This window comes from Streptomyces yaizuensis, from assembly GCF_034961445.1.
Lineage (GTDB): Bacteria > Actinomycetota > Actinomycetes > Streptomycetales > Streptomycetaceae > Streptomyces > Streptomyces yaizuensis.
On sequence record NZ_BSBI01000016.1, the window covers coordinates 171473 to 219124 of the forward strand.

Below are 47652 nucleotides of genomic sequence, written 5' to 3' on the forward strand. Positions count from 1 at the left end.
TGCACCGGGCCGCGTCCGTTCCCGCAGGTCCTGTACGGGCCGCTCAGCCCTCCAGCTCACGCGGCCGGCGCAGGCCCTCCAGGGGCCGCTCCGGCTGCTCCAGGGGCGGCAGACCGGGCAGCGCGTCCCACGGGACCTGCTGGGTCCGCAGATCCTTGCGGACGCGGTCCGCGAGCTGCCGGGTGTCCCGGCGGTTCATCACGGCCCCGACGGCGGCGCCGACCATGAACGGCATCAGATTCGGCAGGTTCCGGATCATCCGCTTCATGATCTGCTGGCGCAGCTCGCGCTTGAGGCCACCGCTGAGAGCGGCGTTCTTGTAGGTCAGGGGATTGACGGGGTCGATGCCCCGCTCCTCGGACCAGGCCGCCAGATAGGCGGTGGCCCGCTCCTTGAGCGTCCCTTCGGGCCGCAGCCCGTAGACCTCGTGCAGCTCGGCGATGAGCTTCAGCTCGATCGCCGCGACTCCCGTGATCTCCGCCGCCAGCTCGGCCGGCATCGCCGGCGGGACGGGCAGCATCGCCGCGGCCCCGATGCCCGCGCCCACGGTCGCCGTCGCGTTGGCGGCGCCCGCGACCAGCTTGTCCGCCAGCTCCTCGGGGGTCAGACCGGGGAACTGGGCACGCAGGGTCGGAAGATCGCGCACCGGCACCCGGGGCGCGTTCTCGATGATCCGGTCGGCGATCAGGCCGACCGCCGCCCTGGCACCCTCGCCGCCGCGCCGCACGGTGTCGCGGACCGAGGCCAGCCGGCCCGGCCGGGTGCCGCTGCCGGCCCCGGCGGGCAGCACGGGATCCCGGCCGCCCCGGACCGCCGGTACGGCCCCGGAAGGGGGCTCACGGTCCGGAGCGGCGAGCGGGCCGCCAGGGACCCGCTCGTGGTCTCCCGCGCCGCCCGGAGCGGGGATGGCGGGGTCCATGGCGGAAGGCGCTATCGCGCCGTCCGACAGGCCCTCGCCGGGCTGCTCGCCACCCGCCGCCGGACGGCGGCGGAGGCGTTGCTTCCAGGACGGTGTCTCGCCTGCCACGGCAGATCCGTCACTCGCAGTCGCGGCAGATCGGCTGGCCGTTCTTCTCGCCGGCCAGCTGGCTGCGGTGGTGCACGAGGAAGCAGCTCATGCAGGTGAACTCGTCCGCCTGCTTGGGCAGCACCCGCACGGCCAGTTCCTCGTTGGAGAGGTCTGCGCCGGGCAGCTCCATGCCCTCAGCGGCTTCAAAGTCGTCCACGTCGACGGACGAGGCGGACTTGTCGTTCCGCCGGGCCTTCAGTTCTTCAAGACTGTCCGAGTCGACGTCGTCGTCGGTCTTGCGTGGGGTGTCGTAATCCGTTGCCATTGTCGCTCTCCCCCTCTGGGTGGTTGCGGTGTCTCCAGCGCACGTAACGCGTGAGAGGTCGGACTTTGTGCCCGACCTGAGGCGGAGATTTTGCCTCACATCAAGGTCTGTTACTCAATCGACACCCAACCGGATCCCCCGAGAGTGATCGGGTTGGATGGCGATGGGGACCGTACACGATCCCAATCCCGCAGCTCACGGGCGCCACCCCGTGTAGTTCCCGCCTGCCCCGCCCCCGGAAACCCGGACTTTTCCCAGCTTTCCGGAAAGGAGGCCGATGACGGAGCGTGGGTGGCCGGAACCCCGGCTCTGTGATTGATCACACAGAGCAACGAGGAGCGCATCCCGAAAATTCCGCGTAAAGCGAACGATGTTCGGGCGTGGTCGACGGGCGGCCTCAGCGGGGGAGGGTGACGCGCATCACGAGCCCGCCCCCTTCCCGGGGCTCCGCGATGATACGTCCCCCGTGGGCGCGCGCGACCGAGCGGGCGATCGAAAGGCCGAGACCCACCCCCTTGTCGCTGCCCGTGCGGTCCTGGCGCAGCCTGCGGAACGGCTCCCAGAGATTGTCGATCTCGTACGCGGGGACCACCGGACCGGTGTTCGACACCACCAGCACCGCCTGACCGTGCTCGACGCCCGTGGTCACCTCGACCCAGCCGTCCTCCGGGACGTTGTAGCGCACCGCGTTCTGCACCAGGTTCAGGGCGATGCGCTCCAGCAGCACCCCATTGCCCTGGACGACCGCCTCGGCGCGCCCGCCACGGATCTCCACGCCCTTCTCCTCCGCCTCCGACCGGGTCTGGTCGAGCGCGCGGGAGGCCACCTCCGCCAGATCCACGGGCTTGCGCTCGAAGGTCTGGTTGTCGCTGCGGGCGAGCAGCAGCAGGCCCTCCACGAGCTGCTCGCTGCGCTCGTTGGTGGCGAGCAGGGTCCGGCCCAGCTGCTGGAGCTCCACCGGCGCCCCCGGGTCCGACAGATGGACCTCCAGCAGGGTGCGGTTGATCGCCAGCGGGGTGCGCAGCTCGTGCGAGGCGTTGGCGACGAACCTCTGTTGCGCGGTGAAGGCCCGGTCCAGCCGGTCCAGCATCTCGTCGAAGGTGTCGGCCAGCTCCTTCAGCTCGTCGTCCGGGCCGTCCAGCTCGATCCGCCGGGAGAGGTCGGAGCCGGCCACCCGGCGGGCGGTACGGGTGATCTGGCCCAGCGGCGAGAGCACCCGGCCCGCCATCGCGTAACCGAAGGCGAAGGCGATGATGCTCAGCCCCAGCAGGGCGAAGAGCGACCGCTGGAGCAGATCGTCCAGGGCCACCTCCCGCTCATGGGCGAAACAGTTGCTCAGCACCAGGTTGGCCTGCTCGGCCGAGAGGCCGGGGGCCAGCGCCGGACAGGAGTCGTTGGTCCGCTGGATCTTGCTGTCCGGCAGCAGCTTGAACGGCAGCGAACTGCCGGAGGTCAGCGCCTGCGCGGCCAGCAGATAGATGATCGACAGCAGCAGCACGCCCGCGATCAGGAACATCCCGCCGTAGAGCAGGGTCAGCCGTATCCGGATCGTCGGACGGAGCAGCGGGCGGACGGGGGCCCGGGGGTCCCAGGTCGGCTTGGGTGGCGCCGCGGGCGGTGTCACGGGCGGCGGCGGAGTGGCGGCCACGCCGTCAGATCCGGTATCCGGAGCCGGGCACGGTGACGATCACCGGCGGCTCGCCCAGCTTGCGGCGGAGCGTCATCACCGTCACCCGCACCACGTTCGTGAACGGGTCCGTGTTCTCGTCCCACGCCTTCTCCAGCAGCTGCTCGGCCGAGACGACCGCGCCCTCGCTGCGCATCAGGACCTCCAGGACGGCGAACTCCTTCGGCGCCAGCTGGATCTCCCGGCCGTCGCGGAAGACCTCGCGGCGGTTCGGGTCCAGCTTGATCCCGGCCCGCTCCAGCACGGGCGGCAGCGGCACGGTCGTGCGCCGGCCCAGGGCCCGCACCCGGGCGGTCAGCTCGGTGAAGGCGAACGGCTTGGGCAGATAGTCGTCCGCGCCCAGCTCCAGGCCCTCGACCCGGTCGCTGACGTCGCCGGACGCGGTCAGCATCAGCACCCGGGTCGCCACCCCCAGCTCGACGACCTTCCGGCACACATCGTCACCGTGCACCAGGGGCAGGTCGCGGTCGAGGACGACCACGTCGTAGTCGTTCACCCCGATCCGCTCCAGGGCCGCCGCTCCGTCGTACACGACGTCGACGGCCATGGCCTCCCGGCGCAGTCCGGTGGCCACCGCATCGGCGAGCAGCTGCTCGTCCTCGACGACGAGTACGCGCACGTCTCGATTCCTTCCTCCGGGCCCGTCAGCCATGATCAGGGCGGTTCACGCACGGCTTGTGCGTATCCATCCTGCCCGTTACGCGCGTAAACCGGATGTAAGGCGGGGGCCGCCCCGGCCGGCGGCCCGGGCGCTTGGGGAATCGACCGGATTCCCGGCCCGGACGAGGTTTCTCCGCGAGGCGGCCGGGGGAGGACGAGAAGACACCCGCGATCACACCCCGTAGCGGCACAGCGCTCGAAACCGGTGCCCGTTGTGATCACCCGCCCTGCCGGTGAGCAGGGACCCCGGACCCAGGCACACCCCCGTGCCACCCACCCATGACGAGGGGGCGCAGATGGACGCATTCACCGCAGGACTGCTTCAGCGCATAAAGGCCGCGGAGACCGACCTCACGCTCGCCCGTGAGCTGGGCGACGACTTCCTGGCCGACGTGGAGCAGGCGGAGCTGGACGACCTCCACCGCCTGGCCGCGGAGCACGGCGTCAAGGTCAACGCGGCCTAAAAGGCCGCCCGAAGGCTGCCCCGAGATCCCTCCCCGGCCCGTGACCGCACCTTTCGTGGGGCCGTCGGCGGGCTCCGACAGCACCACGAACACCGACAGCACGGGCCATGGCACCGACGGGCCCCGGCCGCGAACATCCCGCGCGGCCGGGGCCCGTCGGCCGTTCCCGGGGCCGGGCGCGGTCAGTCGTGCCAGGCGCCCAGCTCGTCCAGGAGGGCCTGGAGCGGGCCGAAGAGCGCCGGGGTCGCCGCCACGGCCAGCTCGTGCGAGGGCGCGAGCCCCGGGCGGCCACCGGTCAGGGCGCCGGCCTCACGGGCGATCAGATCACCGGCGGCCAGGTCCCACGGGTTGAGCCCGCGCTCGTAGTAGCCGTCGAGCCGGCCCGCCGCCACGTCGCAGAGGTCCACCGCGGCCGACCCGCTCCGGCGGATGTCCCGCAGCCGGGGGATCAGCCGGTGCGCCACCGCGGCCTGATGGGTCCGGACGGTCTCGACGTAGTTGAACCCGGTGGAGACCAGCGACTGGTCCATGGGCGCCGGCGGACGGCAGCGCACCCGCCGGTCGCCGCAGTACGCCCCGCCCCCGCGCACCGCGTGGAACGTCTCGCCCCGCATCGGGATCCCGACCACGCCCGCCACCGCCTCGCCCCGGTACTCGGCGGCGATGGAGACGGCCCAGGTCGGCAGCCCGTAGAGATAGTTCACCGTGCCGTCCAGCGGGTCGATGACCCAGCGGACGCCGCTGCGGCCCTCGCTCGCCGCGCCCTCCTCCCCGAGCAGGCCGTCGTCCGGGCGGTGCTCCGCGAGGAAGCCGGTGATCAGCTTCTCCGCCGCGATGTCCATCTCGGTGACGACGTCGATCGGGCTGGACTTGGTGGCGGCGACCGCCAGATCGTCGGGCCGCCCGTCCCGCAGCAGCGCACCGGCCCGCCCGGCCGCCTCCAGCGCGAGGGCGAGCAGTTCGGCGGGGAGACCGTCCGGAATGTCGGGGGCAGCGGCGTCGGCGGCGTCGTGGTCGGGGCTCGGGGACATGGTGCTCCTTGGGCAGTCCTTCACAGGGGGGTGTCGGCGCCGGCGGCGGCGGGCCGGGGGGTGCGGGCCGGACAGCAGCCGACCGGGCAGAGGTCGTACGAGGCCCCGAGGGCGCCCAGCGCGCACCGCTCCACCGCACTCCCGCGCTCGGTGGCGGCCCGCTCCAGGAGCAGCTCCCGCACGGCGGTCGCGAACCGGGGATCCGCGCCGACCGTGGCCGAGCGGCGCACCGGAAGCCCCAGCTCCGCCGCCTTCGCGGTGGCCTCGGTGTCCAGGTCGTACAGGACCTCCATATGGTCCGACACAAAGCCGATGGGGACCATCACGGCCGCCGGAGCGCCCTGGTCGTGCAGCTCCTCCAGGTGGTCGCAGATGTCCGGTTCCAGCCAGGGGATGTGGGGGGCTCCGCTGCGCGACTGGTAGACGAGGCGCCAGGGGTGCTCGATGCCGGTCTCCTCGCGGACGGCGTCGACGATCAGCCGGGCCACGTCCAGATGCTGGCGCACATACGCGCCGCCGTCGCCGTGGCCGGCCACCGGGCCGGAGGTGTCCGCCGCCGCCGTGGGGATGGAGTGCGTCGTGAACGCCAGGTGCGCGCCGTCCCGCACCCGCGGGTCCAGCTCCTCCAGCGCGGTGAGCACCCCGTCGGCCATCGGCCCGACGAACCCGGGATCGTTGAAGTAGTGCCGCAGCTTGTCCACCCGGGGCGGCTCCAGGCCCTCCGCCGCGAGGGCGGCCAGCGCGTCCGCGAGATTCTCCCGGTACTGGCGGCAGCCCGAGTACGAGGCGTACGCGCTGGTGGTCAGGACCGCGATCCGGCGGTGGCCCGCCAGCGTCATGTCCCTGAGGGTGTCGGTCAGATACGGCGCCCAGTTGCGGTTGCCCCAGAAGACCGGCAGGTCCAGGCCGTGTTCCGCGAAGTCGGCGCGCAGGGCCGCCAGCAGCGCGCGGTTCTGTTCGTTGATGGGGCTGACGCCGCCGAACAGGAAGTAGTGCTGCCCCACCTCCTTGAGCCGTTCCTCGGGGATGCCCCGGCCGCGTGTCACGTTCGCCAGGAACGGGACGACGTCGTCCGGGCCCTCGGGGCCGCCGAAGGACAGCAGCAGCAGGGCGTCGTACGGGGAGGGGTCGCGCTCGTCGGACATGGCTTCGATCCTGCCACCCGCCACCGACAGCCGGAGCACCCACCCGCCGTCGTACGGGGGAAACCCGCCGGAACAAGCCAGGGCACCCCGGAGGGGGACACGCCAGGGCGGATCACGACAGAGATGACCGGATCGGGTCGTATCAAACCCCCGTGCGAGAAGACACCCGAAAGGCGTAATCTGCCAAGGCCGCCCATACGCCTTACCGGAGACCCTTGTGCCCAGCAGCTATCGCGCCATCTTCGCCGCACCCGGCGCCAAGCGGTTCTCCGCGGCCGGACTGTTCGGACGACTGCCCCTCGCCATGATGGGGATCGGCATCGTCACCATGGTCTCCCAGCTCACCGGCCGGTACGGGATCGCCGGCGCGCTCTCGGCGACCGGTGCCCTGTCCATGGCGGCCCTCGGCCCCCAGATATCCCGGCTGGTCGACCGGTACGGGCAGGCCCGCGTGCTGCGGCCCGCGACGCTGCTGTCGACGGCCGCCGTCGCCGGGCTGCTGATCTGCGCCATGCAGGATGCCCCGACCTGGACGCTGTTCGTCTTCACGGCCGCCTCCGGCTGCGTCCCCAGCGTCGGTGCCATGATCCGCGCCCGCTGGGCCGAGATCTACCAGGACCGGCCGCGCGAGCTGCACACCGCGTTCTCCTGGGAGTCCCTCGTCGACGAGATGTGCTTCGTCTGCGGTCCGATCATCGCCATCACCCTGTCGACGGCCTGGTTCCCCGCCGCCGGCCCGCTGGTCGCCGCCGTGCTGCTGGTGATCGGCGTCTTCTGGCTGACCTCGCAGCGCGACACCGAGCCGCCGGTCCACCCCCGCGAGGCCCACCAGGGCAGCGGGAGCGCGATCCGGCTGCCCGCCCTCCAGGTGCTGGTGGTCACGTTCGTCGCCGTCGGCGCGGTCTTCGGCTCCGTGGACGTGATCAGCGTGGCCTTCGCCGAGGAGCAGGGAAAGAAGGCCGCGGCGGGTGTCGTCCTCGGTCTGTACGCGCTCGGATCCGCCCTCGCGGCGGTGATCTTCGGGACCCTCGACCTCAAGGGACCGGCGCCCCGGCGGTGGCTGCTGGGGGTCACCGCGATGGCCGTGAGTATTATCCCCCTCCTACTGGCCGGGAGCCTGACCTTCCTGGCCGTGGCGCTCTTTGTCGCGGGTATGGCCATCGCGCCCACCATGGTGACGACGATGGCCCTGGTCGGACAGCACGTGCCGCGTTCCAGCCTGACCGAGGGCATGACCTGGGTCAGCACGGGCCTGGCGATCGGCGTGGCCTTCGGGTTCTCCGCCGGCGGCTGGGCGGTCGACGCGGCCGGCGCGGAGGCGGCGTACCTGGTGCCCGCCGCCGCCGGAGTCGCCGCGGTCGTGCTGGCGCTCCTGGGCTTCCGCCGGCTGAAGCGGCCGGCGGTGACAGGGGAGGGGCAGCACCTCGATGAGCACGGGCAGCACGGGCAGCACGGCGGAACCGCCCACGGCACCCACGGCGCTGACGGCACCGGCGCGGCCGGCGCGACCCTGGCGTAACTGGGCGGGCACCGTCACCGCACGGCCCGCCCTGGAGATCTCCCCCGCCTCCGCCGACGAGGTGGCCGACGCGGTCCGCCGCGCGGCCGCGGACGGGCTGCGGGTGAAGACGGCCGGTTCCGGGCACTCGTTCACCGCCATCGCCGCCACCGACGGGCTGCTCATCCGCCCCGATCTGCTCACCGGCATCCGCCGGATCGACCGGAGCGCCATGACGGTGACGGTCGAGTCCGGCACCCCGCTGAAGCGGCTCAACACCGCGCTGGCCCGGGAGGGGCTCTCCCTCGCCAACATGGGCGACATCATGGAGCAGACGGTCGCCGGTGCCGTGAGCACCGGCACCCACGGCACCGGCCGGGACTCCGCCTCCCTCTCCGCCCAGATCACCGCCGTGGAGCTGGTCACCGCCGACGGCACCCTCCTGACCTGCTCCCGGGAGGAGAACCCGGACGTCCTCGCCGCCGTCCGGGTCGGCCTCGGGGCGCTGGGGGTGATCACGGCCGTGACCTTCGCGGTGGAGCCGCTGTTCCTGCTGCGGGCCCGCGAGGAACCGATGTCCTTCGACCGGGTCACCGCAGAGTTCGACGCCCTGCACGCGGAGAACGAGCACTTCGAGTTCTACTGGTTCCCGCACACGGGCAACTGCAACACCAAGCGCAACAACCGCAGCGCCGGACCCGCCGATCCGCCCGGCGCCCTCAGCGGCTGGTTCGAGGACGAGTTCCTCTCCAACGGCCTCCTCCAGGCGGCCGGTCTGCTGGGACGGGCGGTCCCGGCCGCGATACCGCCCATGGCCAGGGTCGCCAGCCGGGCGCTCTCCGCCCGGACGTACACCGACATCCCGTACAAGGTCTTCACCACGCCGCGCCGGGTGCGGTTCGTGGAGATGGAGTACGCGGTGCCCCGGGAGGCCGCCGTCACGGCGCTGCGCGAGGTACGGGCGATGATCGAGCGCTCGCCGCTGAAGGTCGGCTTCCCGGTGGAGGTGCGGACGGCGCCGGCGGACGACATCGCGCTCTCCACGGCGTCGGGGCGGGAGACCGCCTACATCGCCGTGCATCTGTTCCGGGGGACCCCGCACCGGTCCTACTTCACGGCGGTGGAGCGGATCATGACGGCGCACGAGGGGCGGCCGCACTGGGGCAAGCTGCACACCCGGGACGCGGAGTACCTGGCCCGCGCCTACCCGCGCCACGGCGAGTTCACCGCGCTGCGGGACCGGCTCGACCCGGAGCGCCGCTTCGGCAACGACCATCTGCGGCGGGTGCTGGGTCCCTGACGCCCCCGCAGGGCGTACGGACCCCCCGAAGGGTGTACGGAGCGATCGATTCCAGCCGGATCCGCGCGCCCCGGTCCCGTGCCCGTCCGCCGCCGTCGGGCCGGGCCGGGGGCGCCACCGGCGGTGCCCCGGGGCCCTGCTGACGGGGTGTGGCCACCGACACGTCCCCGGCCCCGATGCGAAGGGAATCGTTCCTTTTGGGAATATTCTGTGAGCTGACGGGGCAGCAACCCTGGTGCGGGCGGTGAAGTGCCGTGTACAGGGAGAAGTTCGGCGGCGCGTCAGTCCACCCGGATGGCCCGAATGGAGTACTGTGGCGAACCCTGGGCCCTGGCTCCCTCACGGGTGCCCGGAACCAGGAAAAGGGGGCCGAAAGCGGCGCTCGAACCGGCGGCGTCGTGATATCGCTGGGATATCCATACGCAGAGTGATCGATGGTCACGCTGAGTGTAAACGGATAACCTTGCCATAGCGGCGATACAGGGCCTGTGCCCGACACGCCGGGCAACTCGGCAAGGTTGTGGCAGGCTGCACCCGGGCAGGCCACACTCGACTAGCGGAAGCAGCGACGCAACAGGTGACGTCGGCAGGCACCACCCGGGAGGTCCCCATGCCCGAACTGCGTGTCGTGGCCGTCTCCAACGACGGCACACGACTCGTGCTCAAGGCTGCCGACAGTACGGAGTACACCCTCCCGATCGACGAGCGGCTGCGGGCCGCCGTCCGCAACGACCGGGCCCGCCTCGGCCAGATCGAGATCGAGGTGGAGAGCCACCTCCGCCCCCGGGACATCCAGGCACGGATACGTGCCGGGGCGTCCGCCGAGGAGGTCGCCCAGCTCGCCGGGATCCCGGTGGAGCGGGTGCGCCGCTTCGAGGGACCGGTGCTGGCGGAGCGCGCGTTCATGGCGGAGCGGGCGCGCAAGACCTCCGTGCGCCGCCCCGGCGAGAACAGCGGACCCCAGCTCGGCGAGGCGGTGCAGGAGCGGCTGACGCTGCGCGGCGCCGACAAGGACACCGTGCTGTGGGACTCCTGGCGCCGCGACGACGGCACCTGGGAAGTGCTCCTGGTCTACCGGGTCGCCGGTGAACCGCACTCCGCGAGCTGGACCTACGACCCGCCCCGGCGGCTGGTCCAGGCCGTGGACGACGAGGCGCGCGCGCTCATCGGGGAGAGCGACGACACCCTCGCCACGCAGGAGCCCAGCTTCCCCTTCGTGCCGAGGATCGCCCGGCTGCCCCGCGACCGGCCGCTGGACCGGACGCTCGACCGCCTGCCCGAACGCCCGTCGCTGCCCCCGCCCGAGGAGAGCGGCGAGGAGCGCGACTCCCTGACCAGCCTGCTGGAGGCCGTGCCCAGCTTCCGGGGCGACATGGTCGTACCGGAGCGGGTGGCCGAATCCCCGGCCGGCGACGACGAGCCGGACGAGGCCGAGGAGCCGGTGGCCCCGGCCGCTTCGGCGGGCGCCGGTTCGGCGTACGCCGACGTCCTGATGCCCCGGACGGTGGCGGGCCACCGGGACCGGCTGGTCGGGACCACCGACCGGCAGGCGGAGGCGGACGGCGTCCGTCCGGGCCGCAGGGCCGCCGTGCCCAGCTGGGACGAGATCGTCTTCGGCACCCGCCGCAAGAAACAGGAGTGAACGGATGTGGACCCGCCGCCCCCCCCGGGGTGCGCGGGTCCACGTACCGTCCCCTGAGGCGGAAACGTTTCAGCGGGACGGTCGCCGTCAGTGGGGCGCGGCCAGCCGCTCAAGCCGTGCGTGCAGCTCCGCCACCCGGTGCTCCGACTCCGGCTTCATCAGCACGCTGCGCAGCACCCGCGCCCCGTCCGCGTCCGCCGCCACCTTCGGATGCCGGGCGGTGAAGGCGGCGGCCGAGGCCCGCAGGGTGCTCACATAGACCGGGTCGTCCTCGGTCATGCCCTGCCGCAGGATCCGTTCCGACGCCGTGTCCACCGCCGAGAGGGCGGCCGGTTCGGTGACCGGGAAGTAGCCGACGATGTCCAGCTCCGGCGGCTGGTACAGCTCCAGGACGGCCGAGGACTCGATCAGCGAGGCCCAGCGCAGCGCGGCCCGGCGGCCCGCGCCCAGCACCCGGCCCAGACCGTCCGGCGTGGGCGGGAGCAGTTCGAAGGTCAGCCAGAGCGCGGCGGCGGCCGCCCCGGGGCGCGAGCACTCCAGACTGATCTCCCCGAGGTGCAGTTCGGCCGAGGTGAAGTAGGTGTACGGCGAGTCGTGCAGATAGAACCGGCCCACCTCCGGGTCGGCGAAGAGGACCGCGCCGCAGCCGTAGGGCTGGAGCCCGTGTTTGTGCGGATCGACCACCACGGAGTCGCAGCCGGCTATCGCGCGCCAGGGCGCGGCGGGCAGCCCCTCCGCCCCGTCCGCCCCGGCCAGCAGGGTGAAGAACCCGCCGTAGGCGGCGTCGACATGGAGCCGGACCCCGTACCGTTCACGCAGCTCCAGGGCCTCGTGGACCGGGTCGACGGCGCCGAGTCCGGTGGTGCCCGCGGTGAGGACGACGGTGCCGATCCGGCCCGTCCGCAGCAGCTCCTCCAAAGCGGTGAGGTCCATACGGCCCCGGGCGTCCACGGGGACCGCGTGGCCCTGGACGCCGAGGACACCGCACATCCGCCCATGGGTGTAGTGGGCCTCGGCGCTGTAGGCGACGCCCCGGCCGGGGTGGAGTTCCCGGGCGACGAACAGGGCCTCCAGATTGGCGATGGTGCCGCTGGTGGTGAGATGGCCGAGATGGGTGCCGTAGCCGAACATCGCGGCGAGCCGGCCGACCACCTCCCGCTCCATCGCGGCGGTCGCCGGACCGCCGTCCAGGGCGTGGTTGTTGGGGTTGATCAGCATGGCGGCCGTGTAGCCGACCACGGCCGCCGGGTGCGGCGGCTTGAGCATCTGGCCCGCGTAGCGCGGATGGAAGAAGGGGTAGTTGTCCTTCAGTCGCTCGGTGAACTCGCCGAACGCCTCCGCGAAGGCGGTGTCGTCCACCGCGAGCGCCGGGTGGGGCTCGTAGGGGCCGAATCCCGCCGCCCACTCCTCGTGTGATCGTGCCGCCTCGCGCAGCCAGTGCTGAAGGTCCATGGGTGTGGTCCTGCTTCCCTTCGTCCGGTGGTGCGCGGCGGCTCGGGTGGAGGGGGTCAGAGCATCCCGGTGTACTCGTGGAACTCCCAGTCCGTGACGGCGCGTTCGAAGCGGGCCAGTTCGGCGCGTTTCATGGCGGTGAAGACCTCGGTGAACCGGGGGCCGAGCGCGGTGGAGAGCACCGGGTCGCCGTCCAGTGCGTCCAGTGCGTCGCGGAGGGTCCCCGGCAGGGGCGGCCCGCCGCCCCGCTCACCCGGGGCGAGCGGCGGGGGCGGGGTCAGCCCCCGGTCGACGCCGTCGAGTCCGGCGGCCAGCAGCGCCCCGATGACCAGGTACGGGTTGGCGGCGCCGTCCCCGCCGCGGATCTCGATCCGGGTGCCGTCGCCGCGCTCGGGCGGGATCCGCGCGTACGCGGTCCGGTCGTCGAAGCCCCAGTCGGCGGTCGCGGGGGCGAGCGCGCCGGGGTCGGCCAGCCGCTTGTAGGCGTTGACGGTGGGGTTGAGCAGGGCGCTCAGCGCGGGCGCGTGGAAGAGGACCCCGGCGAGGAAGGAGCGGGCCAGGTCGCGGAGTCCGCCGTCGGCCGCCGGGTCGGCGAAGAGGTTCGCCCCGGCGTCGTCCACGAGCGAGAGATGGACGTGCTGGCCGCTGCCGGCGGCGTCCGCGAACGGCTTGCCCGCGAAGGTGGCGCGCAGCCCCCGGGCGGCGGCGATCTCCTTGACGGTGTACTTGAAGAGGAAGGCCCGGTCGGCGGCGCGCAGCGCGGGCCCGTGGGTGTGGTTGATCTCGAACTGGCCGCCGCTGAACTCCTGGTTGCCGCCCAGGACCCCGAGCCCGAGGGCGTGGCACTCGCGGATGAGCAGGGACAGCAGCCGGTCCGGGTCGTGGGCGGCGCCGACCGTGTAGCCGGCGGTGTCGTACGCCGAGTACCGCCGCCAGCCCAGTGGCGCGGCCGGGTCCGGCGCGAGCAGGTAGAACTCCAGCTCGGGTCCGGCGACGGGGTGGAGTCCCCGGGCGGCCAGGCGCTCGGTCTGCCGGCGCAGGAGGCCGCGCGGGTCCAGCGGCAGCGGGGCGTGGTCGGGGGAGGAGTCGGTGACGTCGGCGAGGAGGAGGGCGGTGCCGGGCGCGTGGGCCGCGACGGCCAGGGTGTCCGGGTCGATCCGGGCGTGCGCGTCGGCCCAGCCGCCGCCGGAGCTCTCCGGCAGCTCCAGGGGGATTCCGGCGAGGTCGGTCACCATGACGGCCTGGCAGAAGGAGAGGCCGGGGCCGTCGAACCGGTGCAGCTCGGCGACGGGTATCTCCTTGCCCCGGGCGATTCCGTGGAGGTCGCTCCAGAGGACCCGGACGAGGTCGGCGCCCCGGGCGGTGAGGTCGTCCGCGAGGGCGTGGAGCCGCCCGGGCGGCGGGCCGCCGGCCGGTGAGGAGGGGCGGTGGGACACGGCGTGCTCCGTTCCGGTCGGCCGGGTGGTCGGGTGTGCCGGGTGGGGCCGGGTCGGTCGGGTGGTCCGGGCGCGGCCGGGTGGTGCGAGCCGTCCGTCCCGGCCGGGGGACCGGCCGGGACGGCGGGGCGGTCCCGCGGGGTCGGGACCTGCTCCGGGGCCGCGTGCCGCGGCCCGCCATGATGTTTGGGTTCAAACGTATGGCCCGTCCGGGGGGTGTGGCAAGCCTTCCGGCGGCTTCGCCGCCGGGTGTCGCGCCGGTGTCACGGCAGTCGTGCCGGCGTGCGGCCCGCGATCCGTGCGGCGGTCGAGTGCGGCCGTCCCGGCGGGTCTTGACGGCTGTCCACGCGGGATGAATATTTGGACCCAAACAAAAATCGGAACGCTTCGGTTCGACAGGCATCGACAGGCATCGACAGGCATCGACAGACGTTGACAGGCTTCGACAGGCGAGGAGGCGTCGTGCCGCGGATCCGCGGGTACTTCCACCCCAAGACGGCGACCGGCAGATCGTCGCTGATCCCCGCCCCACCCTGGCACTACTCCGGGGACCTGCTGACGATCGAGTACCGCACCGACCCCGGCCGGGTGCGCGAACTGCTCCCCGAACCCCTGGAACTGGCCCCCGACGACCCCGGGGCCGTCGCCCTGATCTGGGCGGACTGGCAATCCTGCGGCGACAGCCGCCAGGAGCTGCTGGACCCCGTGCGCTCCCAGTACCGGGAGGCCTTCGCCGTGGTGCGCTGCTCCTACCGGGCCCGGACCTACTCCCGCTGCGTCCACATCTGGGTGGACCGGGACTTCGCGCTCGCCCGCGGACTGCACCAGGGCTACCCGAAGAAACTCGGCTCGATCCATCTGACCCGGGCCCACCCCTGCGGCCCGGCGCCCCGCCCGGAGGCGGGCGCGCGGTTCGGGGCGACCCTGGCCGCCGCCGACCGGCGGCTGGCCCAGGCCGTGGTGACGCTGCGGGAGCCGTCCGCGAGCGGCGGCTTCGTCAACGCCCACCCCATGCTCCACCACCGCTGGCTGCCGGCCATCGACAAGGGCGGCGGGCTCGCCCTGGACGAGCTGGTCGAGACGGGCGCGGCGGCCTTCGAGGCGGGACCGGCCTGGCGGGGCGACGCGGAGCTGGACCTCTTCGACGCGCCGACCGAGGAGCTGTCCCGGCTGGCGGTACGGGAGCCGATCGCCGCGTACTGGCGGCAGGTCGGGGTGGTGTGGGACGGCGGCACGCTGCTGGAGTCCGGCACCTCCGGCGCGGGCCTGTAGGCCCGCTTCGTACCGGCGGAACCCGCACCGTACCGCGAGCGCCCCCGTCCCCCCTTCGTCCCGGGCCCACCCACCAGCCGGAGCAGCCGACATGACGACCTCCACGAACCCCCTGGCCATCGTCGCGGACGTCCCCGTCGACACCCGCCACTGGATCGGCGGCCGGCGGGTCGCCTCCGCCGAGACCTTCACCACCGTCTCACCCGTCACCGGAGCCCCGCTGGCCCGGATCTCCCGGGGGACATCCGCCGACGCGGACAACGCCGTCGCCGCCGCCTTGGACGCCTTCCCCGGCTGGGCCGCCACCTCCCGGGCCGAGCGCGCCGCCCTGCTGCACGCCGTCGCCGACGGGATCGAGGACCGCCTGGAGGACCTCGCCGCCGTCGAGACCCTCGACAACGGCGCCCTGCTCCGCTCCCACCGGCGCGGAGTGATGCCCCGCGCCGCCCACAACTTCCGCTTCTTCGCCGATCACCTGCTCGGGCTCGGCCACGACGACCTCGACACCCGAGGCCACACCAACCACATCTCCTGGGACCCGGCGGGCCCCTGCGCGCTCATCACCCCCTGGAACGCGCCGCTGATGCTCGCCACCTGGAAGGCCGCCCCCGCGCTCGCCGCCGGGAACACCGTCGTCCTCAAACCCGCCGAGTGGTCCCCCCTCACCGCCTCCCTCCTCGCCGACATCACCGCCGCCGCCGGACTGCCCCCGGGCGTCCTCAACGTCCTCCAGGGGTACGGCCCCGAAGCCGGCCACGCGCTGGTCTCCCACCCCGGGGTGCGCCGGATCGGCTTCACCGGCTCCGTGCCCACCGCGCGGCACATCGCCGCCGCCGCGGCCCCGCACCTCACCCCGGTCAGCTTCGAACTCGGCGGCAAGTCGCCCCTGCTGGTCTTCGCCGACGCCGATCTCGACCTCGCCGCCGACCTCGCGGTCGAGCAGTACGACAACGCCGGGCAGGTCTGTCTCGCCGCCACCCGGCTGCTGGTCGAGGAGAGCGTCGCGGCGGAGTTCACCCGCCGCTTCACCGAACGGGCCGGCCGGCTGCGGCGGGGCGACCCCCGGGAGGAGACCACCGACGTCGGACCCGTCGTCCACCCCCGGCAGCTGGAACGGATCGACGGCTTCGTCCGGCGCGCGCTCGACACCGGGGCCCGCGCGGTCATCGGCGGCGGCCCGGACACCGGCCTCGGCGGGCTCCACTACCGGCCCACCCTCCTCACCGGCGTCACCCAGGAGAGCGAGATCGTCCAGGAGGAGGTCTTCGGCCCGGTGCTGACCCTCCAGACCTTCACGACCGAGGACGAGGCCGTCGCGCTGGCCAACGGCACCCGGTACGGCCTCGCCGCCGTCCTCGCCACCGGCGACCGCGAGCGCGCCCGCCGGGTCACCGCCCGGCTGGTCGCCGGGACCGTCTGGGTGAACTGCTTCTTCGTCCGCGACCTGCGGGCCCCCTTCGGCGGCTCCCGCGCATCCGGCACCGGCCGCGAGGGCGGCACCTGGTCGTTCGACTTCTCCTGCGATGTGAAGAACACCGTGACGGCACCGAAGGGGTGGCGAGGCCATGGGTGAGATCGTCGGCGCGGGACTGCTCTCCCACGTCCCCACCATCGTCCTCCCGGAGGAGAGCCGCCGGGAGCTGAACGAGGGCCGTGAGATCACCCTCGTCACCGGGCTGCGGCAGCTGCGCGAGGAGGTCTTCGACAGCGACGCCTACGACACCGTGGTCGTGCTCGACTCGCACTGGGCCACCACCGTCGAATTCGTGGTCACCGCCCAGGACCGCCGGGCCGGGCTCTTCACCTCCGAGGAGCTGCCGCGCGGGATGTGCCGGGTGCCGTACGACTTCCCGGGCGACCCCGAACTCGCCCGCAGCGTGGCCTCCTTCGCCCAGCGGCACGGGACCTGGATCACCGCCGTCGACGACGCCTATCTGCCGATCCACTACGCCACCCTCAACCTCTGGCGCTACCTCGGGGCCGGACTGCCCGGCAAGCGCTGGATCGCCGTCGGGGTCTGCCAGACCGGGGACGCGGAGGACCATCTGCGGCTCGGCCGGGCGCTCGCCGACGGGATCGCGGCCCTCCCCGGCCGCCGGGTGCTGCTGATCGCCTCCGGGGCCCTCTCGCACACCTTCTGGCCGCTGCGCCAGCTGCGCGAGCACGAGTCCAGCGACCCGTCCCACATCTTCTCGCCCGAGGCGCGCGCGGCCGACCTGCGGCGGATCGCCTGGTTCAAGGAGGGCCGCCACGACCGGGTGCTCGCCACCATGCGGGAGTTCTGGCGGGTGCGGCCCGAGGCCCGCTTCTTCCACTATCTGATGATGATCGGCGCCCTCGGCGAGGAGCGGTGCGCCGCCACCGCCCGGCAGTACGGGGAGTACGAGAACTCCGTCGGCACCGGGCAGGCGCACCTGTGGTTCGACCGCCCGCCGGGCGGCTGGGCCGCGCCCGGACCACTTCGTACCCCCTGACGGACAGGAGAGCCGATATGCCCGAGTACCGCCGTGTCCTCCTCGACGGGTCCGTGGTCGAGACCGAGCGCGACGGCGCCGACCTCGTCGCGGCGGACGGCCGCCGGGTACGCGCCGACGCCGCCCGCCATCTGCCGCCGGTGGTCCCGTCGAAGATCATCGCGGTGCATCTCAACCACCGCAGCCGCGTCGAGGAGTTCGGGGCCGTCCTGCCCGCCGCCCCCACCTACTTCCACAAGCCCACCACCTCGCTCAACTCCCATGGGGGCGCCGTCGTACGGCCCGAGGGCTGCGCATGGCTCAACTACGAGGGCGAGATCGCCGTCGTCATCGGGCGCACCTGCCGCAACATCGCCCCGGCGGCGGCGGGGGAGTACATCGCGGGCTACACCGTCGCCAACGACTTCGGGCTCCACGACTTCCGGGACACCGACGCCGGCTCCATGCTGCGGGTGAAGGGCTCCGACACCCTCTGCCCGCTCGGTCCCGGGCTCGTCACCGACTGGGACTTCCGGGGCAGGCGACTCCGTACGCTCGTCAACGGCGAGGTCGTCCAGGAGGGCTCCACGGACGAGATGGAGTGGGACATGCACTACCTCGTCGCCGACATCGCCCGCACCATCACCCTGCTCCCCGGCGACGTCCTGCTGTCGGGGACACCGGCGGGCTCCCGGCCGGTGCGCCCCGGGGACGTGGTGGAGGTCGAGGTCGCGGGTCTCGGGCGGCTCACCAACCACATCGTCACCGGCCCGGCGGGGATCCGCACGGACGTGGGGGCGCAGCCCACCGCGTCGGAGGAGGTGCGTTCGACGGCGCTCGGCGGGGACTGGGAGTTCCGGGGCGTCAGACCGCCGCGCCGCTGACAGCCCCCGGGGCCTTCAACCGTCGGGTCCGTTCAGCCGTCGGCGGCGGCCCGGACCAGCGCGTCGAACAGGCGCTGCTGGGCCGGGTCCCCGGCCGCCGTGTCCTCGGGGTGCCACTGCACCGCCAGCAGTCGGCCCCGGCCCCCGTCCAACTCCATGGCCTCGGCGGTGCCGTCGGCCGCCCGCGCGGTGATCCGCAGCCCCTCGCCCGGCCGGTCCACCCGCTGGTGGTGGTAGCAGGAGACGCGGGTCTCCTCCGCGCCGACGACCCGGGCGACGAGCGAACCGGGCCGCAGGGTCACCGGGTGCACCAGATGGCGGTGGTCGCGCCCGGTGCCCATGTCCTGCTGGAGGGTGCCGCCCAGCGCGGTGTTGACGACCTGGAGCCCCCGGCAGACCGCCAGCAGCGGCCGGCCCGCCCGCAGGGTCTGCCGGGCCGCCTCCAGGTCGAAACCGTCCTGTTCGTCGTCCACGTCGTACACGCGCGCGTGGCGCTCCCCGGCCCCGTACCGGTGCGGGGCCAGATCCCCGCCGCCCGGCAGGAGCACCCCGTCGAAGCGGGCCAGCCGGGCGGCCACGTCGGTGGGGCGGGCCAAGCCCCCCGGGGCGTACGGGTGGATGGCCACCGGCTCGCCGCCCGCCCGCCACACCGCCTCGACCAGGGCGCGTGCGCTGACCTCGGCGGCGTACCGCAGCGCCGACGCGGTCGCGGAGAAGCGGGCGGGTATCGCGATCAGGGGCCGGAGCACGCGGCTCTCCCTTGAGTTTGTTTGAGGTCAAACGACAGGCGGATCGTAGGGCCTGGCCGGTCCGCCGGACAAGGGTCCTCCGCCGGGGTGCGGGGTCAGTCCCCGGAGCCGGCCCGCCGGGGGCGCCGGCCGCTGCGGCGCGGCACCGGCGGCGCCCCGTCCAGCAGCTCCGCCCGGCGCTCCTCGCCGTGGTTCTCGATCTGCACCACGACCTGGCGCAGCGCGTCGGCCGTCCGCCGGCACTCCTCGTCGGTGAGCGGCCCGGTGACGAACACCTCCTCGGCGTTGAACTCGGGGAACAGACTCCGCATCAGTTCCTCGCCGTCGCCGGTGAGCGCGAGCAGCACCCGCCGCCCGTCGGAGGGGTGCTCGGTACGCCGGACCAGGCCGCGCGACTCCAGGGTGCGGGCCACACCGGTCAGGGTGCCCTTGGAGATGCCCGCCTCCGCCGCGACCAGCCGGGTCTCCATCTCGCCCCAGATCCAGACGACCCACAGCACCACGAACCCGGTCCAGGTCAGATCGGAGCCGCGCAGCACGGAGTTCTCCACGTGCTGGCGGACCGCGGCGGCGGCCCGGTGGATGTTGCCCACCATGGCCATCTGCTCGTGCCGGATGGGCGTGTCGCCGAGCTTGGCCCGGATCATCCGCTCGGTCTCGGCGATGGGTCGCTGACCAGGCACGAACCCTCCTCGGATCTGACTCCGGCGGTACGGCCGGAGTCGTTCGGGAGCAAAGTCTAGGTCCGTGGGCGGACCGGGTCCGGCGGCGGGGAGGGGGCCGTACCCGAAAGGACCGCGTACCCGAAAGGACCGCCCACCCGAAGGGATCCCGGACACGAAAGAACCCTGGACCCGAAGGGATCCCGGACACGAAAGGACCCCGGCCGGTCGCATGACCGGCCGGGGTCGTACCCGGTGCGTGCCCGGAGCGGCTGTCCCCCGTTCGCCCGCTCCGGACGGCTTGAGGTGTCAGGCGCGGCGGGGGGCCACCAGCCGTGCGGCCCTGGCCTCCTTCTCCGCCTCCTGCCACAGCCTGCGCAGCATCCGGGCCCGCTCGGCGGGGCGCATCCGGGAGATGGCGATCTCCGCACAGGCGACGCCGTCCGCCCAGGGCATGGTGAGCATGGTCCGCTGCCGCGGGATCGCCGACAGCGGGTTGGGCGCCCCGGCCGCGTGGTGCCGCTCGGCCGCGCGCGACTCGGTCGCCGCGGCCCGCGCGTCGGCCCGCTGCTTCTGCTGCTGCGGGCTGAGCCGGGACAGATTGCGCACATGGACCACCTTGCGGCGGCCCGCCAGCAGATCGGCCTGGAGTTCGGGGCCGAGTTCGAGCACGGAGAGCTTGGACGAGATCGTCGACTGGGCGATCCCCAGCCGCTTGGCGGCCTTGTTCTGGGAGCCGTAGAACTCGACCAGCTTCTTCAGGGCGTACGCCTGCTCCAGCGGGTTCATGTCGTCGCGGTGCACATTGGCGACAAAGGCGGCTTCGAGCAGCGAGCGGTCGGTGGAGACCAGCGCGTCGTCGACGCTGACCCGTACATGGGTCAGTCCGGCACGGCGGGCGGCCTCCAGCCGGCGGTGGCCGTCCACCACGATGTACCGGGCGTCGGCGGCGATCTCGGAGGACCGGGCCGGCCGCTCCTGGATGTACGCCTCGACCGAGGCGACGGTGATGGCGTTGACGAGACCGATTTCCCGGATGCTGGTGGTCAGCGGCTCCAGATCTCGCAGTGCTTCGCGTGGATTGTCAGGGTTCTGACCGATCCAACTCAGTGGCAACTCCGACGGCTGCTTGTAAGAGGCGTCGGAGCGGGTCTGTCCAAGCGTCGTGGACATCTCTGAGGACATGCTGATGGAACCCTTCCTCTTGCCTGCCGCCCGGTTTCCCCGCGTTCCAGCCGGGCAGAATGGCAGACTTCCAGGAAACACCGGCCACAGCCTGGCCATGCCCTTGCCACTCGCTTGCCACAGCGCATGCGATTGCAGAGGATGCAGACATGACCGATGGGGGAATGAGGTTTCGCGTCCTGGGGGGACTGGAGTGGTACCTCCACGGAGATCCGCTGGAAATCGGCCGCAGACGGGAAAGACTGCTGCTCGGGCTGCTGTTGCTCGACATCAACCGGGTCATGCCCGCACACCGGCTGATCGACTTCCTGTGGGACGACGTCGAGCCGCCGTCCAGCGCCCGCGGCAGCCTTCAGGTCCATGTCTCCCGGCTGCGCGGCCGCTTCCAGGAGAGCGGGGCCGCCGCCCACGGCTTCACCCTCGCCAGAGCCGGTGACGGCTATCTCGTCGAGGGCGACCCGCTCGCCGTGGACCTGCACCGCTTCCGCGCCCGCGTGCAGCGGGCGGAGCGCACCGACGACCCCGCCGAGCGGCTGCTGGTCATCGAGGAGGCCCTGGCCGACTGGGGCGGTCCGGTCCTCGCGGGCACCGCGTCCGACGCCCTGGTTCGCCGGCTCGGCATCGGCCTCGAAGAGCTGCACCTGTCCGCCGTCACCCACCGCGCCGAGGCCCGGCTCGCCCTCGGGCAGCGCGGACTCCTCCTGGAGGAACTGGCCCGCGCCACCGCCGAACACCCCCACCACGAACGCCTCGCCGCACTCCGCATGATCGCGCTCTACCGGGCCGACCACCGGGGCGAGGCCCTGGAGGTCTACCACGCGATCCGCGTCAGGCTCGCCGAGGACCTCGGCCTGGACCCCCGCGCCGACCTGCGCCGCGTCCATGAACTGGTGCTGCGCGCCGCACCGGAACTGCTGGATCTGGAGCTGCTGCCCGGCCGGGGCCGCGTCCCTGCCGAGACCCGCACGGAACCCCACCAGGCCGCTCCGGCCACCCTCGCCGCCCCGCCCGCGCCGCCCGTCGCACCGCCGCCCGACCCCTTCGAGGGCGTCGAGGCCGAGACCGTGCAACGCCTCTCCCGGACCGGCGCCTTCATCGGCCGCTCCCAGGAGTTGGAGGAGCTGAGCATGCTCGCCGCCGGCGCCCGCGGCGGCTCCGGCGTCGTGATGATCGTGGGCCCGGCCGGCAGCGGCAAGACCGCGCTCGCGCTCCAGTGGTGCCGCACCTCCCACGAGGCCTTCCCCGACGGACAGCTCTTCCTCGACCTGCGCGGCCACAGCGACGAACGCCCCATGGGCGCCCGCGAGGCGTTCTCCGGGCTGCTGCGCGCCCTCGGCATCCCCTACCAGGACCTTCCGTGCGACCCGCCGGCGATGGCCGAGCTGTACCAGCGCACCCTGGCCTCCCGCCGGGTCCTCATCGTCCTCGACAACGCCGAGTCCGCCGACCAGGTGCGGCAATTACTGCCGTACGAGTCCGGCTGCCTCGCGCTGGTCACCAGCCGCAACCGGCTGGGCGCCCTGATCGTCAGCCATGGCGCGGCGATGCTGCCGCTGCGGCCCCTCGCCTCCGACGAGGCCGAGGAACTCGTCCGCTCGGTCGTCGGCCCGCTGCGGTCGGCGGCGGAGCCCGAGGCGCTGGCGGACCTCGTCACCATCTGCGGCCGCTCCCCGCTCGCCCTGCGGATCGCGGCCGCCAACCTCGCGCTGCGCCCGGACTTCCGGATCGCCGACCACGTCCGCGACCTGCGCTCCGGCAATCCGCTGGAGAGCCTGGCGGTCGCGGGCGACCCCGACTCGGCCGTCCGGCGCGCCTTCGAGCTGTCCTACCGCCGGCTGGACGCGGAGGCCGCCGACGGCTTCCGGCTCCTCGGGCTGCTCCCGGGGCCCGCCACCACGACCGCCGCCGTCGCCGCGCTGTGGGGCCGCAGCGTCGGCTCCGCCCACCACCTCCTCGACCGGCTCTTCGCCGAGCACCTGGTGGAGCGGACGGGACAGGAGCGGCTGCGGCTGCACGACCTGATCTGGTGGTACGCGCGGCTGCTGGTCGACGCCGAGAAGACCGAGGCCGAGCGGCGCGAGGCCCGCCACCGGCTGCTGCGCTGGTACGCGGCGTCCGCGGACGCCGCCGCCCGCAGCCTCTATCCGCAGATACTGCGCCTGGACGTGGAGCCGCTGGAGGCGGCGGCCCGGCCCGAGACCTTCGAGGGCCCGCAGCAGGCCGCCGAGTGGTTCGACGCGGAACACCTCGATCTGGTCAAACTCATCGAGAAGGAGGCGGTCAACGAGCCGCCCCTGCCGGTGGTGTGGATCCTCGCCGACACCCTCCGGGGCTACTTCTGGCTCCGCCGCCACGCCGACACCTGGGTGGCGGTGGCCGGCGCCGCGCTGCGGGCGGCCCGTGAGGCGGGCGACTTCCGCGGGCAGGCCGCCGCCCATCAGAGCCTGGGACTCGCCACGTTCACCATGGGCGACCTGGAGCTGAGCCGCGGTCACTTCGAGCACGCCATCGAGCTGGCCCGCCGGGCCGACTGGGGGGTGTGCGAGTCCGTCGCGCTGTGCAACCTGGCCGGGGTCTCCGCCGATCTGGGGCTGCTCAGCCAGGCCGCCGAGTACTACGACCAGTCCATCACCATCGACCGCCGGCTCCAGCGCACCCCGCACCAGCCGCTCCAGGGGCTGAGCGAGGTGCTGTACGGGATGGGGCGGCTGCGCGAGGCGGAGCGGCTGTGCCGCCGGGCGCTCGCCCTCTCCCGGAAGATCTCCGCCCCCGACAGCATCGCGCGCATCAGCACCACCCTGGCGCTGATCTCCGTCGACCTCGGGGAGCTGGAGATCGCCCACGATCTGGCGACCGCCTCCCGCAAGGGCTTCCAGGACATCGGCAATCTCGCCGGCGAGGCGGAGGCGGTCTGCGCGCTCGCGATGATCGCCGCCGAGGGGGGCAACGGACCCGCGGCGCTCCGCGCGGGGCTGCTGGCCTGCCGGCTCGGCCGCAAGGCCAACCGGCCCCGGCTCAAGCTGGACGCGATGCTGGCGATGGGCCACGCCCGCTACCAGCTCGCCCAGTACGAGCGGGCGTACGAGCACTTCCGCATCGCCCGCCGGATCGCCGAGGAGATCGGCTATCTCAAGGGCCGCGCCATGGCCCTGCTCGGACTCGGCGTCTGCGCGGCCCGGTTCGGCCGCCCGCTGGAGGCGCTGTGCCACGCGGGGGCGGCGCTCGCCCTCGCCCAGGAGTCGCAGCTGCGGCTCCTGGAGGGGCAGGCGCAGTCCGTCATGGCGCTGGCCCACGCCTCCCGGGGCGACCTCGCCGGCGCGGGCCGCGCGGGCCGGCAGGCCGAGGCCATCCACCGGGCGACCGGCTACCGTCCGGTGCACTCGCCGTACGCGGGTCCGCTCGGCGGCGGCCTGGAGGCGGCCGAGCGGTACGAGGTGTTCCGCAAGTGGCAGGCCACCGCCGACGTGGAGGCGGAGGCCGGACAGTGGCTGGCGCGGCCCTGAGCCGGCGGGTCCGTCCGTGTCACCGGCGGGTCCGTCCGTGTCGCTGTTGGGCCGAACGGGTGAGGGACGAGAAGATAGGCGTATGAGTAGGTACGAGAGGTACGACGTCACCGACGAGCAGTGGGAGGGTCTGGCACAGGTCGTTCCGCTGCGGGGGCGCGACGAGTGGCCGTCGAGGGTCGATCACCACGCGGATTCCCGGGCGGAGGCCGCCGAGCAGCGCCGCATGGTCGTGCTGAGGGTGCGGGTCTTCTCGGACGCGCGGGAGGTCGCCGAGTACCTCATCGCCCGGATCCCGGTCCTGCTCGATCTCACGGCCGCGGACGCCGATGTGGCCAAGCGGATCCTGGACTTCAGCAGTGGGGTCGTCTTCGGCCTGGGCAGTGGGATGCACCGGGTGGACCGCAATGTCTTCCTGCTCGCCCCCGAGGGCATGGAGGTCGACGGGGTGCCCGGGGCCACGGACACGCTCACCCACGCGCTCCGTCGCCGCACCTGACCGCCCGTCTCCCGCACAGGTGCGGCCGGGCGGTGGTGCGTGTGCGCGCCCGCCGGCCCCGCGGCCCCGCGGCCCTGGTCCGCGGGGCTGTCGGTGCGCGATGATAGACCTGGTGCCGTGACCGAGACTCCTGATCTGGCCGGGCTCCAGCGCCGACTCGCCGACTTCGCCGCCGCGCGCGACTGGGGCCAGTACCACACTCCGAAGAACCTGGTGACGGCCCTCGGTGTCGAGGCCGCCGAACTGGCGGAGATCTTCCAGTGGCTGACGCCCGAGCAGTCGGCGCGGGTGATGGACGACGAGGGCGCCGCGCACCGGGTGCGCGACGAGGTCGCCGATGTGCTCGCGTACCTCCTCCAGTTCTGCGCGGTGCTCGGTGTGGACCCGCTCGCCGCCCTCTCCGACAAGATCGACCGGAATGAGGGGCGCTTCCCGGTGACGTGAGTTCGGGGTGGTAACAGGGTGATTTCGGGCGCTCACACCTCACCGATCAAGAGATTGTCACTCTATGGAGTCAACAGGTGATCAACTTCCGGCTTCCTGCCCACAAATTTCCGAATTCCTCTGGCGTTTGGGCTCAATTGGCCTCACTCTGGGTAATGAATTGAGTGGGCAGTAAGTCGTACGAACGGGGGCGACGATGGACGCGGAGCGACTCATCCTCGCGAGCAGGCACGCACTGGCGCAGAGCAGGACGGTGCCGGAGATCGTGGCGGAGGCCTGGCAGGCGCAGGCCCTCGCCCAGGCGATCGGCGGCAGGATCGCCGTGTACGGCCCCCTGGAGCTGAGGGCCGAGGCCCGGGGGCTGGCCGAGACCGGCGCCCGGGGCACCGGGGCGCTGGACCATCCGGGGCCGCGCGGCGGCAGCAGGGCCGTGCGGCTCTCCGGCGTGGCCGACGCCCGTGAGGCCCTGCTCGCCCTCGGCGCCCTCCTGGCCGAGGTCGGCATGGCGCTGGTCTCCGTCGCCTGCGGCACCGACGACGAGGGGCTGTACTGGCAGTGCGTCGAGGCGATCGACGCCGCCGACGAGTCCACCGACCGGGTCCGCGGCATGCTCCGCAGGATCGCCGAGCGGGAGGCGGCGCGACCGCCCGACGGGAACCGGGGGCGGGCGGGACCGCCGGCCGCCAGGTCCCGGCCGGCCCGCCCCGCCGCCCCGGCCCCCACCCGGAGTGCGCCCCGGCCCGCCGACCTCCGTACCGAGGGCCCCGCCGCGGCCCCTGCCTCCGGACTGCCCGGAGCCCGCGGCCCCCTGGCGGCCTGTGAGGCCGTCGGGGCCCGTGGGACGGTCGGGGCGCGGACCGCCACCGCGACCGCGCTCGGCGTCCCGGACACCCGGGAGTCCGCGGCCGGCTCCGCGCTCGGCCCGCCCTGACAGCCGCTGCCCGGGCCGGCCCGGCGGGGCCCCGGGGGTGGGGCGCGGCCCCCCGCCCGACGGTGCAGGATGGACCCATGGATCTGCGTATCTTCACCGAGCCCCAGCAGGGGGCGAGCTACGACACCCTGCTCACCGTCGCCAAGGCCACCGAGGACCTCGGCTTCGACGCCTTCTTCCGCTCCGACCACTACCTCGCGATGGGTTCCGCCGACGGGCTGCCCGGCCCTACCGACGCCTGGATCACCCTCGCCGGTCTCGCCCGCGAGACCAGCCGCATCCGCCTCGGCACCCTGATGACCGCCGGCACCTTCCGGCTCCCCGGGGTCCTCGCCATCCAGGTCGCCCAGGTCGACCAGATGTCCGGCGGCCGTGTCGAGCTGGGCCTGGGAGCGGGCTGGTTCGAGGACGAGCACACCGCGTACGGCATCCCCTTCCCCAAGGCGAAGTTCGCCCGGCTGGAGGAGCAGCTGGCGATCGTCACCGGCCTGTGGGCCACCCCCGCCGGCGAGACCTTCTCCTACGACGGCGCCCACTACCAGCTGTCCGGCTCGCCCGCGCTGCCCAAGCCCGCGCAGCCGAAGGTGCCCGTCCTGATCGGCGGCCACGGCGCCACCCGCACCCCCCGGCTGGCCGCCCGCTACGCCGACGAGTTCAACATCCCCTTCGCCTCCATCGAGGACACCGAGCGGCAGTTCGGCCGGGTCCGGGACGCCGCCGAGGCCGCCGGCCGGCCCGCCGGCGACCTCGTCTACTCCAACGCGCTGGTGGTCTGCGTCGGCAAGGACGACGCCGAGGTCGCCCGCCGGGCCGCCGCCATCGGCCGCGAGGTCGACGAGCTGCGCGCCAACGGCCTCGCCGGCTCGCCCGCCGAGGTGGTCGACAAGATCGGCCGGTACGCGGCCACCGGCTCGTCCCGGATCTACCTCCAGATGCTCGACCTGGACGACCTCGACCACCTGGAGCTGATCTCCTCCCAGGTCCAGTCCCAGCTGGGCTGACCCGGTGCGCCCCCGCCGCTCCCTCGCCGCGCGGCTCGGCGACCCGGCCGCCGGGCCCCTCGTCCTCGACGGCGGGCTCTCCAACCAGCTGGCGGCGCAGGGCGCGGACCTCACCGACCCGCTCTGGACCGCCCGGCTGCTGCGGGACGGCCCCGGGGAGATCGCCGCCGCCCACGCCGCCTACGCCCGCGCGGGCGCCCGGGTGCTGATCTCGTCCTCGTACCAGGCGAGTCACGAGGGGTTCGGCCGGGCCGGAGCCGGCCGCGCGGAGGCCTCCGCGCTGCTGGCCCGCAGCGTGGAGCTGGCCCGGACGGCCGCCGACGCCGCGCCCGCCGAGGTGTGGGTGGCGGCGTCCGTGGGCCCCTACGGCGCCGTGCTCGCCGACGGCAGCGAGTACCGGGGGCGGTACGGGCTCTCCCCGCGCCGGCTGGAGCGCTTCCACCGGCCCCGGATCGAGGCGCTGGCGGCGGCGGGACCCGATGTGCTCGCGCTGGAGACCGTGCCCGACACCGACGAGGCTCAGGCGCTGCTCGCGGCGGTGGCGGAGTGCGGGGTGCCGGTCTGGCTCTCGTACAGCGTCTCGGGCGGGCGCACCCGGGCCGGGCAGCCGCTGGCCGACGCGTTCGCGCTCGCCGCCGGCCGCGACCAGGTCGTCGCGGTGGGCGTGAACTGCTGCGCGCCCGGGGACGTGGGGCCGGCGGTGGCGCTCGCCGCCCGCGTCACCGGCAAGCCGGTCGTCGTCTACCCCAACAGCGGGGAGGAGTGGGACGCCGGAGCGCGCGGCTGGAGGGGACCGGTCCGCTACGACCCGGCGTCGGCCCCGGCCTGGGCGGCGGCGGGCGCCCGGCTGATCGGCGGCTGCTGCCGGGTGGGCCCGGAGACGATCGCGGAGCTGGCCCGGCGGCTGGGACCCGGCTGACCGCCCGCCCGCGCCCGTCCGCAGCAGGATCCGGGTGCGGCGAAACGTTTCAGCTTCGCAGCCGGAGAGCTCTGACCGGCCATCACCCGGCGATCGGTCACCCGGCCCGGAAATGCGTGGCCCGTCCGGGGCGAAGCGGTCATCATCGGACGTGTGTTCCTGACGATCAGTACTACCGGCACCCTTTTGTCCCCCGCGACCGACCTGGGCTTCCTGCTGCACAAGCACCCCGACAACGCCCAGCGTTTCACCACCGCCCACGGCACGGCGCACGTCTTCTACCCGGAGGCCACGCCCGAGCGCTGCACCGCCGCGCTGCTGCTGGAGGTGGACCCCGTCGCCCTCGTGCGCCGGGGCCGGGGCAAGGGCCGGGGCGGCGCCCCCGACGCGGCGCTCGCGCAGTACGTCAACGATCGCCCCTACGCCGCCTCGTCGCTGCTCGCGGTCGCCCTGAGCACCGTCTTCAAGAGCGCCCTGCACGGGGTGTGCCAGGCCCGCCCGGAGCGCGCCGCCGCCCCGCTGCCGCTGCGGATCGAACTGCCCGCCGTGCCCGCGCGCGGCGGCCCGGACCTGGTCCGCAAGGTGTTCGGCCCGCTCGGCTGGACCTCCGTGACCGCGGACCCGGTCGCGCTGGACGACCGCTTCCCCGAGTGGGGCGCGTCCCGCTATGTCCGGCTGGTCCTGGAGGGCGAGCTGCGGCTCGCGGACGCCCTGCGCCAGCTCTACGTCCTGCTCCCGGTCCTGGACGACGCCAAGCACTACTGGGTCGCCCCCGACGAGGTCGACAAGCTGCTGCGCGCCGGCGAGGGCTGGCTCGCGGACCACCCCGAGCGCGAGCTGATCACCAGCCGCTATCTCTCCCGCCGCCGGGGACTGACCCGGCAGGCGGCGGAGCGCCTGGAGCTGGTCCGGCTGGCCGAGTCCGAGGACCTGGCGGTCGAGGACGTCGACAACGCCGTGGACGAGACGACCGACACCGCGGAGCGGCCGGTCCCGCTGGCGGAGCAGCGGCGCGCGGCGATCCTCGCGGCCCTGCGCGCGGCCGGGGCCGCCCGGGTCCTCGACCTGGGCTGCGGCCAGGGCCAGCTGGTGCAGGCGCTGCTCCGGGACGTCCGTTTCACCGAGATCGTCGGCGTCGACGTCTCCGCGCGGGCGCTGACGATCGCGGAGCGCCGGCTGAAGCTGGACCGCATGGGGGACCACCGGGCGGCGCGCGTCCGGCTGCTCCAGGGCTCCCTGACGTACACCGACAAGCGGCTCGCGGGCTATGACGCGGCGGTGCTCAGCGAGGTGATCGAGCATGTGGACCCGCCCAGGCTGCCCGCCCTGGAGTACGCGGTCTTCCGCGCCGCCCGGCCCGGGGCCGTGGTCGTGACCACGCCGAACGTGGAGTACAACGTCCGCTGGGAGACCCTGCCCGCCGGCCATGTCCGCCACAGCGACCACCGCTTCGAGTGGACGCGCGCGGAGTTCCGCTCCTGGGCGGAGGGGGTGGCCGGACGGTCCGCGTACCGGGTGGAGTTCCTGCCGGTGGGGCCGGACGACCCTCAGGTGGGGCCGCCGACGCAGATGGCCGTCTTCACCCGCGAGGGCGAGGACACCGCCGGTACGCCGACGGCGGCGGGCACGGACGGAGTGGCCGGTACCGGTACGAAGGAGACGCGCAGCGCATGAGCACCACCGACCTCAACAAGAACGAGAACGAGAACGGGAGCGATGACGTGACCGGCACCGACGCCCCGGCCCGCAGGCTGCTCCCCGTCACCGACCTCTCCCTCGTCGTCCTCGTCGGCGCGACCGGATCCGGCAAGTCCACCTTCGCCCGCCGCCATTTCAAGCCGACCGAGATCGTCTCCTCGGACTTCTGCCGCGGCCTCGTCGCCGACGACGAGAACGACCAGTCCGCCAGCGGCGACGCCTTCGATGTCCTCCACTACATCGCGGGCAAGCGGCTCGCGGCCGGCCGGCTCACCGTCGTGGACGCCACCAGCGTCCAGCCGGAGAGCCGCAAGCAGCTGGTGCGGCTGGCCCGCGAGCACGACGTCCTCCCGATCGCCATCGTCCTGGACCTCCCGGAGGAGGTCTGCGTCCGGCGCAACGCGGACCGCCCCGAGCGCGCCGGCCTGCCCGCCCGGGTCGTCCAGCGCCACCGCCGCGAACTGCGCCGCTCGCTGCGCGGCCTGGAGCGCGAGGGCTTCCGCAAGGTGCACGTCCTGCGCACCGAGGCCGAGGTCGACGCCGCCGAGGTGGTGCGCGAGCGCCGGTACAACGACCTGCGCCACCTGACCGGCCCGTTCGACATCGTCGGCGACGTCCACGGGTGCAGCTCCGAACTGGAGACCCTGCTCGCCGCACTGGGCTACCGGGACGGGGTCCACCCCGAGGGCCGCACCGCCGTGTTCGTCGGCGACCTGGTGGACCGGGGCCCGGACAGCCCCGGGGTGCTCCGCCGGGTGATGTCGATGGTGGAGGCGGGCCACGCGCTCTGTGTCTCCGGCAACCACGAGAACAAGCTCGGCCGCCACCTCAAGGGCCGCAAGGTCACCCTCACCCACGGCCTCGCGGAGACGGTCGCCCAGCTCGCGCTGGAGGACGACGCCTTCACCCGGCGGGTCGGCACCTTCATCGACGGCCTCGTCAGCCACTACGTCCTGGACGGCGGCGATCTGGTGGTCGCCCACGCGGGCCTGCCCGAGAAGTACCACGGGCGCACCTCCGGCCGGGTCCGCTCGCACGCGATGTACGGGGACACCACCGGCGAGACCGACGAGTTCGGCCTGCCGGTGCGCTACCCGTGGGCCGAGGAGTACCGGGGCCGGGCGGCCGTCGTCTACGGCCACACCCCCGTGCCCCGCACCTCGTGGGTGAACAACACGATCTGCCTGGACACCGGTGTCGTCTTCGGCGGCCGGATGACCGCCCTGCGCTGGCCCGAGCGCGAACTGGTCGACGTACCGGCCGAGAAGGTCTGGTACGAGCCGGCCAGACCGCTGGTCACCGATGCCCCGGGGGCCCGCGAGGGCCGGCCGCTGGATCTCGCGGACGTCCATGGGCGGCGGATCGTCGAGACGCGGGAGATGGCCATGGTCTCCGTCCGCGAGGAGAACGCGGCGGCGGCGCTGGAGGTCATGAGCCGGTTCGCCGTCGATCCCCGGCTGCTGCCGTACCTGCCGCCGACGATGGCCCCCACCGCGACCTCGCGGCAGGACGGCTATCTGGAGCACCCGGCGGAGGCGTTCGCGCAGTACCGCGCCGACGGCGTCGCCACGGTGGTGTGCCAGGAGAAGCACATGGGCTCCCGCGCGGTGGCCCTGGTCTGCCGGGACGCGGACGCCGCCCGGGAGCGGTTCGGTGTGGACGGCCCGTCGGGTGCGCTCTACACCCGTACCGGACGGCCCTTCTTCGACGACCCGGCCGTCACCGAGGAGATCCTCGGCCGGCTCCGCGGGGCCCTGGCCGGCGCCGGGCTCTGGGAGGAGCTGGCCGCCCCCGGCCAGGACGCCGACTGGGTGCTGCTCGATGCCGAGCTGCTGCCGTGGTCGGTCAAGGCGGGCGGGCTGCTGCGGTCCCAGTACGCGGCGGTCGGCGCGGCTTCCGGTGCCGCCTTCCCCGGGGCCGTCGCGGCCCTGGAGGCGGCGGTGGCCCGGGGCGTCGACGCGGGCGGGCTGCTGGCCGCGCAGCGGGAGCGCGCCGCCGACGCGGCCGCCTTCACCGAGGCGTACCGCCGCTACTGCTGGAGCACGGACGGGCTCGACGGGGTGCGGCTCGCCCCGTTCCAGCTGCTGGCCGCACCGGGCCGGTCGCTCGCGGGCACGGCGCACGACGTCCAGCTGGCCTGGCTGGACCGGCTGGTGGCGCACGACCCCACGGGCCTGCTGCGGACCACCGGGCGGTGCGTCGTGGACACCGGCGACGAGGCATCCGTGCGGGCCGGCACCGACTGGTGGCTGGAGCTGACCGCGCAGGGCGGCGAGGGCATGGTGGTCAAGCCGCTCCAGCCACTGACCCGCGACGGCAGGGGCCGGCTCGTCCAGCCGGGGATCAAGGTCCGGGGCCGGGAGTACCTGCGGATCATCTACGGCCCGGAGTACACCCGCCCGGAGAACCTGGAGCGGCTGCGCGACCGCTTCCTCGGCCACAAGCGCTCCCTGGCGCTGCGCGAGTACGCGCTCGGCCTGGAGGCGCTGGAGCGGCTGGCCGGCGGGGAGCCGCTGTGGCGGGTCCACGAAGCTGTCTTCGCGGTGCTGGCGCTGGAGTCGGAGCCGGTCGACCCGAGGCTCTGACGACGGGCGCGGTACGGCGGTACGGGTACGGGGGGCCGACCCCGTACCCGTACCGCCCCACCGGGTGTAGGGAACGGCTCTCTGCGGGATACGACAGAAGAAGTTCCTGCCGTACCCCGAGTGAAGCGCGTTGTGCGCGGTGAGGATGGGTCATGGGATTCCATGTCGACTCCGAGGCCGGGCGGCTGCGCCGGGTCGTCCTGCACCGGCCCGATCTGGAGCTGAAACGGCTCACCCCGAGGAACAAGGACGCCCTTCTCTTCGACGACGTGCTGTGGGTGCGCCGGGCCCGCCAGGAGCACGACGGCTTCGCGGACGTGCTCCGGGACCGGGGCGTCGAGGTCCATCTCTTCGGCGATCTGCTCCGGGAGTCGCTGGAGCTGCCGCAGGCCCGCAAGCTGGTCCTGGACCGGGTCTTCGACGAGAAGGAGTACGGTCCGCTCGCCACCGACCATCTGCGGGCCGCCTTCGACGCGCTGCCCACGGCCGAGCTGGTGGGGGCGCTGGTCGGCGGGATGACCAAGCGGGAGTTCCTGGAGCGGCACGCGGAGCCGGTGTCGGTCCGGTTCCATGTGATGGACCTGGACGACTTCCTCCTCGAACCGCTGCCCAACCATCTCTTCACCCGGGACACCTCGGCCTGGATCTACGACGGGGTCTCCATCAACGCCATGCGCTGGCCGGCCCGGCAGCGGGAGACCGTGCACTTTGAAGCGATCTACAAGCACCATCCGCTCTTCACCGGGCCGCTCGCCGGTGACTTCCACCACTGGTCGCAGGGGCAGGACGACTACCCGTCCACCATCGAGGGCGGGGACGTGCTGGTCATCGGCCGGGGCGCGGTGCTGATCGGGATGAGCGAGCGGACCACTCCGCAGGCGGTGGAGATGCTGGCCCGGGGGCTGTTCGCGGCGGGTTCGGCCCACACGATCGTGGCGCTCGACATGCCCAAGCGGCGCGCGTTCATGCATCTCGACACCGTGATGACCATGGTGGACGGGGACACCTTCACCCAGTACGCGGGCCTGGGCATGCTCCGCTCGTACACCATCCGGCCCGCCGACGCGGGGGGCGGGCTGCGGGTGGGCGACCACCCGCCGGAGCGGATGCACGACGCCATCGCCGAGGCGCTGGAGCTGCCGCGGATCAGGGTGCTCACGGCGACCCAGGACGTGCACTCGGCGGAGCGCGAGCAGTGGGACGACGGCTGCAACGTACTGGCGGTGGAGCCCGGCGTTGTGGTGGCATATGAGCGTAATGTCACGACCAACACGTTTCTGCGGAAGCGGGGTATCGAGGTGATCGAGATCCCGGGCAGCGAGCTGGGGCGGGGGCGGGGCGGTCCGCGCTGCATGAGCTGCCCCGTGCAGCGGGACGCCGTCTGACCGGCCCGGGAGCCCTTCGGGCCGGTCCCGCCGGGGCTTGCCGGCCGTCCGGGATGCGGGCCGACCCTGTATAGCAATGCGGGAGATCGTATACACTTCCAGCTTCATGCAGCGCCGCATGAGACAGCCACCCGGACCCGGTCCGGGCGTCCGGACCGGGTCAGGTCACCGCAGTCGCGAGCAGGAGCAGCCACCATGGCGATAGATCTCGAAGGCCGCCATTTCCTCAAGGAGCTGGACTTCACGCCCGAGGAGTTCCGGGGCCTGATCGAGCTGGCGGGCCGGCTCAAGGCGGCCAAGCGCGCCGGAACCGAGGTACGGCGGCTCCAGGGCCGGAACATCGCGCTCATCTTCGAGAAGGCGTCCACCCGGACCCGCTGCGCCTTCGAGGTGGCCGCCGCCGACCAGGGCGCGAGCACCACCTACATCGACCCGGCCAGCTCGCACATCGGCCGCAAGGAGTCGGCGAAGGACACCGCGCGGGTGCTCGGGCGGATGTTCGACGCGATCGAGTTCCGGGGCGACGCCCAGGCCACCGTCGAACAGCTCGCGCAGTACGCGGGCGTGCCGGTCTACAACGGGCTCACCGACGACTGGCACCCCACCCAGATGCTCGCCGACGTGCTCACCATGACCGAGCACTGCGCGAAGCCCCTGTCGGAGATGGCCCTCGCCTACCTCGGCGACGCCCGCTTCAACATGGGCAACTCCTACCTGGTCACCGGGGCCCTGCTCGGCATGGACGTACGGATCGTCGCCCCCCGCGCCTACTGGCCCGCCGACGCGTTCGTGTCCCACGCCCGGGAGCTGGCCGCAAGGACCGGCGCGCGGATCACCCTCACCGAGGACATCGCGGAGGGGGTGCGGGGCGCGGACTTCGTCGCCACGGACGTCTGGGTCTCGATGGGCGAGCCCCAGGAGGTCTGGGACGAGCGGATCAAGGCGCTGTCGCCGTACGCGGTGACCATGGACGTCCTGCGGGCCACCGGCAATCCGCAGGTGCGGTTCCTGCACTGCCTGCCGGCCTTCCACGACCTCGACACCAGCGTCGCCCGGGGTATCCACGGCCGCTACGGGCTGACCGAGCTGGAGGTCACGGACGAGGTCTTCGAGTCGGAGCACTCGGTGGTCTTCGACGAGGCCGAGAACCGGATGCACACGATCAAGGCCGTGATGGTCGCGACGCTCGCCGGACCGGAGTGAGCCCGGCCGCCTGAACAGCCGCCTGAACAACTGCCTGAACAACTGCCTGAACAGCCGCCTGAACCGCCGCCGACGGACCGGCAGCCGATGCTCCGGTCCTCCGGAAGCGGCCGTTCACCCAGGGGCGCGCGCCCATCCATGAGCGCGCGCCCCTTCGGCATGCCCCGGCACGACCGTATCGCGCACTCGTGACGACAGTCACACATGAGTGATAGCTTCGAAGGGCAGGCGGCGACGGGGGAGTTCCGCAGGCCGAGGTCGTGCCAGGGAGGTACCGTCCATGACGCCCTTTTCCGGTTTCCCCAGCTCCGCGTCCCCCACCGAGCACTGGCGCCACCTGCGGCTCGACCGCCACGAGGGGGTCGCCACCGTCACCCTCGCCCGCCCCGAGAAGCTCAACGCGCTCACCTTCGGCGCCTACGCCGACCTGCGCGACCTCCTCGCCGAGCTGGCGCGCGAACGCTCCGTCCGGGCGCTCGTCCTCGGCGGCGAGGGGCGCGGCTTCTGCTCCGGCGGCGACGTGGACGAGATCATCGGCGCCACCCTCGCCCTGGACACCGCCGCCCTCCTGGACTTCAACCGGATGACGGGACTGGTCGTCCGGGCGATCCGCGAGTGCCCCTTCCCGGTGATCGCCGCCGTCCACGGGGTCGCCGCCGGCGCCGGCGCCGTCCTCGCGCTGGCCGCCGACTTCCGGATCGCGGACCCCTCCGCCCGCTTCGCCTTCCTCTTCACCCGCGTCGGGCTCTCCGGCGGCGACATGGGCGCCGCCTATCTGCTGCCCCGCGTCGTCGGCCTCGGCCACGCCACCCGGCTGCTGATGCTCGGTGAGCCGGTACGCGCACCGGAGGCCGAGCGGATCGGCCTGCTCAGCGAGGTGACCGAGGAGGGCCGCGCCCCCGCCCGCGCCGCCGAACTCGCCCGCACCCTCGCCGAGGGCCCCGCGCTCGCCCACGCCCGTACCAAGGCGCTGCTCACGGCCGAACTGGACATGTCGCTCGCGGCCGCGGTCGAGATGGACGCCTCCACCCAGGCGCTCCTGATGACGAGCGACGACTACGCGGAGTTCCACGCGGCCTTCACCGGCAGGCGCCCACCGCGCTGGCAGGGCAGGTGAGCGCCCACGGCCCCGCCCGGCGGATCGCGGTCATCGGGGGCGGGCCCGGCGGACTGTACGCGGCGGTCCTGCTGAAGCGGCTCGACCCCCGGCGGGAGATCACCGTCTGGGAACGCAACGCGCCCGACGACACCTTCGGCTTCGGGGTGGTGCTCTCCGACGAGACCCTGGGCGGCATCGAGAGCGCCGACCCCGCCGTCCACCACGCCCTGGAGCAGGAGTTCGTCCGCTGGGACGACATCGTCGTCGGCCACCGGGGCCGGTGGCTGCGCTCCGGCGGCCACGGCTTCGCCGCCCTGGGCCGGCGCCGGCTGCTCGCCGTCCTGCACACCCGCTGCACCGCCCTCGGGATACGGCTCCGCTTCCGCACCCAGGCCCCGCCCGCCGCCGAACTCGCCCGCACCCACGACCTGGTGGTCGCCGCCGACGGCGTGCACAGCGCCACCCGCACGGCCCACGCCCCCGCCTTCCGCCCCCGGATCACCGGCCACCGCTGCCGCTATGTCTGGCTCGCCGCCGACCTCGCCTTCGACGCGTTCCGTTTCGAGATCGCGGAGACCCGGCACGGGGTGATGCAGCTGCACGGCTACCCCTACGCGCCCGACGCCAGCACCGTGATCATCGAGATGCGGGAGGAGGTCTGGCGGGCCGCCGGCCTCGACGCCCCCGGGCCCGCCGGCCTCGCCCGCTCCCTGGACCGGTGCGCCGCCGTCTTCGCGGACGTCCTCGGCGGCCGGCCGCTGCGTTCCCACCACTCCGCCTGGACCGCGTTCCGCACCGTCGTCACCGACCACTGGTCCCACGGGCGTACGGTCCTGCTCGGCGACGCCGCCCACACCGCCCACTTCTCCATCGGCTCCGGCACCAAGCTGGCCGTCGAGGACGCCCTCGCCCTCGCCGCGTGCCTGCGGGAACGGCCCACCGTCGAGGAGGCCCTCGCGGCGTACGAGGCCGAGCGCCGCCCGGTGGTCGAGTCCACCCAGCGGGCGGCCGCCGCCAGCCTGCGCTGGTTCGAGGAGCTGGCGGGCGTGGTCGGCCAGCCGCCCCGGCAGTTCGCGTTCAACCTGCTCACCCGCAGCCGCCGGGTCACCCACGAGGGCCTGCGGGTGCGCGACGCCGGCTTCACCGCCACCGTCGAGAAGGACTTCGGCTGCCCGCCCGGCACCCCGCCCATGTTCACCCCCTTCCGGCTGCGCGGGCTCGAACTGCGCAACCGGGTCGTGGTCTCCCCGATGGACCTGTACTCGGCCGTCGACGGCGTCCCCGGCGACCTCCACCTCGTCCACCTCGGCGCCCGCGCCCTCGGCGGCGCGGGCCTGGTGATGACCGAGATGGTCTGCGTCTGTGCGCACGGCCGGATCACCCCCGGCTGCACCGGCCTGTGGACCGACGAGCAGGCCGCCGCCTGGCGCCGGATCACCCGCTTCGTCCACGAACAGGCCCCCGGCACCGCGATCGGGGTCCAGCTCGGCCACGCCGGACGCAAGGGCTCCACCCGGGTGATGTGGGAGGGCATGGACGACCCCCTGCCCGAGCGGAACTGGCCCCTGGCGGCGGCCTCGCCGCTGCCGTACCGCCCCGGCGTCAGCCAGCTTCCGCACCAGCTGGACCGGGCCGGGCTCACCGCGGTCCGCGAGCAGTTCGCCGCGGCCGCCCGCCGCGCCGCCTCCAGCGGATTCGACCTCCTCGAACTCCACTGTGCCCACGGCTATCTGCTCTCCGGCTTCCTCTCCCCGCTCACCAACCGCCGCGCCGACGCCTACGGCGGCACGCTCGCGAACCGGCTCCGCTTCCCGCTGGAGGTCTTCGACGCCGTCCGCGCGGTCTGGCCCGGCGAGCGGCCCATGACGGTCCGGATCTCCGCCACCGACTGGGCCCGCGGGGGCACCACCGCCGAGGACTCCGTGGCGATCGCGCGGGCCTTCGCCGACCACGGGGCCGACGCCATCGACGTCTCCACCGGCCAGGTCGTCCCCCACGAGCGCCCCGACTTCGGCCGCTCGTACCAGACCCCGTACGCGGACCGGATCCGCAACGCGCTCGGCGTGCCCGTCATCGCCGTCGGGGCGATCTCCTCCTGGGACGACGTCAACTCACTCCTGCTCGCCGGGCGCGCCGACCTGTGCGCGCTCGCCCGCCCGCATCTGTACGACCCGCACTGGACCCTGCACGCGGCGGCCGAACAGGGCTACACCGGACCGGGCGCGCCCTGGCCGGCGCCGTACCGGGCGGGCAGCCGCAGACCGCCGACGGGACGCACCGACGCGCCCAGACCCCGGCTCGCACTGGACTGAGCCGGTCCGTCACTCCACCGGAGCGACGCCCCGGTACGGCTCCGGCGCCCCTTCCGTACCGTCCACGCCCGTGCCGTCGCCGTGGACGAAGCGCGCCCCCGCGTCCCGCAGCAGCGCGTGCAACTCCGCGAAGACCACCGCCGACCGGCCCCCCGGCCACCCCTCCGGCAGCAGCTCCGCCGGCAGCCCCGGATCCAGGTACGGCAGCCGCCGCCAGGAGTCCAGCGCCAGCAGATAGTCCCGGTACGCCCGCTCGGGCACCGGCTCCCGCCCCTCCCACCAGGACCCCAGCACCGGCTCCTGCGCCGCGAGGAACTCCTCGTGCCGCCGGGCGATCGCGCCCAGGTCCCACCAGCGCGCCACCGCCTCCGCCGTCGCCGCGAACCCCAGATGCTCCCCCCGGAACAGCTCCACATACGGATCGAGCCGCAGCCGCCGCAGGGTGTGCCGGGTCTCCTCGTACAGCCGCGCGGGCGCGATCCACACCCCCGGCGCCGCCGTGCCGAAACCCAGCCGGCCCAGCCGCGACCGGAGCAGATGGCGCTTGCTCCGCTCGGACTCGGGCACCGAGAACACCGCGAGCACCCAGCCCTCGGCGAGCGGCGGCCCGCCCTTCGCGTAGATCCGCCGGTCCCCGTCGTCCAGCAGCTGACGGGCGTCCGGCGAGAGCAGATAGCCCGCCGCGCCGTCCGCCGACCGGCCCGGCAGCAGCAGACCGCGCCGCTTCAGCCGGGACACCGCCGACCGCGTGGACGGCGGATCCACCCCCACCGCGCCCAGCAGCCGGATCAGCTCGGCCACGGGCAGCGGCCCCGTCCGTTCCCGGCCGTACGCGCCGTACAGGGTGACGATCAGGGAGCGGGGAGTGTGCTGGTCGGCCACACGATCACTGTAGGGCCTGACCGCGCGCGGCCCGGCCGGGGCTCCCCGCGCCGTCCGCCGGGGAACGCAGCCGGTAGCGCTGGAGCTTCCCGGTGCCGGTACGCGGCAGGGACCGCGCGAAGACGACCTCCCGGGGGCACTTGTACGGGCTCAGCCGCTCCCGCACCGAGGTGATCAGCGCCTCCGCCGTCGCCTCCCCGGCCGGCACGCCCTCGCGCAGCACGACGTGCGCCACCACCACCTGCCCGCGCAGCGGGTCCGGCCGGCCCACCACCGCCGCCTCGGTGACATCCGGATGGCTCAGCAGCGCCTCCTCCACCTCCGGACCCGCGATGTTGTACCCCGACGAGATGATCATGTCGTCGGCGCGGGACAGATAGCGGAAGTAGCCGTCCGGCTCACGGACGTAGGAGTCCCCCGTGAGATTCCACCCGTCCCGGACGTAATCACGCTGCCGGGGGTCGTCCAGATAGCGGCAGCCGACCGGGCCGCGCACCGCGAGCAGCCCCGGCATGCCGTCCGGGACCGGCCGCCCCCGCTCGTCGACGATCCGCGCCTGCCAGCCCGGCACCGGGACCCCCGTGGTCCCGGGCCGGATCGCGTCGTCCGCCGCCGAGATGAAGATGTGCAGCAGCTCCGTCGCCCCGATCCCGTTGATGATCCGGATCCCGGTCCGCTCCCGCCACCGCCGCCAGGTGTCCTCGGGCAGGTTCTCCCCGGCCGACACACAGCGGCGCAGCGAACCGAGGCGGTACGGGGCGGCGTCGGCCAGCATCCCCCGGTACGCGGTCGGCGCGGTGAACAGCACCGACACCCCGTGCCGGTCGATCGCCGGCAGCAGCTCGCGCGGCCCGGCCCGCTCCAGCAGGAGCGCGCTGGCCCCCGCCCGTAACGGGAACACCACCAGACCGCCCAGACCGAAGGTGAACCCCAGCGGCGGACTCCCGGCGAACAGGTCGTCCGGCTCCGGCCGCAGCACCTGCGCCGAGAACGTGTCCGCGACCGCCAGGACATCCCGGTGGAAGTGCGCGCACGCCTTGGGGCGCCCGGTCGTCCCGGACGTGAACGCGATCAGGGCCACGTCGTCGGCCGCCGTGTCCACGGCGGAGAAATCGTCGGACACGCCCCGCGCGAGCCGCAGCAGATCATCGGGCGAGTCGCCGCCGTACGGGGTGATCCGCAGCCCCGGCACCCCGGCCGCCGCGAGCCCTGTGACCGACCGCGCGTCGCACAGGGCATGCCGGACGGCCGCGATCGAACAGATGGCCGCCAGCTCCCCGGGCCGCTGCGCGTCCAGCACGGTCACCGCCACCGCGCCCGCCTTCATCACCGCCAGCCAGCACGCCGCGAGCGAGGGGGTGGTGGGGCCGCGCAACAGCACCCGGTTCCCCGGGACCACCCCCAGCGGGCCGCGCAGGACCCCGGCGATCCGGTCCACCCGCTCCCGCAGCTCCCCGTAACTCCACACACTCCCGTCACCGGTACGGAACGCGGGACGCGCGGAGCCGAGCCGTTCCATGGTCCGGTCCAGCAGCTCCACCCCGCAGTTGAGCCGGTCCGGCCCGGGAAGCGGGGTGATTTTGGGCCACTGCGCCACCGGCGGCAGATGGTCCCGGGCGAAGGTGTCGACGTGGGCCGAGGGTGTCAGCTCCATGGTGCGCCCCTTCTCGTGGTGGGGTCGTGCATGGAGCGTATCGTTACGGTGACGACAGTCAACGGTCCGCGATAGACCCGCCCCGAGGGCCTCCCGGGAGCCCCGGCGGTGACAGGGGAAGTGGGGGCACGAATGACCGTATTCTCGCTCGATCCACAACAGACCGCCTGGTGCGCCACGCTGCGCTCCCTCGCCACCGACACCCTCCGCCCCCTCGCCGAACGCGGCACCCCCGGCCGGGTGAACCGCCCGCTGCTGGCCGCCCTCGGCGCCCACGGACTCCTCGCCCGGCTCTTCCCGGCGGCCGCGCTGGACCTCTGCCTGCTGCGCGAATCCCTCGCCCAGGGCTGCACCGAGGCCGAGTCCGCCCTCGCCCTCCAGGGCCTCGGCGCCGACCCCGTGGCCCGCGCCGGCACCCCCGCGCAACGCGCCCGCTGGCTGCCCGGCGTGGTCTCCGGCACGACCGTCGCCGCGTTCGCCCTCACCGAGCCGTCCGCCGGCTCCGACGCGGCGGCCCTCGCCCTGCGCGCCACCCCCGACGGCACCGGCTGGCGCCTCCACGGCGCGAAACGCTGGATCTCCAACGCCCCCGAGGCCGACTTCTACACCGTCTTCGCCCGCACCACCGAGGACGCCGGCTCCCGGGGCGTGACCGCCTTCCTCGTCCCCGCCGACCGCCCCGGCCTCACCGGAACGCCCCTGGCGATGCTCGCCGACCACCCCGTCGGCGCGCTGTCCTTCGACGGGGTGCCCGTCGGCCCCGACGACGTCCTCGGCGCCGTCGACGGCGGCTTCCGGCTCGCCATGCGCACCCTCGACCTCTTCCGCCCGAGCGTCGGCGCCTTCGCCGTCGGCATGGCCCAGGCCGCCCTGGACGCGACCCTCGAACACACCACCCGGCGGGCTGCCTTCGGCGGCCCGCTCCGGGACCTCCAGACCGTGGCCCACCGGGTGGCGGAGATGGCGACCCGGACGGAAGCGGCCCGGCTGCTCGTCTACGCGGCGGCGGCGGCGTACGACGCGGGGGCGCCGGACGTGCCCCGCCGGTCCGCGATGGCGAAGCTGTACGCCACGGAGGCGGCGCAGTACGTGGTCGACTCGGCGGTGCAGTTGCATGGCGCTGCGGCGCTGCAACGGGGGCATCTGCTGGAGCACCTGTACCGGGAGGTGCGGGCGCCGAGGATCTACGAGGGGGCGACGGAGGTCCAGCGCGGGATCATCGCGAAGTCGCTGTACGGGCGGGGTGGTTCGGTTACGTCCGGGGGGTGACGCGCGACCGAGCCCCGCCGTTCCGGGAAATGGGAAGCGGCGGGGCTCGGGGCGGTGCGGTGGCGTTCTACAGCTCGGTGGACCGGGCGAGGGCGACCAGTCCGGCGAAGGCGGTGGCGGAGACCGTCAGGACGGGGCCGTTGGTCTGCTTGCTGTCCCTCAGGGGGACAACGTCGGTAGCAGACGCGTGCTCAGGCGCCCACTCGACGCACTGACCGCCGTTGCTGCTGTAGCTGGACTTGACCCACCGCAGCAGCGGGGGAGAGCTGGTCGTGTTCATCGCAGAGTGCCCTTCCTTGGCCGTTCTACAGCTCGGTGGACCGGGCGAGGGCGACCAGTCCGGCGAACGCGGTGGCGGAGAGCAGCAGTTCCGGGCCGCCCGGACGCTTGCTGTCGCGGACGGGGACGATGCCGGTGGCGGACGCGTGTGCGGGCGCCCACTCGACGCACTCTCCGCCTCCGCCGCTGTAACTCGACTTGATCCAGTTGAGGGATGAGGGGGATTCGATCACTGAGTGCCCTTTCGCATCTGTTCGATCATGTCCACGGAGTCCGCCTGGGACAGCGACGCACCCTGTAGCTGATGGTAGGCCCTCATCAATGGCCGCACGGAGGCGATCTCACGGCTGAGATGACCCTGGATCTGGGATTCGACGTAGGAGACCACGGAGTGGTCCGGCAAGGTCAGCAGTATCGTCATCCTGTTGAACGGGCAATGCTCGCCCAGAGCGTAGGGGGCGACCTGGAGGATCGTATTCGGCTGCTCCGCGAACGCGATCAAGTGGGCAAACTGCCGATCCATGACCTCGGGCCCTCCGACCGGTCGACGGAGGCAACTCTCGTCCAGTACTGCGATCACCGTGGGCGGAGTTGGGCGCACCAGCGCAGCTTGCCGTTCCGCAAGGAGATTGATGCGCTCCTCCGCTTGGTCAGGCGTGCTCGCGCCACGCTTGACGACGCCCGCTTCAACGGCCGCGACGTAGGCCGGGGTCTGCAACAGCCCGGGAATGAGTCCCGCGTTGAAGATCCTGATCTCGATGGCGCGTGCTTCATACGCGACGTACTGCGGGAATCCCTCGAACAGCACTCCGTGTTTCATCTTGCCCAGCTCACGTTCGAATGATTCGTCCGTTCCTTCGAACCCGAAGGCCGCATCAGCGCTACGCGCAAAACGCCAGCTTGCCATCTTGCGACCAGTTTCCACATGTGAGATCTGCGTAGGGGAGAACCCCATCTGGGATGCCAAGTCCCGCTGCTTCCACCCCCTCGCCGTCCGTGAGCCGCGAATACGTGCCCCGAATGCCGCCAGCTGCGATGCGCTGGGGTCCAGTTCCTTCACATTCGCCACATCTCACCCCGAATTTGTTTGCTGGGATGCCAAGTTGCATCGCATTCGAGCCTAGGTCACGCTGAACTCGCTTGGTAGTGGCTCCATTACGGAGAGGAGTGTCTATGTCCAGCGTGAGGGGCCCGTGTGACCCCGTGAACATCCCACGTTCGTGTGACACCACGCCGCAGGGATGGGCACCGCTCGCGGTTGGTGCGCTGGCTTTTGACACGGTGACGGGCGCGATCGGGGTGGTGATGGCGGAGTACGGGACGCGGTACTACCTGCGTCCGCCGCACGGCGGGTGCGAGTGGGACGCGCCCCGGACCGACATCCGCCCGGCGACCGTCACCGACCGGATCAGGCCCGCACTCAACGAGGCCAACACGCGCAGCAGTACCGGCGGTGTCCTGTGAAGAAGCTCAAGGAAGGCGCCGCGACGGCGGTCCTCATAGCCGGTTACCTCTCCGTCGTCGGGCTGCTGATATCGGCCGCGCGCGACCAGCTCTGACGCACTCCCAGACTCCGCTCCCGCGCGGCAGCGTCCCCTTGGCGCTGCGGGAAATCGCAAGGGAGCGGCCCCCTCGGGCCCGTAGGGACTGCCCCCCTTCGGCCCGGGGAAGGGGAACGAGGACCTCACCACCTCGCTCCCGGCCCCGGTCGCCTGCCGACCCCCGCACGGGCGGCCGGGGCCACCCACCCACATCCAACTCAAGGAGACATCCATGACCCACGCCGACATCGACCCCGCCACCCCGCCCGGCCGCCGCATCGGCGCCGTGGTCCTGATCCAGGATCAGGCCGGCCGGATCCTGCTCGTCCAGCCCACTTACAAGAACGGCGCCTGGCAGCTCCCCGGGGGCGGCGCCCAGGCGGGCGAGGCCATCGCCGACGCCGCCGCGCGGGAACTGGCCGAGGAGACCGGGCTGCGCCGGGAACTGAGCCGCTTCCTCGTCCTCGACCAGGTCCCCGCCAACCCCGACACCGGCACCGCCGAAGGATTCAACATCGTCTGCGACGGCGGAACGGTGACCCCCGCCGAGGCCGAGGCCGCCGCGGTTCCCGACACCGCCCGCGCCGAACTGGAAGACCTGCGCTGGGTGGCGCCGCCCGAGCTGGGCGAGTACGTCCGCCCGTACCAGGAGCGCCGCATCCGCGCGGCTCTCGACGCCCGGGAGCGCGGGGACTCCCTGCCGCTGCTGCTGCTCGGGCAGCCGGTCGCGTAACCCCGTACCACCGACGAACTGCGGCCGGCCGGAGCACCGGCCGGCCGCAGGACGTGGTGGTTCAGGGGCAGGTGGTCAGGATGATGGAGATGACGGTGCAGGTGGCCGACGCGGTGTCGTTGGCCGGGTTCGGGTCGGACGGGGCGGACGCCGTCCGGGTGCCGGTGACCGTGACCTGTCCCAGGGACAGCAGGTGCAGCGGGACACGGAACGTCTTGGCCACGGCGGTCCCGTTGGCGATCGACCCGTAGACACAGGTGACCGTACCGGCCGAGGTGGTGCAGCCGGCGGAGAGGTTCGTGGCGCTCGCGCCCGGCGGCAGGGAAGCGGTGACGGTGGCCGAAGTGACCGCGTCGGGACCGGTGTTGCGGGCGGTGAGCGTGTACGTCAGGTAGGGCGTCAGGATGCCCAGGTGGGGCTGTGCGGTGACATCGACGTCGATGTCGGCGGTCGGGGCGATGTAGGTGAATTCGTCGGCCGGTGTGATGGAGCTGGTGCCGCCGGGGGTGGTGACCCGGACATCGACCGTGCCTGCCGCGTGCGCGGGCGCGGTGGCGGTGCAGGAGGTCGCCGAGCACGTCACACCGGTGGCGGGGGTTCCGCCGAAGGTGATGGCGGTCGCGCCGTTCAGGTCCGTTCCGGTGATCGTCACGACGGTGCCGCCGGCGGTGGTCCCGCTGTTCGGCGAGATGCTGGTGATCTCGGGCGCCGGGATGGTGTGGAGGGCTACTTCCCTGGGGCTGCTCAGCCCGCTGGCCACGGTGGTGACGGTGTTGGTGGCGGTGTCGATGGCGTAGAGGTACCCGGGGACATTGGTGGTCCCGCTGACCGGGTCGGGGACGTAAACGGTGGTTCCGGCGGAGTTGACCTCGACGTCCTGGGGGATGCTGAATCCTCCGACGGTCGTGGTGAGGGAGTCGGTGGCGGTGCTGACGACATGGACGCCGCTGCTGAGCGGGCTGCCGCCGTAGACGGTGCTGCCGTCGGGGGTGATCGCCACGCTGGTGGTGTTGACGGCGGCGGGGATGGTCGCGCTGACCGTGTTGGTGCCGGTGTCGACCTTGGTGATGCCCGCGCCGGTGGTGGCGACGTAGACGGCGGTGCCCGCCGGATTGACGACGGAGCCGAAGGCGACGGCAGGCATGGGGATGCTCGTGGTCACCGTCGCGGTGGCGGTGTCGATGACGACCAGCCGGTTCGGCCCGGAGGTGGCGACGTAGGCGGTGGTCCCGGCCGGGTTGAGGGTGATGCCCTGGAGGCTGCCCGGGACGGGGATGGTCGTGGTGAGGGTGTTGGTGGCGGTGTTGACGACCTCCACGGCGTGCGCGGTGGTGTCGGCGACGTACAGGTTGGTGCCCGCGGGGTTCAGGGTGAGTGCCGTGGGGATGCCCGCGAGCGGGACGGTGGCAGTGACGGTGTTGGCGGAGGTGTCGATGACCGCGACGGTGTTCGCGAGCGCGGTCGCGGCGTACACGGTGGTGCCCGCGGTGTTGATCGCCACGTCCTGGGTGAAGCCGCCGACCGGGATCGACGCGGTCACGGCCCCGGTCGTGGTGTTGACGACCGAGACGGCCTTGCCGTTGAAGTCGCTGACATAGGCGGTGGTGTGGCCTGGCTGCACCGCCTGCGCGGACGGTCCGGTCAGGGCGACCAGGCCCGTCGCGGCGAGCATGACAGCGGCGGCGGCCGAGATCCGGCGGCGCCAGCGGGTGTGCGGGAGTCTTGGCCTGGTGGTCGGGTGCACGGTTGTCCCCTCTCCCCACGGGGCCGCGGCCCGGTGGCGGAGCACGACGGCCCGCGACGACCAGCGGGGCGGTCCCGCGCGCGGCCTCCGGCGGTCCCGATGGCATCGACATCGCCGGGACCGGCGGGACCGGGACAATCCTCGTGGGGCGGGTATCGGGCCTGCCGCCTGAAACACCGGACATGACCGGAAAGCCACGACCGGTGTCCGAATCGGCCGCGCTGACCCGGAACCCGACGCCATGGGACGGGGTCGGCCTTGCGCTGTCCGGCCCGCGTCGGTACGTGTGCGGGGCGCTCGTCCGGGGCCCCGGTGGCCTGCCCGTGTCGGTACGGGTGCCTCGGCCTCCCGTCCAGGGCCCGGCCCTGCCTGGCCCGTGTCGGTACGGGGTCCCGCACCCTCCTTCCCCCCGGCTTGGGGTACCGGTCTGCTGTGCCGGCTGTGTGGGTGGGGGGTGCAGGGTCGCCCCCGCAGGGGATCGGCGGGAAGTCCGGCGTGCGTTGACCGTTAGCCTTCGGTCCGCCGACCCCGAGGAGGTGAGCCCGGAGGCCCCCGCCAACCCGCACCACACGGTGCGCCGGGACCACCCGAACAAATCCAGCCTCGCCGGCGATTGAGGCGCGGGGGCCTCGGGGGCTGGCCCCCGACAAGGGGCCGCACAACCGGTGCGCCCGGGGACCTGTCTGCCCCTGCGGCAACCCGTAGAACTCGGCCCCACCGACGACGACCCGGGCAAATTCAGCCTCGCCGGCGTTTGAGGCGCGGGGGCTCGGGGGCTGGCCCTCCACCAGGGCCCGCACAAGCCAAGTCCCCGAGAACCAGTCCGCCCCTGCCGCAACCCGGAAAACTCGGCCCCACCGACGATCACCCGAACAAATCCAGCCTCGCCGGCGATTGAGGCGCGGGGGTTTCGGGGGCTGGCTCCCGACGATGACCCGAGCAATTCCAGCCGGTCCGGCGATTGAGGACGGACCAGCAGCTTGCCCCGCCGCACAGGCGAACGCCCCGCAGTGTGCGGGCCCGTGTCGGGGACCAGTCCCCGAACCCCTGCGCCTCAAACGCCGGCGAGGCTGGTTTTTGCTCGGGGGATCGTCGGGGAGGCGGGGGTTGTGCGGGT

The 47652-nt window shown here is 73.3% G+C and carries 39 protein-coding genes and 1 pseudogene; 23 read left to right on the top strand and 17 right to left on the bottom strand.

The window, feature by feature from the left end; genetic code table 11:
• Nucleotides 1–43: 43 nt before the first annotated feature.
• The 4 genes from SYYSPA8_RS31590 to SYYSPA8_RS31605 all read right to left on the bottom strand — a co-directional run bounded on the left by SYYSPA8_RS31590 (nucleotide 44) and on the right by SYYSPA8_RS31605 (nucleotide 3640).
• The gene (locus tag SYYSPA8_RS31590; RefSeq protein ID WP_323450839.1) at nucleotides 44–1027 is read right to left on the bottom strand and encodes a hypothetical protein; all 984 of its coding nucleotides are present in this window, start codon (nucleotides 1025–1027) and stop codon (nucleotides 44–46) included.
• 10 nt (nucleotides 1028–1037) lie between these two features.
• Complete coding sequence (locus SYYSPA8_RS31595) at nucleotides 1038–1334, bottom strand: DUF4193 domain-containing protein (protein WP_323450840.1); 297 nt, start codon at nucleotides 1332–1334, stop codon at nucleotides 1038–1040.
• Between the two features lie 397 nt (nucleotides 1335–1731).
• Nucleotides 1732–2982 carry a sensor histidine kinase gene (locus SYYSPA8_RS31600; RefSeq protein WP_323450841.1) on the bottom strand — a complete coding sequence of 417 codons (1251 nt, stop codon included), beginning with the start codon at nucleotides 2980–2982 and terminating at the stop codon, nucleotides 1732–1734.
• Between the two features lie 4 nt (nucleotides 2983–2986).
• Nucleotides 2987–3640, bottom strand: a complete 654-nt coding sequence (locus tag SYYSPA8_RS31605) for a response regulator transcription factor (RefSeq protein WP_323450842.1) — start codon at nucleotides 3638–3640, stop codon at nucleotides 2987–2989.
• Nucleotides 3641–3977: 337 nt separating this feature from the next.
• On the opposite strand from SYYSPA8_RS31605, the gene SYYSPA8_RS31610 reads away from it, so the two are divergent.
• The gene (locus tag SYYSPA8_RS31610; protein ID WP_323450843.1) at nucleotides 3978–4145 is read left to right on the top strand and encodes a hypothetical protein; all 168 of its coding nucleotides are present in this window, start codon (nucleotides 3978–3980) and stop codon (nucleotides 4143–4145) included.
• Between the two features lie 182 nt (nucleotides 4146–4327).
• Here SYYSPA8_RS31610 and SYYSPA8_RS31615 read toward each other — a convergent pair whose 3' ends face one another.
• Together SYYSPA8_RS31615 and SYYSPA8_RS31620 are read right to left on the bottom strand one after the other, a co-directional pair.
• Entirely contained in the window at nucleotides 4328–5176 is an 849-nt protein-coding gene (locus SYYSPA8_RS31615) for an inositol monophosphatase family protein (protein WP_407706124.1), read from the bottom strand.
• Nucleotides 5177–5196: 20 nt separating this feature from the next.
• Nucleotides 5197–6321, bottom strand: a complete 1125-nt coding sequence (locus tag SYYSPA8_RS31620) for a ferrochelatase (RefSeq protein ID WP_323450844.1) — start codon at nucleotides 6319–6321, stop codon at nucleotides 5197–5199.
• Between the two features lie 217 nt (nucleotides 6322–6538).
• Between SYYSPA8_RS31620 and SYYSPA8_RS31625 the strand changes: the two genes are divergently transcribed.
• From SYYSPA8_RS31625 to sepH, 3 genes are all read left to right on the top strand, one after another.
• Nucleotides 6539–7840 (top strand): MFS transporter, encoded by a 1302-nt coding sequence (locus SYYSPA8_RS31625; protein ID WP_323450845.1) that lies wholly within the window; start codon nucleotides 6539–6541, stop codon nucleotides 7838–7840.
• Complete coding sequence (locus SYYSPA8_RS31630; RefSeq protein ID WP_323450846.1) at nucleotides 7749–9119, top strand: D-arabinono-1,4-lactone oxidase; 1371 nt, start codon at nucleotides 7749–7751, stop codon at nucleotides 9117–9119. Before SYYSPA8_RS31625 ends, SYYSPA8_RS31630 begins: the two co-directional genes overlap by 92 nt.
• Before the next feature lie 577 nt (nucleotides 9120–9696).
• Nucleotides 9697–10761 carry a septation protein SepH gene (sepH, locus tag SYYSPA8_RS31635; protein ID WP_323450847.1) on the top strand — a complete coding sequence of 355 codons (1065 nt, stop codon included), beginning with the start codon at nucleotides 9697–9699 and terminating at the stop codon, nucleotides 10759–10761.
• Nucleotides 10762–10848: 87 nt separating this feature from the next.
• On the opposite strand, the gene SYYSPA8_RS31640 is transcribed toward sepH, so the two are convergent.
• Nucleotides 10849–12213, bottom strand: coding sequence for a pyridoxal phosphate-dependent decarboxylase family protein (locus tag SYYSPA8_RS31640; protein ID WP_323450848.1), 1365 nt, complete (start codon nucleotides 12211–12213; stop codon nucleotides 10849–10851).
• A 56-nt stretch (nucleotides 12214–12269) separates the two neighbouring features.
• A complete protein-coding gene (locus SYYSPA8_RS31645; protein ID WP_323450849.1) occupies nucleotides 12270–13649 on the bottom strand; it encodes a glutamine synthetase family protein in 1380 nt (459 codons plus the stop codon).
• Between the two features lie 462 nt (nucleotides 13650–14111).
• On the opposite strand from SYYSPA8_RS31645, the gene SYYSPA8_RS31650 reads away from it, so the two are divergent.
• From SYYSPA8_RS31650 to SYYSPA8_RS31665, 4 genes are all read left to right on the top strand, one after another.
• Nucleotides 14112–14921 carry an acetoacetate decarboxylase family protein gene (locus tag SYYSPA8_RS31650; RefSeq protein WP_323450850.1) on the top strand — a complete coding sequence of 270 codons (810 nt, stop codon included), beginning with the start codon at nucleotides 14112–14114 and terminating at the stop codon, nucleotides 14919–14921.
• Nucleotides 14922–15012: 91 nt separating this feature from the next.
• Nucleotides 15013–16494 carry an aldehyde dehydrogenase gene (locus tag SYYSPA8_RS31655; RefSeq protein ID WP_323450851.1) on the top strand — a complete coding sequence of 494 codons (1482 nt, stop codon included), beginning with the start codon at nucleotides 15013–15015 and terminating at the stop codon, nucleotides 16492–16494.
• Entirely contained in the window at nucleotides 16487–17395 is a 909-nt protein-coding gene (locus SYYSPA8_RS31660) for a 3,4-dihydroxyphenylacetate 2,3-dioxygenase (RefSeq protein ID WP_323450852.1), read from the top strand. Before SYYSPA8_RS31655 ends, SYYSPA8_RS31660 begins: the two co-directional genes overlap by 8 nt.
• 17 nt (nucleotides 17396–17412) lie before the next feature.
• On the top strand, nucleotides 17413–18258 hold the full coding sequence (locus SYYSPA8_RS31665; protein ID WP_323450853.1) for a fumarylacetoacetate hydrolase family protein: 846 nt from the start codon (nucleotides 17413–17415) through the stop codon (nucleotides 18256–18258).
• A gap of 32 nt (nucleotides 18259–18290) precedes the next feature.
• Here SYYSPA8_RS31665 and SYYSPA8_RS31670 read toward each other — a convergent pair whose 3' ends face one another.
• The 3 genes from SYYSPA8_RS31670 to SYYSPA8_RS31680 all read right to left on the bottom strand — a co-directional run bounded on the left by SYYSPA8_RS31670 (nucleotide 18291) and on the right by SYYSPA8_RS31680 (nucleotide 20842).
• On the bottom strand, nucleotides 18291–19007 hold the full coding sequence (locus SYYSPA8_RS31670; protein WP_323450854.1) for a gamma-glutamyl-gamma-aminobutyrate hydrolase family protein: 717 nt from the start codon (nucleotides 19005–19007) through the stop codon (nucleotides 18291–18293).
• Nucleotides 19008–19102: 95 nt separating this feature from the next.
• On the bottom strand, nucleotides 19103–19690 hold the full coding sequence (locus SYYSPA8_RS31675; RefSeq protein WP_323450855.1) for a MarR family winged helix-turn-helix transcriptional regulator: 588 nt from the start codon (nucleotides 19688–19690) through the stop codon (nucleotides 19103–19105).
• Between the two features lie 288 nt (nucleotides 19691–19978).
• On the bottom strand, nucleotides 19979–20842 hold the full coding sequence (locus tag SYYSPA8_RS31680; RefSeq protein WP_323450856.1) for a ParB/RepB/Spo0J family partition protein: 864 nt from the start codon (nucleotides 20840–20842) through the stop codon (nucleotides 19979–19981).
• A 161-nt stretch (nucleotides 20843–21003) separates the two neighbouring features.
• Here SYYSPA8_RS31680 and SYYSPA8_RS31685 point away from each other — a divergent pair, with 161 nt between their 5' ends.
• From SYYSPA8_RS31685 to SYYSPA8_RS31740, 12 genes and pseudogenes are all read left to right on the top strand, one after another.
• Nucleotides 21004–24357 carry an AfsR/SARP family transcriptional regulator gene (locus SYYSPA8_RS31685; RefSeq protein WP_323450857.1) on the top strand — a complete coding sequence of 1118 codons (3354 nt, stop codon included), beginning with the start codon at nucleotides 21004–21006 and terminating at the stop codon, nucleotides 24355–24357.
• An 82-nt stretch (nucleotides 24358–24439) separates the two neighbouring features.
• Nucleotides 24440–24856, top strand: a complete 417-nt coding sequence (locus SYYSPA8_RS31690; RefSeq protein ID WP_323450858.1) for a cell division protein SepF — start codon at nucleotides 24440–24442, stop codon at nucleotides 24854–24856.
• Nucleotides 24857–24973: 117 nt separating this feature from the next.
• Nucleotides 24974–25300, top strand: a complete 327-nt coding sequence (locus SYYSPA8_RS31695; protein ID WP_323450859.1) for a nucleotide pyrophosphohydrolase — start codon at nucleotides 24974–24976, stop codon at nucleotides 25298–25300.
• Between the two features lie 196 nt (nucleotides 25301–25496).
• Nucleotides 25497–25985: pseudogene (locus tag SYYSPA8_RS31700) on the top strand (DUF6099 family protein); the annotation flags it as partial.
• Between the two features lie 323 nt (nucleotides 25986–26308).
• On the top strand, nucleotides 26309–27232 hold the full coding sequence (locus SYYSPA8_RS31705; RefSeq protein WP_323450860.1) for an LLM class F420-dependent oxidoreductase: 924 nt from the start codon (nucleotides 26309–26311) through the stop codon (nucleotides 27230–27232).
• 4 nt (nucleotides 27233–27236) lie between these two features.
• Nucleotides 27237–28151: a homocysteine S-methyltransferase gene (gene mmuM / locus SYYSPA8_RS31710; RefSeq protein WP_323450861.1), complete on the top strand. Its 915-nt coding sequence runs from the start codon at nucleotides 27237–27239 to the stop codon at nucleotides 28149–28151.
• 153 nt (nucleotides 28152–28304) lie between these two features.
• Entirely contained in the window at nucleotides 28305–29825 is a 1521-nt protein-coding gene (locus SYYSPA8_RS31715) for a 3' terminal RNA ribose 2'-O-methyltransferase Hen1 (protein WP_323450862.1), read from the top strand.
• Nucleotides 29822–32434 carry a polynucleotide kinase-phosphatase gene (locus tag SYYSPA8_RS31720; protein ID WP_323450863.1) on the top strand — a complete coding sequence of 871 codons (2613 nt, stop codon included), beginning with the start codon at nucleotides 29822–29824 and terminating at the stop codon, nucleotides 32432–32434. The genes SYYSPA8_RS31715 and SYYSPA8_RS31720 overlap by 4 nt, the downstream gene beginning before the upstream one ends.
• A gap of 152 nt (nucleotides 32435–32586) precedes the next feature.
• Nucleotides 32587–33819: an arginine deiminase gene (locus tag SYYSPA8_RS31725; protein ID WP_323450864.1), complete on the top strand. Its 1233-nt coding sequence runs from the start codon at nucleotides 32587–32589 to the stop codon at nucleotides 33817–33819.
• Nucleotides 33820–34014: 195 nt separating this feature from the next.
• Nucleotides 34015–35022, top strand: a complete 1008-nt coding sequence (gene argF, locus SYYSPA8_RS31730) for an ornithine carbamoyltransferase (protein WP_323450865.1) — start codon at nucleotides 34015–34017, stop codon at nucleotides 35020–35022.
• 280 nt (nucleotides 35023–35302) lie between these two features.
• Nucleotides 35303–36139, top strand: a complete 837-nt coding sequence (locus SYYSPA8_RS31735; RefSeq protein WP_323450866.1) for an enoyl-CoA hydratase family protein — start codon at nucleotides 35303–35305, stop codon at nucleotides 36137–36139.
• Complete coding sequence (locus tag SYYSPA8_RS31740) at nucleotides 36136–38433, top strand: bifunctional salicylyl-CoA 5-hydroxylase/oxidoreductase (RefSeq protein ID WP_323450867.1); 2298 nt, start codon at nucleotides 36136–36138, stop codon at nucleotides 38431–38433. The genes SYYSPA8_RS31735 and SYYSPA8_RS31740 overlap by 4 nt, the downstream gene beginning before the upstream one ends.
• 9 nt (nucleotides 38434–38442) lie before the next feature.
• Here SYYSPA8_RS31740 and SYYSPA8_RS31745 read toward each other — a convergent pair whose 3' ends face one another.
• On the bottom strand, nucleotides 38443–39315 hold the full coding sequence (locus SYYSPA8_RS31745; protein WP_323450868.1) for a PaaX family transcriptional regulator: 873 nt from the start codon (nucleotides 39313–39315) through the stop codon (nucleotides 38443–38445).
• Nucleotides 39316–39319: 4 nt separating this feature from the next.
• A complete protein-coding gene (locus SYYSPA8_RS31750; protein WP_323450869.1) occupies nucleotides 39320–40969 on the bottom strand; it encodes an AMP-binding protein in 1650 nt (549 codons plus the stop codon).
• Nucleotides 40970–41101: 132 nt separating this feature from the next.
• On the opposite strand from SYYSPA8_RS31750, the gene SYYSPA8_RS31755 reads away from it, so the two are divergent.
• A complete protein-coding gene (locus SYYSPA8_RS31755) occupies nucleotides 41102–42238 on the top strand; it encodes an acyl-CoA dehydrogenase family protein (protein ID WP_323450870.1) in 1137 nt (378 codons plus the stop codon).
• Nucleotides 42239–42305: 67 nt separating this feature from the next.
• Here SYYSPA8_RS31755 and SYYSPA8_RS31760 read toward each other — a convergent pair whose 3' ends face one another.
• From SYYSPA8_RS31760 to SYYSPA8_RS31770, 3 genes are read right to left on the bottom strand one after another with little or no spacing between them, the layout of a single operon-like run.
• The gene (locus tag SYYSPA8_RS31760) at nucleotides 42306–42518 is read right to left on the bottom strand and encodes a DUF397 domain-containing protein (RefSeq protein WP_323450871.1); all 213 of its coding nucleotides are present in this window, start codon (nucleotides 42516–42518) and stop codon (nucleotides 42306–42308) included.
• Nucleotides 42519–42543: 25 nt separating this feature from the next.
• Complete coding sequence (locus SYYSPA8_RS31765) at nucleotides 42544–42750, bottom strand: DUF397 domain-containing protein (RefSeq protein WP_407706125.1); 207 nt, start codon at nucleotides 42748–42750, stop codon at nucleotides 42544–42546.
• Nucleotides 42747–43586, bottom strand: coding sequence for a helix-turn-helix domain-containing protein (locus tag SYYSPA8_RS31770; protein WP_323450872.1), 840 nt, complete (start codon nucleotides 43584–43586; stop codon nucleotides 42747–42749). Before SYYSPA8_RS31770 ends, SYYSPA8_RS31765 begins: the two co-directional genes overlap by 4 nt.
• A gap of 212 nt (nucleotides 43587–43798) precedes the next feature.
• Between SYYSPA8_RS31770 and SYYSPA8_RS31775 the strand changes: the two genes are divergently transcribed.
• Both SYYSPA8_RS31775 and SYYSPA8_RS31780 read left to right on the top strand, forming a co-directional pair.
• A complete protein-coding gene (locus tag SYYSPA8_RS31775; RefSeq protein ID WP_323450873.1) occupies nucleotides 43799–43981 on the top strand; it encodes a hypothetical protein in 183 nt (60 codons plus the stop codon).
• Between the two features lie 309 nt (nucleotides 43982–44290).
• Entirely contained in the window at nucleotides 44291–44791 is a 501-nt protein-coding gene (locus tag SYYSPA8_RS31780) for an NUDIX hydrolase (protein WP_323450874.1), read from the top strand.
• Between the two features lie 61 nt (nucleotides 44792–44852).
• On the opposite strand, the gene SYYSPA8_RS31785 is transcribed toward SYYSPA8_RS31780, so the two are convergent.
• The gene (locus tag SYYSPA8_RS31785; RefSeq protein ID WP_323450875.1) at nucleotides 44853–46535 is read right to left on the bottom strand and encodes an IPT/TIG domain-containing protein; all 1683 of its coding nucleotides are present in this window, start codon (nucleotides 46533–46535) and stop codon (nucleotides 44853–44855) included.
• Nucleotides 46536–47652: the final 1117 nt, after the last annotated feature.

What these genes read in the sequence shown, in the direction of transcription:
- SYYSPA8_RS31685 (WP_323450857.1), top strand. Translation starts at nt 21,004, where the DNA reads ATGACCGATGGGGGAATGAGGTTTCGCGTCCTGGGGGGACTGGAGTGG.
- SYYSPA8_RS31655 (WP_323450851.1), top strand. Translation starts at nt 15,013, where the DNA reads ATGACGACCTCCACGAACCCCCTGGCCATCGTCGCGGACGTCCCCGTC.
- argF (WP_323450865.1), top strand. Translation starts at nt 34,015, where the DNA reads ATGGCGATAGATCTCGAAGGCCGCCATTTCCTCAAGGAGCTGGACTTC.
- SYYSPA8_RS31760 (WP_323450871.1), bottom strand. Translation starts at nt 42,518, where the DNA reads ATGAACACGACCAGCTCTCCCCCGCTGCTGCGGTGGGTCAAGTCCAGC.
- SYYSPA8_RS31750 (WP_323450869.1), bottom strand. Translation starts at nt 40,969, where the DNA reads ATGGAGCTGACACCCTCGGCCCACGTCGACACCTTCGCCCGGGACCAT.
- SYYSPA8_RS31690 (WP_323450858.1), top strand. Translation starts at nt 24,440, where the DNA reads ATGAGTAGGTACGAGAGGTACGACGTCACCGACGAGCAGTGGGAGGGT.
- SYYSPA8_RS31780 (WP_323450874.1), top strand. Translation starts at nt 44,291, where the DNA reads ATGACCCACGCCGACATCGACCCCGCCACCCCGCCCGGCCGCCGCATC.
- SYYSPA8_RS31665 (WP_323450853.1), top strand. Translation starts at nt 17,413, where the DNA reads ATGCCCGAGTACCGCCGTGTCCTCCTCGACGGGTCCGTGGTCGAGACC.
- SYYSPA8_RS31680 (WP_323450856.1), bottom strand. Translation starts at nt 20,842, where the DNA reads ATGTCCACGACGCTTGGACAGACCCGCTCCGACGCCTCTTACAAGCAG.
- SYYSPA8_RS31660 (WP_323450852.1), top strand. Translation starts at nt 16,487, where the DNA reads ATGGGTGAGATCGTCGGCGCGGGACTGCTCTCCCACGTCCCCACCATC.
- SYYSPA8_RS31630 (WP_323450846.1), top strand. Translation starts at nt 7,749, where the DNA reads ATGAGCACGGGCAGCACGGGCAGCACGGCGGAACCGCCCACGGCACCC.
- SYYSPA8_RS31735 (WP_323450866.1), top strand. Translation starts at nt 35,303, where the DNA reads ATGACGCCCTTTTCCGGTTTCCCCAGCTCCGCGTCCCCCACCGAGCAC.
- SYYSPA8_RS31620 (WP_323450844.1), bottom strand. Translation starts at nt 6,321, where the DNA reads ATGTCCGACGAGCGCGACCCCTCCCCGTACGACGCCCTGCTGCTGCTG.
- SYYSPA8_RS31595 (WP_323450840.1), bottom strand. Translation starts at nt 1,334, where the DNA reads ATGGCAACGGATTACGACACCCCACGCAAGACCGACGACGACGTCGAC.
- SYYSPA8_RS31640 (WP_323450848.1), bottom strand. Translation starts at nt 12,213, where the DNA reads ATGGACCTTCAGCACTGGCTGCGCGAGGCGGCACGATCACACGAGGAG.
- SYYSPA8_RS31755 (WP_323450870.1), top strand. Translation starts at nt 41,102, where the DNA reads ATGACCGTATTCTCGCTCGATCCACAACAGACCGCCTGGTGCGCCACG.
- SYYSPA8_RS31705 (WP_323450860.1), top strand. Translation starts at nt 26,309, where the DNA reads ATGGATCTGCGTATCTTCACCGAGCCCCAGCAGGGGGCGAGCTACGAC.
- SYYSPA8_RS31720 (WP_323450863.1), top strand. Translation starts at nt 29,822, where the DNA reads ATGAGCACCACCGACCTCAACAAGAACGAGAACGAGAACGGGAGCGAT.
- SYYSPA8_RS31615 (WP_407706124.1), bottom strand. Translation starts at nt 5,176, where the DNA reads ATGTCCCCGAGCCCCGACCACGACGCCGCCGACGCCGCTGCCCCCGAC.
- SYYSPA8_RS31725 (WP_323450864.1), top strand. Translation starts at nt 32,587, where the DNA reads ATGGGATTCCATGTCGACTCCGAGGCCGGGCGGCTGCGCCGGGTCGTC.
- SYYSPA8_RS31610 (WP_323450843.1), top strand. Translation starts at nt 3,978, where the DNA reads ATGGACGCATTCACCGCAGGACTGCTTCAGCGCATAAAGGCCGCGGAG.